Raw genomic sequence first — 57495 nt, 5'->3', positions numbered from 1 at the left:
GGACCCTACTTCACGGACCGCTATCGCACGCCGTGGGGTGACGCGATCAATTACGACGGGCCGGACAGCGACGAGGTGCGGCGGTTCGTCATCGACAACGCGTGCCGGTGGATCGCGGAGTTTCATCTCGACGGGCTGCGACTGGACGCGGTGCACGCGATCTTCGATGAATCCGCTCGGCACATCCTCGAGGAGCTGGGCACCGCGGTCCGCGAGCGCGGCCGCGCGCTCGGCCGCCGGGTCTGCATGATCGCCGAGAGCAACCTGAACGACCCGCGGCTCACGCGCCCGATCGACCGCGGCGGCTACGGGCTCGACGCCGCCTGGAGCGACGACTTCCACCACGCGCTCCATACTCTGCTCACCGGCGAGCGGCTCCGGTACTACGAGGACTTCCGCGGGATCGGCGATCTCGCGCTCGCATGGACCGAGGGATTCGTCGTCTCCGGCCGGTACTCGCCGTTCCGGCGGCGGCGCCACGGCGCGCCGTCGCGCGATGTGGCGGCCCCCCGCTTTGTCGTCTGCGCGCAAAACCACGACCAAGTCGGCAACCGCGCGCTCGGCGAGCGGCTCACCCACCTCGTCGGGTTCGAGGCGCTGAAGCTCGCCGCGGGCGTCGTGCTGCTGGCGCCGTTCGTGCCGCTGCTGTTCATGGGCGAGGAGTACGGGGAGACGGCGTCGTTCCTCTACTTCACGGATCACGGTGACCCGGCGCTCGCCGCGGCCGTGCGCCGCGGGCGGCGCGCGGAGTATCCGGAGAGCGAGCCGCCGGATCCACAGTCGCCGGAGACGTTTCAGCGGTCGCGGCTTGCGCGCGGGCTCGCGCGCGAGCCGCGACATCACGCCCTCCTCGAGCTCTACACCACGCTCATCCGGCTGCGCAAGACCGTTCCCGCCCTCGCGAACCTCAGCAAGGAGCCCATGGACGTTCGCGTCATCGGACGGTCGTCCCGTGCGGAGGGCGGCAGGCCGCCGGAGGACGACGCGCGCGTCATGGTGGCGCGCCGCTGGCGGGGAGACGGCGCCGTCGTCGCGGTGTTCAATTTCTCGCCGTCCCCGGCCGGCGTCCAGGTTCCCCTCCCGCCCGGCCGGTGGAAACTGCTTCTCGACTCCGCGGACGCCCGCTGGGCCGGCCCGGGGCGGGCCGCGCCGGCAGAGATCGAGTCCGGCGGGACGGTGCGCCTCGCCCTCGCGCCGTGGTCCTTCGTCCTCTTTGCCGCGGGCGAGGGTTTTGCCGGCGAGCCGTCCTAGAACACTCAAGACATGGCCGGCGCCCCCCGACCCGCCGTGGCCCTCACCCTGGGCGATCCCGCCGGGATCGGACCGGAGCTGATCGCCAAGCTCATCGCGCGCGGCGAGCTGATGCGGCAGGCGCACGTCGTCGTGGTCGGCGACCGCTGGGTGTGGGAGGACGGGCAGCGCGTCGCCGGCACGCGGACGGCGCTTCACGAGGTCGCGTCCATCGCAGACGCCCGCGCCTGGGCGGAGCGGGCGCGCGAAGAGCCGGGCATCCCGTGCTTCTGCGCGATCGAGACCGTGCGGCCGGAAGAGATCACACGCGCTGTGGCCAACGCCGCGGGCGGCGCATCGGTGCTGCGCGCACTTCGGACCTGTCTCGACGCGGCGCGCGCAGGCGAGGTCGACGCCCTCTGCTTCGCCCCGCTCAACAAGCTGGCGATGAAGCAGGCCGGCCTCAAGTTTCCGGACGAGCTGCACTTCTTCGCCGATTACCTCGGGGTGCGCGGGTACGTCTGCGAACTGAACGTCCTCGAGGGCCTGTGGACCACGCGCGTCACGTCGCACATTCCATTAAAAGACGTCGCCGGCACGCTGAGCCGCGAGCGCATCAAGGACGCGGCGCGCCTCCTCCATCGCTCGCTCCGGGCGGCCGGCGTCGCGCGGCCGCGCATCGCCGTGGCCGGGCTCAACCCCCACGCCGGCGAAGGCGGCACGTGCGGACGCGAGGAGCTCGACATCATCGCGCCGGCGATTCACGAGGCCGGGGCGGAAGGCGTGCCCATGGACGGGCCGTTTCCGGCCGACACCATCTTTCTGCGGGCGCTCGCGGGGCTGTACGACGGCATCCTGACGATGTACCACGACCAGGGGCAGATCGCCCTGAAGCTGATGGGCTTTGACCGGGGCGTCACGGTCCAGGGCGGGTTGCCGGTGCCAATCACCACGCCGGCGCACGGCACCGCATTCGACATCGCCGGTCAGAATAAGGCGAGCGTCGAAGCGCTCAGCCGCGCGTTCGGGATCGCCTGCCGGATGGCCGCCTCGGCGGCGCAGCGCGGCTTTACTTCTGGATCGAGTTGAGCTGTTCTTCGATGGCGTTGAGCCGCCGGTTCAACGCGGCGAGCTGCGCCCGCAGCTCCTCGAGGCTCTGCCGGAGCTTCGCGACGTCCTCGGCGGTGGCCGGCGGCGAGACCTGAGCGGACTGCGCTGCCGCGGGACTCGGTGCGACGATCGTGCCGGGACGGCATAGAGCCATCAGAACCAGAACGACGGCGATCGCGGCTGTACGGGCCATGCTCTCACGCTCCTATCGACGCCTGCCTCCATCCTACGCTTTTTGACCGGCGTTTGATCGGCCCTTCACGATTCTTTATGGAAGGCCTCCTCGACCCCGGCGCGGGTCGTCTGCTCCCATGCCGCTCCGGCGGGCACCGCGATTTCCCACCGCAACACGAGCATCGCGCCCTGCTGGTTGCGTTCGAAACCCGACTCGGAGTTCGAGATCGTGAACACCGGCAGCGTCCACACGTCCGCGGCGCGCTCCGGCGTGAACGCGAGCGTCAGCCCGGAGTAGGTTTCGCCGGCGCGCACCACCGCGGCGCGCGGCAGGTTGGCGGGCTCCCACAACGAGACGCGGGAGTCGCCGCCGGCGCCCGCCCACACCTGCTCGGGCCCGCCGAAGAGGCCGAGGCTCCACTGTTCGGCGAGGACGGCGCGCAGCACGCCGGGGCCTTCCCAGACGAGGCGCGCCGCGTGGGTGAGTCCGCGCGTGCGCGCGTCGACGGCGATCCGGCGCTCGAGGGTGGCGTGCCCTTGGCCCACTTGGGCGCGCCGCGTCAGCACGGCCGTGGCCCCCTCGGGAGTTTCCTCGAGCCGCCATGCGTACGGCGCGGTGCCGAATCCGCCGAGGTCCTCCGCGGCGTCGCGCCACACTTCGTCCCGAGTCACCTCCACCGGCCACAGCCACGTCCGCAGCGTCGTCCGGCGGACGCGGTCGTAGACGAGCAGGCGATCGAGGCCGGGCTCCTTAGGGCGGTCGCCGGCCTCGTGAATCGAGACCGCGCCTTCGAGCGGGGGCGCCTCGTGGCGCACGCGGGCGTGGTACGCTTCCGCCCGCCGCGTGAGCACGTTGCCGAGGTGCCGTTTCCGCGATCGGTCGTCCCATTCCACGATGCTGCCGCCCCGGGCCGGATCGACGGTGCAGACGTCGAGCCCGGTGGCGAGATAGAGTTCCGGCTGGCCGTCCCCGTTGAGATCGCCGGCCGACGCCTCGGCGTACGGCCGTGGGTGCTGCGCCCGGTCGGCCTCCGCCTCCGCGGCGATGAGATGCTCGAACGCCGCGCCCCGGATGTGCGGCAGGTAGATGCCCCCGAAGACGCCGTGCCAGTAGGTGCAGTTGCACTCGCCGCTCCACAGCTCGTCGAGCGCCCGCTCGCGTTCGGGACCCGGGGGCATCGCGTGCACCTTGCGGCCCGCGCGCAGCGCGAGATGGTGCAGCGTGTTGGCCTCGGGATACCGGACGAGGAAGTGCCGCCAGAACCCGCCGCGCACGAGGCTCGCGAGATCGCCCCGGCCGCCGGTCTCGAGGTCGTGGCGCAGGCTGGCCCGCGCCTCGGCGCGCGTTGGCGGCAGCGCCCACTCCGCCATCTCATCGTAGGTGGCCGTCGGCAGGTAGATCGCGCCGGCCGGGTCGTGGGTGCGCCGGTAGTCGCCGGGGGGCACGAGGTCGATCCAGCGGGTCGTCTCGAGCGCCTCGAAGAAACGGTCGACCCAGCCCCGCTCCCAGCAGTGCGCGTACGTCGTCGGCCACATCCCGAACTTCTCGCCGTCGTCGCCCATGAGGGCGAGGTCGAGCGGCTCCGCCCGGCCCTCCGGGCGGACGTCGGTATCGGCGAGTGTGCGCAGGTAGTCGATGACCTCCTCCGGCGAGACCCAGGGGATGAGGTACCTCAGGCGCCGGAGGCTCGGAAACAGCGCGACGGGGACGCCTTCTTCCTCCGTGACGTAATAGCCGAGGAGCTGCTTGTCTTCCAGGCCGACCGCGTGGAAGTGCGTGTCGTCCACGATCGTGTACGCGATCCCGGCCTCGCCGAGGGGACGCGCAAGGTGCGGTTCCCATACGCGCTCCGCGAGCCAGAGGCCGTCGGCCGCGTAGCCGAACTCGGTCCTGATGGCGCGGGTCATCTTGAGGATCTGCCCCCGCTTGTCCGCGTCCGGCACGATCGGGAGGATCGCCTCGTAGTACGCGCCGGTGAGCAACTCGATCTGTCCGCGCCCCACGAGCGCCCGCAGACGCGTGATCAGGTCCGGCCGGTGCGCGCCGAACCAGTCGAGCAGTGGACCGGAATAGTGCAGGGCGACGCGGATCGCGGGGTGCCGTTCGAGCGCCGCGATCATCGGCGCATACGACCGTTCGGTCGCGTCGGCGAAGACGTGGTCGAAGTTGCCGACGGGCTGGTGGTTGTGCAGGGCGAGGGAGAGCGTGAGCCGGTGCATGGGTGCGTCAGGGTGGAAGCGTCGCGCGCCTCACCCGTTGTTCCCCCCACCGGCTGCGACCGGCTGGGACATGTGCAAGTTGTCGTCCGCCGTGTGGTCCATGACGCTGCCCGACGGCATATAGAACACAACGGCCGCGAGGCCGATCGTCACAAGTGAGAACGCGAGCACGAAGCCGCCGTGAATGCCGTGGGCGAGCGCCTGCCGGATGGCCTCATGTGCCTGGGGTCCGACCCGGGCCTGTCCCGCGGCATCGAGCAGCGCCCGCGGATCGACGTCCAGGGGCATCGCCAGCCGGACGTCCCGCGGCAGGTGCGCGAGGCGCGCGTCCAGGATGCCGACGAGGACCGCGCCCTGCGCGCTCACACCGATCACGCTGCCGAGGTTCCGCACGAAGATGTTGATCGCCGTGACGACACCGCGCAGCGGACGCGGTACCGCGTTCTGCATCGCCACCATGAACAGCGTCGCCGCGAGTCCCATCCCGCATCCAAGGACGAACATATCGAAGAAGACGATCCCCGCCGGGGTGCGGGCCGTGAGCAGCGTCAGCAGGGCCAGCGACGTCGCCAGCAGCGTCATCCCGGTCATCATCAGGGGACGGTAGCCCCACCGCAGCGCGAGGCGGCCCCCCGCGATGCTGGCCACCGTCCACATCACCATGTACGGCATCAACGCTTCCCCGGCGGTCGTGGCGCTCGATCCCAGCACGCCCTGCATGAACAGCGGCACGTACGCCGTCATGCCGAAGATGCTGATCCCGATGACAAAGCCGCCGATGCAGCACACGGTGATGATCCGGTTCGTGAACAGGCTGAACGGCATGAATGGTTCGGCCGTGTGCGTCTCGACGTGCAGGAAGAACAGCGTGAGGATCACGACGAGCGCGGCCAGGCCCGCGGCCGGCGCGGACAGCCACGGAAACGCGTGGCCGCCCCAGTACATGAGCAGCAGCAGGGCCACCGTCGCCGTCGAGAGCAGGGTGATGCCGGCAAAGTCGATCGTGCCGCGGCCTTTGGCCTTCGATTCGGTGAACGCGAACGTCAGGATGAGCGTGGCGATCAGCCCCGCCGGAATGTTGAGGAAAAAGATCCAGCGCCACACGCCGTGATCGGCGAGGAACCCGCCGACCAGCGGACCGATGATCGCCGCGAAGCCCCACACGCCGCTGAACAAGCCCTGCAGCCGCAGCCGCTGCTGCACTGGAAACAGATCCGCGATGATCGTCATGGCGATCGGCAGCACCGCCCCGCCGCCGATGCCCTGCAGGAGCCGGAAGAGCACGAGTTGATCCATCGAGCGCGAGAAGCCGCACAGCGCAGACGCCGCGACGAACCAGAGGATGCCGGTCAGGTAGATGCGCTTCCGGCCGTGGACGTCGGCGAGACGGCCGAAGATCGGCGTCGTCACGACAAACGCGATCTGGTACGCGGCGAATACCCACGAATACAGCGCCAGGCCGCCGAACGCGCCGACGATGGTCGGCATCGCCGTGCCGACCGCGGTGGAGTCCATCGCGGCGAGAAACATGCCGAGCATCGCCGCGATCGTGATGATGGCGCGCCGCGATGTGGGCGGCGACGGGGCGGACACCGGCGCGGCGGCCGCGGCGCCGCGGCCGCCGGCGGCTACGAGAGCCATCCCAACCGGCCCGGCACCATGATGCCCTTTGGATCGTACTGCGCGCGCAGGCGGCGCATCAACTCGACGGCCGGAGGCGCCTGCCCCCACACCGGCAGACTCGCTTTGAGCGGGGTGGGCGCGCTCTCGACGACGGCATATCCGCCGAGTCCGCCGGGCGGATCCGCGGACGCGGGTCCGGCGACCGCCGCGCGCGCGAGCGCGTCCGCGAGCGCGGCGGCCTCCCCCGGCGCGGTCGCAACGTAGGTCAATCCAACACCCGCGTGGGCGAGGACCGCCGGAGAGTTGCCCGCCGCCGCCTGGACGGCCTGGGCGGCGTCGAGCCACCGCGCGATCGGCGTGCCGACGCGGAAGACGACGCCCCCCGGGTGAGACGCCGGCGACGGGAACTCGGCCACCGCGCGCCACAGCGCGTCGTGGGGCGCCCCCGAGTATACCTCGAGCGCGGCGCCCGCACCGCCGGCGGAGGCGGTCAGCGTCCGCATCTCCTCGACGTGACGCGTCCGGCTCTCCTCGAGGCCCTCGGCCAGGAGTAGCACGCCCCATCGGCCCGTCCCGGAGGCGCCCGTCCCCGCCGGCAGGGACAGGCCGGCCCTCCGCGCCAGCATCGCCAGCGCGTCGGGACTCGCCGCCTCGAGCGCGGACGGGAGTAGATACGACCGCATCACGGCGGTGGTGAGCGCGTGCGCGGCCGCGGCGTTCGCGACCGTCACCAAGACCGTGACGCCCTCGCCGGGGAGCGGCAGGATCTTGAAGGTGACGTCGGTGATGACCCCGCAGGAGCCGAACGAGCCGATGAAGAGCTTGGCCAGATCGTAGCCGGCGACGTTTTTCACCACTTTGCCGCCCGCTTTGATCACCTCGCCGGTCGGCAGCGCGACGCGGATCCCGATGACGAGGTCGCGGATCGAGCCCCACAGGAGGCGGCGGGGACCGTTGCGGTTTGCCGCAACGAGGCCGCCGATCGTGGCGTCCGCGGCGCCCGGTGGATCGAGCGGCAGCCACTGTCCGTTGGCGGCGAGCGCGGTTTGCACGTCTCGAAACGGCGTGCCGGCGCGAACCGCTACGACGTAGTCGGCCGGCGTGTAGTCGGTGATGCCGGCGAGGCGGGTCGTCTCGACGACGAGATCGACCCGCGCCGGCGGAACGCCGAGGTGCTGGTGCGCCCCGCCGCCGTACGGGATCACCCCGGCGCCGGCCTCCGCGGCGGCGGTCAGCAGCGCCGCGATCTGCTCGGCGTCCGCGGGCACGGCCCAGAGTCCGGGGCGCACGCCGTCGATGCGCCGCGCGTCCAGGCGGTCGGGATCGGCGGTGAGATGCGCGTCACCGACGATGTCGCGGACCCGCGAGACGAAGGCGCCGCCGACCCGGTCCTGCGCGCGGGGCACGCTGCTCACGAGTTCTCTGCCACCGTGTACGCCCGGTCGAGCAGATCGACCACGTGGCACGCCTCCATCGGGATGCCCTGGGCGCGGATCCCGGCGGCGAGCTGCAGCAGGCAGCCCGGGTTCGGCGCGACCAGCAGGTCTGCGCCGGTCCGGAGCACCGCGCGCATCTTCTCTTCGAGGATCTGCCGCGAGTAGCCGGGCTGCACGATGTTGTAGATGCCGGCGCTGCCGCAGCAGTGGTCCGCGCCGTCCATCTCGACGAGCTCGAGGCCCGGGATCTTGCGCAGCAGCTCGCGGGGCTGGCGGCGGATGCGCTGGCCGTGCGCGAGATGGCACGGGTCCTGATACGTCGCGCGCGCGCGGATCTCGCCGAGCGCGCCGGCGAGGCCCAGCTCCGCGAGGAACTCGGTCGCGTCGCGGCACAGGCTGCTGAACGCCTCGGCCCGGGGCACGTACCCCGGGTCGTCGTCGCGGAACAGCACCGGGTATTCCTTGCTCGCCACCCCGCAGCCGGCCGCGTTGATGACCACCGCGTCCACACCCGCGCGCAGGAAGCTTTCGATGTTGCGGCGGGCCATCGCCTGGGCGGCCGCGCGCTCGCCGTTGTGGATGTTGAGCGCGCCGCAGCAGGTCTGCTCCCGCGGGATCACGACCTCGCAGCCGTTGCGCCGCAGCACGCGGACCGTCGCCTCGTTGGACTCCGGGAAGAGCACGCTCATCGCGCAGCCGGCGAGCAGCCCCACGCGGGCGCGCCGCGGGCCGATCGCGGGAAACACCTCCTGCTCCGGTGCGAACGCGCCGTCCGGCACCGCCGGGAGGAGGGCCTCCATCTCGCCGAGCCGCTCCGGCATCAGATGCAGCCGTCGCAGGAGCCGTCCGAGCCCGCTGCGCTGGTACAGGCGCAGCAGTCCCGCCGCGGCGCGCAGGCGTCCGGGATACGGCATCAGGTGGCGCAGCGCCGCGAGCGTCACACGTCTGGCGAGCGGGGAGCCGGTCGGCCCGACCTCCGCGCGCCCCGCTTCGATGATCGTGCCGAAGTGCACCCCTGCCGGGCACGCGGTCTCGCACGCGCGGCAGCCCAGGCAGACGTACATGTGCTCCTCGAGCCGCGCGTCGAGCGGCACCCGGCCCTGCGCCGCCGCCTCGATCAGGTGGATGCGGCCGCGCGGCGACTCGGTCTCGACGCCGAGCATGCGGTACGTCGGGCAGGCCGGCAGGCAGAACCCGCACTGGATGCACTTGTCCAGCTCGGGGATCAGCAGGCGCGGGATCGGACGGGCGGCGGCCGTCGCCATCGTACTCAAATCCACAGTCCCGACGCCGCCAGCCGCGGCGGGCGCCGTGTGAGCAGCTCGCCGCAGGAGACGGGCGTCGGAAACACCTTGAATGGATTCATGCGGTCCTCCGGGTCGAACGCGGCTTTGAGCCGCCGCTGCGCGCCGAGGTCGGCGTCGGTGAAGATCCAGGGCATGTAGTTGTTCTTTTCGAAGCCGATCCCGTGCTCTCCGCTGAGGCTGCCGCCGGCGGCGACGCATGCGGAGAGCATCTCCTCGCTCGCCTGCATCACCCGGTCGGTTTCACCGGGGGCCGTCGCGTCGTACGGAATGAGCGGATGCACGTTGCCGTCGCCGGCGTGAAACACGTTCGCGACGCGGATGTTGTACCGCCGCGCGATTTCCCCGATCTGATGCATGATCGCGGGCAGCTGGCTTCGCGGCACGACGGCGTCGTGGAGGTAGTAGTTCGGGGCGAGCCGGCCCATGGCGCCGAACGCGCCCTTGCGCGCCGCCCAGTAGAGGTGGCGCTCCTCCTCGGTGCGCGCGGTGCGGACCTCGCGGGCCCGGTTGGTCCGGCACAAGTCTTCGACCGTTCGGGCGCACCGCGCAAGCCCTTCCCGCACGCCCTCGACTTCAATCAAAAGGACCGCCCCGGCGTCGAGTGGCAGGCCCGCGTGGACCGCGGGCTCGACGGCCTGCGCCGTCAACTGGTCGATCATCTCGAGGGACGTCGGCCCGATGCCGGATGCGATGATGTCGGCGACGGCCTGACTCGCGTCTTCGATGGTCTCGAAGATGCCGAGCATCGTCCGGACCGTCTCCCGGCGGCGCAACAGCCGGACGGTGACCGCGGTCACGATGCCGATGGTACCTTCCGATCCGACGGCCAGGCCGGCGAGGTCGAGTCCCGGTTCGTCGGGGCCGCGCCCGCCGAGCTGAGCGACGGAGCCGTCGGCCATCACCATCTCGAGTCCCAGCACGTGGTTGGTCGTCACGCCGAACGCGAGGGTGTGCACGCCGCCGCTGTTGTTCGCGACATTGCCGCCGATGCTGCAGGCCGACTGGCTGCTCGGATCGGGCGCGTAGAAGTAGCCGTCGCCCTCGACCGCGCGCGTGACGTCGAGGTTGATGACGCCGGGCTGCACGACCGCGATGCGATTGTCGAGGTCGATCGAGAAGATGCGCCGCATCTTGGTCATTGCGACAACGACCCCGCCGATCGGCGTAATCGCGCCGCCGGAGAGCCCCGTCCCCGACCCGCGTGCGATCAGCGGTACCCGGAACCGTCCGGCCGCGCGCACGATTGCCGCGACGTCGTCCGTCGAGGTTGGAAACACGACAAGATCCGGCACCGCGGCCAGGACCGAGCCGTCGTACTCGTAGGCCAGGAGGTCGACGGGCTGCGCGAGGACGCGCTCCCGCCCGAGCGCGTCCTCGAGGGCGGCGGCCAGCGCACCGCGATCGGCAATACGAATGCGGAGTTCGGCGAGACTCACGGCCATTTCAGTATAACAGACGCGCGGCGGCGCACGGCCTGCCGCGGGGCCGGCGCCCGGGAGCGGGCCGGCCGGCGATGATCCCGCGCGGACCCCGCGCGGTGTGGTGTCAGCGCGCCGCCGACGCGATCGTCTCGGCGAGGACGGCCGCGTCCTCCGCGACACCGAGGAACGTTGCGGACTTGCGCTTGCGCTGAAAGTGCACGCCCATGAAATGCAACCCGGGGATCACCGTGCTCGAGCCGTTGCGTTGGATCGGGAACCCCATCTCGTCGAACGCCGACGGCAGTCTGACCCAGCGCCCGTAGTCCGGCCGAAACCCCGAGGTGAACACGACCGCGCCGAGCCGGTCGAGCTTCAGGCGGTCCAGCGGATCGGCCTGAAACGGCGCCGGCGGCGGCATCTCCGGCGGCTTCACGCCGCGCGCCGCGCACGCTTTGCGGATGAGGCCGCAGATATCGGCGTACCGGGCGTCGCCGAACGCGACCGACTCGGCCGCATCCGGCGCAAAGTACGCGACGCCGTCCTCGATGCCCGTGAGGTGGCCCAGCAGGCGCACACCGAGCGTCTGCAGCGTCCGGTAGTGGCAGTCGTGGCCGCCGCCGCGGCCGCTCGCCTGCACATTGGCGCCGAGCCGCGCGAGCGGACTGGGGAGGTCGGAGAGGGTCATGTCCATGAACGGCGTCTCGTCGATCCAGGCGATGATGTCGCGCCCGTCGAGGCGCCGGGGCGCCCAGGGAGCGCGCCCGCAGGCCAGGTAGGTCTCCCGGCCCGCCTCGCGGAGCTCCTCGGCGAGCTGGCACCCGGTCTGGCCGCTCCCGACCACGAGCGCCGGGCCCGCGGGCAGCGCGCCGGGCTGCGTGTACTGCTCGGCATCGATCACGTGAAGCGATGCGGGGAGCTGCGCCGCGGCGGCGGGCCGGTGCGGTCTCTGATAGGCGCCGGCGGCGAGGACGACCTGGCGGGCCCGGATCTCGCCCGACGACGTGCGCACCAGAAAGCCGCCCGAGTCCGCCTGTTCGAGCGCCGTGACGTTGATGTCCTCGCGCACGGGCGCCTCGAAGCTGCGTGCGTACCCCTGGAGATGCGCCACGATCTCGTCCCGAGGCATGAAGCCGTCGGGATCACCGCCGTACGAGTAGCCCGGCAGCCGGACGGTCCAGTTGGGAATCACGAGGCAGAAGCTGTTCCAGCGGCCGCGCCACGTCTCGCCCACACGGCCGCGCTCCAAAACGGTATGGTCGACCGCCGCGGCCGCGAGCTCGTGGCTGAGTGCGAGCCCCGCCTGGCCGGCCCCAACGATGACGATATTTGCCGTCTCGGTCATGTGGTGCCCAATCGGTTCGCAGTGCCGCCGCTCCGGCCCTGCGCCGGGCGGCAAGCCTGGCTTGAGGGCCGGGGGCGGAGCCCCCGGCCCTCACGCGTGCCTGACGCAGGCCGGCGGCTCTACCATCCTCGCTCACCGCGCTCGCGGTGAGCAGCCACCGCACGCCGAGTGGTAGCACCTACTAAAACCGGCCAATAACACCTGTCTTCACCCGCCGACCAGCGCGTCGAAGCGTCGGCAGGGCCGGGACGCGGGCGTGGGAAAGAGCGACCCGATGCGTATCTACACGATCGGGCACTCCACACGGTCTCTCGACGAGCTGGTCGAGGCGCTGCGCAGCTTCGGCGTCCGCACGCTGGTCGACATCCGGACGGTGCCTCGCTCGCGCCACGTGCCGCAGTTCAACGCCGAGAGTCTGCGGCGCATCCTGCCCAACCGGCGCATCCGCTACCGGCACATGAAGGCGCTTGGGGGGTTACGGAAGCCGCGCCCGGACTCGACCAACACGGCGTGGCGGAACACGGGATTCCGCGGGTTCGCCGATTATATGGAGACACCGGAGTTCGCGGAGGCCCTGAGGGAACTGCGCGCGCTCGCGCGGGACGCCGGTCCCGTCGCGATCATGTGCGCCGAGGCGGTGCCCTGGCGCTGCCACCGCTCGCTCGTGGCCGACGCGCTCATTGCGCGCGGCGACGACGTGCTCGACATCATGGGCCCGGGCAAGGGCACCACGCACAAGCCGACCCCGTGGGCACGTGTTGAGGGCGGACGGGTCACGTATCCCGGGCCGCCGGCGCCGGCAGAGCGCGTTCGACGCGGCCGGCCCTAAACCGCGCTCTCTCTCCCCCGCATCATTGTGATCAACTCGCCGGCGAGTTCGATCGAGTCGGGAGCGGCCAGCGCCACATTGTCGAACGTGAAACCGCCGAATCCCGCGTCGACGTACCTGCCGAGCAGTTCGGCGGCCTGGGGAAGCGTGGCGGGATGGACCATGCGCCGCCGCGCGGCCGGAATGCCCTCGAGCGCGGACGCGGCGTCGTGCTCGCTTCGGACCAGCAGAAGCCCGCTGCCGACGGTCAGAAGCACCGCAGAAGGGTCTCGCCCTTCGGCCTCGCAGTGGCGCCCGAAGATCTCCTTCTTCCGCTTCAGACCCTCCAAGTCGCCGCCGAACCAGTGGCCGATGTCGCCGTGCCGCGCGAGCAATCGGAGGGTCCGTTTCTCTCCGCCCCCGCCGATGAGAATCTTCGGCCCGCCGGGCTGGATCGGCCGGGGACTGTTGAGCGCGCGCTCGATCCGATAGTACCGGCCTTGGAAGGACGGGCGCTCCTCGCGGAACATGCTCCTGATGATGGTCAGGGCCTCATCGAGCCGGTCCATCCGCTCGCGGACGGGCGGAAACTCAAAGCCGTACCCTCGATGCTCCGCTTCGTTCCAGGCCGCTCCGATGCCCATCAGCGCGCGGCCCTTGGAGATCATGTCCAGCGTGGTCACCATCTTCGCGAGCAGCGCCGGATTCCGGTACGTCACTCCGGTGACGAGCGTCCCGAGCCCGACGCGCGACGTGCGGGCGGCCAGCGCGCCGAGCGTCGTGTACGCCTCGAGCATGGGATCGGTGTCCGCGCCGACCACGCCGATCTGATAGAAGTGGTCCATCACCGTGACGAAGTCGAAGCCCGCCCGCTCCGCCGCGAGGGCATTCTCGACGACGCGATCCCATAGACCGCTGGCGGGCACTCCGGGAAACGTGAACTTGGGCATGTGGAATCCGAACATCATCGGCGCGCGTCGAGAGCGCGCGGGGCCGACGGTGGGAGGCATCGTGCCCGCCTACCGGGCCATGTCGCCGGCTTCGATCATCGACGCCAGGCGCTCGATCCGCTCCGCGAACATCTTCTCGCCCAGTTCCGCGGTCGAGCCCCTCGCGTCGCCCAAAATTCCGGTGGGGCTCATCGTGTCCATCGGCGGCGGGACCTTCGAGCGCCACCGGATCGAGGCGTCGCCGGTAAAGCCTTCGCACGCGTTCTCCATCTCGACGAGATCGGGCCGGTGCGCGAGCATGAGGGACGTTTCCCCCTGCGCCGCGTGGACGCCGAGTTTCGCCATGTCGAGCCCCTCGCGCGCGGCGAAGGCCCGCGTCTGCTGCAGCCACTCATCGAAGTCCGTGACGGCCGAGATCCGCAGCGCCGAATGCTCGTCGCGCAGGCGCGGCAGCACGTTCCGCAGCGCGCGATAGTTGCCGCCGTGGCTGCAGAGCAGAATCACCTCGCGGAAGCCGTGGCGGGCCAGCGACCGGCAGACGTCTTCGATCACGGTCTCGAGCGTGGATTCCTCGATGCTCACCGTCCCGGCCATCGGCAGGTGTCCCGCGGAATAGCCGATCGTAATCACCGGCGCGACGAGCGCATCTCCGAGCCGGCGGGCGAGGCGGACGCCGGTCGCGTAGCCGAGATACGTGTCCGTCCCGATCGGCAGGTGCGGTCCGTGCTGTTCCATCGCGGCCAGCATGACGATGACCCGACGCTTCCCGGCCGCGATCGCGTCGCGCACCTCCGGCCACGTCATTTCTTCGAGCAGCACGGTATTTCGCATCGGTCCACTCCTCGACGGCGGATCGGGCGCGCGGCGGCGAAGGCATCGCCACGATGCTCCCGAAATGGCCTTCGCGGCGGCCGCGGGGCTCTCCCGCGCCGCGCAGCCGCGCGGGCCGCCGGCCCGCAGACGCCGTTCGGACGAGGAGGAACGCCATGAGCGACAGCGCGCCCGGCCGGGCGGTTGCGGCGCTTCGATCGCACCTCGCGACGATCGCCGATCTCAGAGCGGCGGCGGCGATTCTCCGCTGGGACCAGGAGACCCTGATGCCGCCCGGCGGGGCGGAAGGCCGCGCGCTTCAGCTCGCGACGCTCGCGCGTCTCGCCCATGAGCGTCTCGTGGCGGACGAGAGCCGGCGCCTGCTCGACGCGGCGGAGGCCGCCGCGCGCGGCGCCGATCCGGCGTCAGACGACGCGGCCCTCGTCCGGGTGACGCGCCGCGACCTCGACCGCGCCGCGAAGCTGCCGGCGGAGTTCGTGGCCGAGCAGCGGCGCGTCTCGGCGGTCGCGACGCACGTCTGGCGGGAGGCGCGGCGGACGAACGACTTCGCCGTCTTCAGGCCGCATCTCGAGGAAGTGTTCCGGCTCGCCCGGCGGGAGGCGGAGTACATCGGCTACGCCGGGCATCCCTACGACGCCCTCGTGGACCGCTACGATCCCGGCGTGACGGCGCGCGAGCTGGAGACGCTGTTCGGGCGCCTTCTCGAGGTCGTGGTGCCGCTGGTGCGGGGAATCGCGTCGCGGGCCGGCGCCGTGGATCCGGCCGTGCTCGATGCCGGCTTCGACGAAGCGGCGCAGCGGACGTTCGCGCTCGAGATGGTGGAGGCGTTCGGCTACGACACGCGGCGCGGACGGCTGGACCTGTCCGCGCATCCGTTCTCCACGAAGTTTCATCGCGACGACGTGCGGATCACCACGCGCTACGGCCGGCGCCTGTCCGCGGTGTTCGGCGTGTTTCACGAATCGGGGCACGCGATGTACAGCCAGGGCACCGCGCCGGCGCTGGAGCGGTCGCCGCTCGCCGAGGGCGCCGGCAGCGGCATCCACGAGTCCCAGTCGCGCATGTGGGAGAACCTTGTCGGCCGCAGCCGCGCGTTTTGGGAGTACGCGTTTCCGCTTCTCCGCCGGGCGTTCCCGGAGCAGCTCGAGTCGGCCGACGCCGAGCGCGTCTACCGGGCGGTAAACCACGTCGAGCCGGGACTGATCCGCGTGAGTGCCGACGAGGTCACATACAATCTGCACATCGTGCTGCGGTTCGAGCTTGAAAAGGCGCTGCTGACCGGTGACCTGGCGGTCCGGGATCTGCCGGAGGCCTGGGGGGGCCGGATGCGCACCTTTCTCGGCCTCACGCCGCCCGACGACACCGACGGCGTGCTGCAAGATATCCACTGGTCGAGCGGGCTGGTCGGCTCCTTCCCCTCCTACACCCTCGGCAACGTGGCATCGGCGCAGCTGTTCGACGCCGCGCGCCGCGCACACCCGTCGCTCCTGGACGACATCCGCGCGGGACGCTTCGCCGCGCTCTACGGGTGGATGCGGGACCACGTCTACGTGCACGGCCGCAAGTTCCTGCCCTCCGAGCTGCTCCAGCGCGCGACGGGCTCCGTGCTGACGGCCGAGCCGTACGTGGGCTATCTGCGCGCCAAGTTCACCGACCTCTACGGGCTGCCGGCGTAACGGGGCCCGCCCGCGCCGCGTACGTTTCCCCGCGGGGGCGGCGGGGGAAATTCCCAATGCGGTGATATGCGCGTCTTTCGGCGTGTCACCGACGCTCGGGCATGCTAGGGAGGTCAGGCTATATGCGCTATCTGTTGCTCGCGGCCATACTGGTAGTCAGCCTCGCAACAGCAGGTTCGGTGTCGGCGCAGGAGCTCATCGGCGTGAGCGGCTTCACCGCCGCGCACGGGATGCTGGGCGGATCGGGAACGCTCGGCGGCGTCGACGGCGCGATCACGTCGACCGTGACAGCGGGCGACGCCGACTGTGCCAACTCGTGCAGCGGCAACTGGGTCATGGTGGTCGGCAGCGCGAACTTCGCCGGCGGCACGTTCACGTGCGACGCCGGCTCGTGCCTCTACATGGGCAACGTGGCCGTCGCGACCCCGACCGGATTTGCGATCTCCACGATCGACTCCAACGTCGGCACGAACATCGCCGCCGCGATCTACAGGCACGGGATGTGGGTCAATGACGTCAACGCCTGGGCGGTTGCCAATCCGGGCGCCATCGCGGCGATGAACATGTCAATCGCCGACTTCGTCTCCCACGCGACCGCGGACAGCGGCACCTCCGAATAGCCGTCGTGTGCCGGCGTTGACCGCCGGAGGCAGTGAAGAAGGGGAGCGGCATGCGCCGCTCCCCTTCTCGCAGGGGGGCGCCGCCGCGGGCCCTTCAGATTTTCAGCCGCGGATCGAGGACGTCCCGCAGGCCGTCCCCGAGCATGTTCACGCCGAGCACGGTCAGCATGATCGCCAGCCCCGGAAACGTCGAGATCCACCAGGCGTCGCGCAGGTAGTCGCGGCCTTCGCTCAGCATCCGGCCCCATTCCGGCGTCGGCGGCTGGCTGCCGAGGCCGATGAACGAGAGCGCCGCGGCCGCGAGAATCGCGGTGCCCATCCCGAGCGTGCCGGCCACGATCACCGGCGCCACCACGTTCGGCAGGATATGGCGGACGAGGATGACGGACACCGGGACCCCGGTCACGCGCGCGGCGTCGACGTAGAGCTGCTCCTTCGCCACCAGCACCGATCCGCGCACGAGCCGCGCGTACAGCGGGATCTGCGAGATGCCGACGGCGATCATGAGATTGCGGACGCTGGGCCCGAGGACGCTCACGATCCCGAGGGCGAGCAGAATGCCGGGGAACGCCAGCATCACATCGACGACGCGCATCAGGAAGGCGTCGAGCACCCCGCCGTAATAGCCCGCGATGAGGCCTACCGCGGTGCCGGCCGTCGCTGCGATGCCCACCGAAATGAGCCCAACCGTGAGCGAAATAACGGAGCCGTGGACGACGCGGCTGTAGGTGTCGCGCCCGTACTGGTCGGTGCCCATCGGGTGGCCCGGTCCCGGGGCGGCGAGTGCTTGGGCGATGTCGATCCGGATCGGGCTCACCGGCGCGAGGGCGTTCTGAAACAGCGCGACGAAGACGAGCGCCCCGACGATGACAAGCCCCGCGACGGCGCCCTTGTGCCGGCCGGCCCGCCGGAGGCTCGACCGCAAACGCGTCTGCGGGTTAGCCATACCGGATGCGCGGATCGACGGCCGCGTATACGACGTCGACGAGCAGGTTGATGAACACGTAGGCGATCGCCACGAACAGGACGATGCCCTGCACCAGCGGGAAATCTTTGTTCAAGATCGCGTTGATGAGCAGCCGCCCGATCCCCGGCCGCCCAAACACCGTCTCGATGATCACCGCGCCGGCCAGCAGCTGGCCGGCCTGCAGCCCGAAGATCGTGACGATCGGGATGAGCGCGTTGGCGAGCCCGTGCCGCAGCACCACCGAGGCGCCCGCCAGCCCCTTCGCCCGCGCCGTCGTCATGTAGTCCATCCGCAGCACTTCGAGCATGCTCGACCGCGTGAGCGCCGCGGTAATCGCCGCGGAGCCCGCCCCGAGCGCGAACGCCGGCATGACGAGATGGTCGAGACCTCCGCCCCCGGTCGCGGGCAGCAGCCCGAAGCGCAGCGAGAACACGAAGATCAGCAGCAGGCCGAGCCAGAAGGACGGCATCGACACCCCGAGCCGGGCGAGCATCATCGCGGCGACGTCCGTCCAAGAGTTCTGGCGGATCGCCGCCACCACGCCGAGCCCAACGCCGAGGGCGGCCGAGAGCGCGAGGGCCGTCAGGGTCAGTTGGATGGTGGAGGGAAACAGCTCCATGATCTCGTCCGTGACGGGGCGGCGGTCGCGGATTGACTCGCCGAGGTTGCCGCGGGCCGCGTTCACCACGAACCGCGCATACTGCTGGGCAAACGGCTCGTTGAGGTGCAGCTGCGCGCGCATCCGCGCGATCTGCTGCGGGCTCGTCACGAACTCGCTCAACATCATCTTCACGGGGTCGCCCGGGATCAGATACAGCATCGAGAACACCGTGAGCGTGACGCCGAAGACGACCGGAACGGTTGCGAGGAGCCGTCCGGAGATGTAGCGGATCACCGCGGATGGACGTGCGTGGCGCCGGCCCCGCTTCTCGGGACGGCGCCGGTCGGAACCCCCGGAAAGTCGTCGGCGCGGACGATGTGGCCGTCGTGGATCACGCCCGCCACCCGGCGGACCGCGGAGACGTCGGATAGCGGATTGTCCTTCAGGACGATCAGGTCCGCGCGCCTGCCGGGCTCGACGGCGCCGATCTCCCCGTCGAGTCCCAGCAGCTTCGCCGCGTCCGCCGTCGCCGTGCGGAGCGCCTGGTACGAAGACAGGCCGATCCGCACGAAGATCTCAAGCTCGGTCGCGATGTCCGGATGGGGCGCCGCGGGCGACCCGTTGTCGGAGCCCGCCGCGACGCGCACCCCGGCGCGGTGCGCGGCGAGGAACCGTTCGACTTTGAGATCCCAGGCGCGGCGCGCCAGCTCGACCACGTACGCCGGCAGATCGTGGTCCGCTCCCGTCTCCTTCATCTTGTAGTAGATCGAGAAGGTCGGCACGATGAAGCCGTCCCGCTGCCGCAGCAGGTCGATGGCTTCCTGGTCCATGAACGAGGCGTGCTCGATGGAATCGATCCCCGCGCGGAGGCAGTTCTTGATCGACGGCGCGCCGTGCGCGTGCGCACAGGTCTTGCGGCCCGCCTTCGCGGCCTCGCGCACGCCGGCGGTGAGCTCGTCGGCGTCCAGTTGGGTCGACGCCGGCTGCTCGCCCTCCTCGGCGAAGCCCCCGCTCGCCATGAACTTGACCCAGTCGGTCCGGACCTTGATTCGTTCGCGGACCGCGCGCCGGACCTCGTCCGGGCCGTCGGCCTCCTGCCCGTAGAACCACCCGTGGCCGCCGGTCATCGTGATCATCCGGCCGCACGCCACAATCCGGGGTCCCGGAGTCTTGCCCGCGGCGATCGCGTCGCGCAGGAGCACGTCGCCGTCGTCGAGGCCGCAGGTGTCCCGGATCGTGGTGATGCCGGCGAGCAGCGTCCGGCGGGCGTTGTCGGCCCCGCGTAGGATGCGCATCCGCGGATCGTGGGCGAGCTCCGTCCCGACGAGGCCGCCGCTCAACGTGATGTGGCAGTGCGCGTCGATCAGCCCGGGCATCACGTACGCGCCGCGGAGGTCAAGGGTCGGTTCGTCCACCGCGGCGGTCTGCCCCTCGCCGTCTCCCGGCGGCGCGACCCGGCTGATCCGGCCGTCCTCGATCAGGACATCCGCCGGGCGGGCCGCGGCCGCGTCCGGCCCGGCCATCGAAATGACGGCGGCGTTCTTGAGGAGCGTGCGCATGTGCGTCCTTCTACGCCGGCCGCACGACGGGCGTGCCGCCGAGCATGACCATTGCTGGGTGCCGGAGGGCTCCCAGATCTTCGAGGGGATCGCCCGCCACGCCGATGATGTCGGCGTGGCATCCCTCGCGCAGCGTCCCCACGTCGGCGAGGCCCATCGCCGCGGCCGGCGCGGACGTCGCGGAGACGATCGTCTCGCCGGCCGGCATGCCGGCGTCGTGCAGCAGCTCGAGCTCCTTGACCAGACCGTCGAACGGCGTGAAGCGCCAGCCCGCGTCGGTGCCGGCGACGTAGCGGACACCCGCCTGACGCATCCGCGACGCGTTCTCCGTGTTGCCGTCGTTCATCCGGTGCCACCGTTCGACGGCGGCCCGTTCCTCGTGCGTCGGGTCGTCCCGGGCGGACAGCGCGTCCACGAGGAAGTGGCCGACGCAGAGCGTCGACGTGACGCCGACGCCGCGCTGCGCCAGCGCGCCGGCGACGTCCGGCTCGTACCGCTGCTGTCCCTGCTCGCTGCTGAGAAACAGCGCGTGTTCGACGTGATCCGCACCGGCCGCAAGCGCGTTCCGGGTGGCGTCGGCGCAGGTGCAGTGGATGCCCACGCGCCGGTTGAGCCGGTGGGCTTCGTCCACCGCGGCACGGAGCTCTTCCACCGTATAGGACGGCCGCGACGACACGGTGCCGGCCGTCCCGCCGCCGCTCGCCATCATTTTGATGTAGTCGACGCCCGCCTTGACGAGGCGGCGCACCATCGTGCGCACGCCTTCCGGCCCGTCCGCTTCTCCGCCGAAGTACCAGCAGTGTCCCCCGGTGACGGTCATCGGGCACCGGCACAGGTGCAGGCGCGGTAGGACGGCGTACCCGAGCTGCTGCGCGCGGCGCAGCTCGAGGGAGGTGTCGCGCATGCTGCCGCAGTCGCGGAGCGTCGTGATCCCGGCGCGCAGGGCGGTCTGCGCGTTATGCATCGCCGACGCCAGCAGGACGCCGTCCGGCTCGCGCACCGACGTCTCGAACGGCGTGCCGTCGCCCGGCAACGCGAGATGCACATGCGCGTCGATGAGGCCTGGCAGCAGCGTGTGGCCGGCGAGGTTGAGCTCAGGCGCGTCGGGAGGCCAGTCCCCTCGGGGCGCCCGGCCCCCGTACACCCCGTGGATCCTCCCCCCGCGGACGGCGACCGTCGGATTCGCGAGCGGAGGCGCCCCGGTGCCGTCGATGAGGCGCGACGCGCGGAGGATCAGCCATTCCGGACCGCGGGGCGTCACACGCCTACCTGCCGGTGGTCGCGTCGCCCAACACGGGATACCCTGAATAGTTATACTTCGTACCGGTGACCGTAGACCGCACGATCCAGACCGACAGCTCGTCGACGAGCGGCACCGCGACCGCCTGATCCATCAGCAATTCCTCGAGCTTCGCGTACGTGGCCCGCCGCTTCGCCGGCTCGAAGGCCGTCCGGCCCTCGGCGAGCAGCCGGTCCACCTCGGGGTTGGCGTAGCACGCCCAGTTGAAATTCCCGCCGATGTTCGTGGACGCGAACAGCGCGGACAGCGCGTTCATGTCCGAGTCTCGCAGGAACAGCACCGGCCCGTTGGTCGCGCAGTGGTAGTTGTCCTCGTACCACGGCGGCCGCGCCTGGCTCTTGATCTTCGCGTCGACCCCGAGCTGCAGCAGCTGGCCCTGGAGCAGCTCGATCTCCGGCAGGTTCCCGCTGCCGTAGTTGATCGAGTTGATCTCGATCGCGAGCGGCTGGCCGTTCTTCAGGCGGATGTTGTTGGGGCCCATCTTCCATCCGGCCTCGTCGAGCAGCTGGGCGGCCTTCTTCGGATCGTACTTGTACTTGGCGCACAACGCCGGGGTGGCCAGCAAATGCTGCGTCAACGGCGCGCACGCGGCCGTCCCGAGCCCGCGGAAGACCGAGTCGGTGATCGCCGCGCGGTTGACCCCGTAGAGCAGCGCCTGGCGGACCTTCAGGTCGTTGGTCGGCGGCTTCCTGACGTTCAGCACCCAGATGCGCGGCGCGCCGGGGTACGGGTTCTTCTCCACGCGCAGCGCCCTGTTCGTCGCGAGGCGCGTCAGGACGGCGGCGGGCACGGACTGGAAGTTGATCATCTGCGTCTCGCCGGACTCGACCGTCGTGACGCGCGTGCCGGACTCCGGGATGAACTTCCACACGATGCGGTCCACTGCGGCGGGGCCCTGGTGGCTGCTGTAGGGCGGCCGGCGATTGTAGTCCGCGTTGCGGACCAGGGTGATGTGGTCCTTCGCCGCGTACTCGCTGACGACGAACCGTCCGCTGCCCACCGGCTTCTGGTTGACCGCGTCGCCCTGTCCCGGCGTGGTCTTCGGGGAGATGAGCGAGAGCGTGCCGCCGGCGGAGTAGGAGAGAAACGGCGCGTACGGCTCCTTGAAGGTTACGCGGACAGTGTACGGGTCGACCACGGTGGAGCCGGCGTAGCCCGAGAGCGCGGCGAGCGCACCGCCCGCCTTGAAATTCGGGTTGACGATCCGGTCGAAATTCCACTTCACCGCCTCGGCGTTGACCGGCGCGCCGTCCGTGAACTTCGCGTCCCGGCGCAGCGTGAACGTGAACGATTTGCCGTCCGGCGACGCCTTGTACTCCGTCGCCAGCCACGGCGTCAGCTTCCCGGCGAGGTCCTCGTACAGCAGGTTTTCGGTCACGTCCGTGATGATCTGGAACGTGACCGCGGACGGCGAGGCGTGCGGGTCGAGCGTGGGCGGCTCCTGGTCCAGGCCGACTGTGAGCGTGGCGGGCGCGGCGCCGAGAACGGGCGCGCCGGCGCCGACGCCGGCCAGCGCCAGGGCCGTCAAACAGATCGCCGCGTATCGCCAAGCCGCGTGCGTGCGTGTCAAGGTGCACCTCCCTGGGCTCCGGTGGCGCTCGCCACCGGGACCTGCGTTTCCCGGAGGTAGCGGGCGGCGTCCTCCGGAGGCACCGTATTGATGTAGAACCCCGAGCCCCACTCGAACCCCGCCACCTGGGAGAGGCGGGGCAGCACCTCGATGTGCCAGTGATAGAAGTGATCGACCTTCGCGTCGTACGGCGCCGTGTGGATGATGCAGTTGTACGGCGGATTGTTCAGGCAGGCGTACAGTCGCCCGAGGACGCCCTGCAGGGTTTCGGCGAGCGGCCGCAGCTGCCTGTCCTCCAGCGCGCCGAAGCTCGCCACGTGCCGCCGCGGCAGGATCCACAACTCGAACGGGGTCCACGACGCGTACGGCGCGAAGGCGATGAACTCGTCGTTCTTCCACACGAGCCGGCGGCCGTTCTCGCCGTCCTCCCCGGCCTCCTGGCGGAGAATGTCGCAGAAGATGCAGCGGCCCTCGCGCGCGAAGTACGCCTGGGCGCCTTCCAGTTCCTCCTCCGCCCGCTTGGGCACGATCGGCAGGGCGATCAGCTGGGAGTGGGGGTGTGCGAGCGACGCGCCCGCCTGCCGGCCGTGGTTGCGGAACAGCAGCAGGTACTTGAACCGCGGATCCCCGTCGAGGTCGCGGTACCGCTCGCGGTACATCCACAGCACGGAGGCGAGCTGGTCCGGGGCCATCACGCCCGGATGCGCGGCGTGGTCGGGCGTCTCGACGATGACCTCGTGCGCACCGACGCCCCCCATGCCCTCGTACATGCCTTCCCAGGTGACGTCGGTCGAGCCCTCGATGCGCAGCGCGGGGTACTTGTTCGGCACGACCCGCACCTGCCAGCCGGGGGTGTCCGGCGCGGTGCCGGGCCGGCGAATCGCCGCGATCTCCGGCGGCGTCGTGGTCTCGCGGCCCTCGCAGAACGGGCAGTTGGCCGACGGCGCGGCCTCGGGCTCGCCGCCCTTGGCGAAGTCGCTCGGCCGGGCGGCGCGCTCGTTCGCGATGATCACCCAGCGGCGGGTGATGGGGTCTTTGCGCAGTTCGGGCACGGTGTCCCTCCGTAGGGGCGGCGTCGCGGACGGCACGGGATCAGGCACGGGCGCCGGCGCGCCTCGCGGCGATCGCCCGCCGGTACGTCTCGACGTACCGCCCGGCGGCGCGGCGCCACGAGAAGTCCTGTCGCATACCGGTCTGCTGCAGCTGCTTCCAGATGCGGCGGTCGCGGAACGTGCGGATGGCCCGCTCGAGCGCCTCCCACAACGCGGCGGGTTCGTACGCCTCGAACACGAATCCGTTGGCGACCCCGCGCGAGACGGCGTCGGGGGTCGCGTCGACGATCGTATCGGCGAGTCCGCCCGTCTTGCGCACCACCGGGACCGTGCCGTAGCGGAGGCTGTAGAGCTGGTTGAGGCCCGACGGTTCGTAGCGGGACGGCATGAGGAACATGTCCGCCCCGGCCTCGATGCGGTGGGCCAGCGCGTCGTCGAACCCGAGGGTCACGGAGACGCGCCCGGGGTGGCTCGTGTGAAACGCCGCAAAGAGCTCATGGTACTTGGGCTCGCCGGTGCCGAGCAGGACAAACTGCGCGCCCGCCGCGATGAGACGGTCGAGGACGGCGGCCACCAGATCGAAGCCCTTTTGGTCCGCGAGCCGGCTGATCATGCCTACGAGCGGGGCGTCCGGCGTGTCGTCGAGATGCTGGGTGCGCCGCAGGTCGCGCGTGCAGACGGCCTTGCCGCCGAGGTCGTCGGCCGTGTAGCGTGCGGCGATGTGCGGATCGGTCGACGGATCCCAGGCCCCGTAATCGACGCCGTTCAGGATGCCGATGAGGTCGGCCGTGCGGTCGCGCAGCACGCCTTCGAGTCCGCACCCGAACTCCGGCGTCTGGATTTCATGCGCGTACTGCTCGCTCACGGTGCTGAGGTGGTCGGCATAGACCAGTCCGCCTTTCAATAGATTCACCTTGCCGTAGAACTCGATGCCCTTCGGCGTGAACACATGCGGACCGAGCCCCGTGACCGCGAGGCGCTCCGGCGGAAAGAGTCCCTGGTACGCCAGGTTATGAATGGTAAAGAGCGTCGCCGCCGGCTCGAGGCGGCTCGCGCGCGGTTCCTCGCGCAGCCAGACCGGCACGAGGCCCGTCTGCCAGTCCTGACAGTGCAGCACGTCCGGCGTCCATTCGACCCGGCCGGGGAGGGCGAGCGCGCCGCGGCCAAAGACCGTGAACCGCTCCAGGTTGTCCTCGTAGTCCCTGCCGCCTTCCCCGTAGAGGCCGGCGCGGCCGAATGACGGATCGTGTGCCACGAGGTACACCGGCACGCGCCCGCCGGGAAGCCGGCCTTCGAAAAATTCCACCTCGGTCTGCGTTGTGCCCAGCGGCACGGCCGCCCGGCCGATCGCCCGAAACCCGAACTTGGCCCGGTCGATCGACCGGTAGCCGGGCAGTACGATCCGCACGTCGCAGCCCGTCTCGGTGAGCGCCGCCGGCAGCGCGCCGGCGACGTCGGCGAGTCCGCCCGTCTTGGCGAACGGGACCGCTTCCGAGGTGCAGAACAAGACTCGCAGTGGCTCGTTCATGGCAGTCGCACTCGTATGGACTCCTCCGCCGCTTGACCGCGGCCGTCGCTCGCGGCGTACGTCCCCGGCCGCGTGAATGTGACGTCGAGGGCGCCGGTGGTCCCGTCTTCGAGCGGGCCGGTCGCGGCGGAGACGCCGGGGCCCGTGACGCGGAAGACACGGGGCGCGCCCGACGCGTTTCGGACGACGAACCGCACGGAGCCAGGAAGCAGCAGCATGACGGCGGGATCGATCACGTTCGTGCCGAGGGTGACGTCGATGCGCTGCGGTTCGGCGGCCCGCGCCGGCGGCTTCCAGAATCCCCGCCCGGCTGCGACCGCTGCGAGACCGAGGATGCCCGCGCACAAGACGCCGGCGAGCACGCTGCGGAGGACCGCAACACCCACGACCGCTCGGCTTCGTCGCCGCTCGGAAGCGGTCCTCCACGTCGCGGCAATTCCCTTATGTTCCCGGGCCCGCACCGCGGGCGTGCCGCTCACGTCCCGTAGACGTGCGGGCGCGGCAGGAGGTTCCCTCCGCCGAACGAAGGATACGCAACTGCTCGGCGCGCGGGCAAGCGATACATGGCCCCGCGGGCATTGGAGGAATCAGAGATGCGGATCCGAGGATTGGCGCGTGCCGCGGTCGGTGCGCTCGTCGTCCCCGTGCTGCTTGTTGCCCTTGTCACGCCTGGGCGGCCGGCGGCGATGCCGGAGATCAAGATCGGCACCGTGCTGCCGCTGACCGGGGCGTTCGGCTCGTCGGGCGGGTACTTCAAGCAGGGCTACACGATGGCCATCGACGACGTGAACAAGGCCGGCGGGCTCCAGGTCGGCGGGCAGAAGTATCACGTCACCCTCATCATCCTCGACGACGGCAGCGACGGTACCAGGTCGCGCAGCCTGGTCGAGAAGCTCGTCACGGATCAGCACGTCGGCTTCCTCCTCGGCGGGTACGACACGTCGCTCGTCGAGGCTCAGGAAGTCGTGCCGGACCAGTACAAGATTCCCTACGTCGAAGGCGGCGGCGCGGCGTCCGGGATTTTCAAGCGCGGGTACAAGTACATTTTCGGCACCCTCGCGACGATCTACAACCTCGGCAAGATCACGATGGAGTTCCTGACCACCCAGATCGCCGCGGGCCATCTGCCGAAGCCGCTCACGATCGCCGTCGTCTGGGAGAACACCGACCACGGCAAGGACTACGTCGACGCGGTGACCGACGCAGCCGTACAGCACCCCGATCTGTTCCGCATCGTGCTGAATCAGTCGTTCCAATTGAACGGCAGCGACTTCTCGCCGCTGCTGCAGCAGGTGAAGGCCTCGAACGCGGTCGCGTTCCTCTCGGACGCGCACCTGCCGGACTTCATCACGATGCACCGGCAGTATCTGCAGGCCGGACTCTATCATCAGTTCGTCTCGTACGGCGCCCGCGGCCCCGACCAGAAAGGCCGCCAGGCCCTCGGGCCGGGTGCGGACTACCTCATCGCGGGCCTGTGGTGGACTCCGGCGCTCAAGGATCCCGCGTCGCAGCTGTTCGCCGAGCGGTACACGAGAGAGTACAAGGCCGTCCCCGACTGGTTCCAGGCGCTCTCCTTCGAAACGGCGCGCGCGTTGCTCGCCGGCATCAGCAACGCCGGGGCGCTCGACGGCCCCAAGGTCCGCGACGCGCTGGCGCACCTCACGCTGCGTTCGATGCTGCCCGGCGGGGAGATCAAGTTCGGGTCGGACGGCCAGATCAAGGCGCCGTACGTCATAGTGCAGACGACGCCCGGCAACACGGTCCGGATCGTGTGGCCGGCCCACCTGCCGGAGACACGGGCGGTGACGCTGCCGATGCCGAGGCCATAGGGCGGGTGAGTGGCCCGGGGCGTCGGGCGGTCTAGCCGGAGGTGTTCACCGCTCAAAACCTGATCTCGATCTGCATCACGTCGATACTGACGGCGGGGCTGTACGCGGTGATGTCGTACGGCCTCGCCATCATTTACGGCGTCATGAAGGTCATCAACCTGAGCAACGCCGGCTTCCTCATGCTCGGGGCGTTCATGACGCTGGTCTACTCGCAGGCGTGGCATCTCGATCCGATCGCCGGTGCGTTCCTCAACATGCCGATCTTCTTCGTCGTCGGGTGGATTGTTTACGTGAGTTTGGTCCGGCGCGTGCGGCAGGCGCTGCCGATCGCGTCGCTCTTGATGCTGTTCGGGCTGTGGCTCGTGCTGCAGAACGTGGCGCTCGCAGTCTGGGGCAGCGAAGATCAGTCGATTATCACCCGCTACACGTACAAGGCGCTGGCGTTTTTCGACTACCGGATCGCCGTCACGCGCCTCGTCGTCTTCGCGGTTGCGCTCGCCGTGATGGCGATCCTCCACGTCGTGCTGAACCACACGTACGTGGGCAAGGCGCTTCGCGCGACGGTGCAGGACCCGCAGGCCGCGCTGCTCGCCGGGATCGACACGGAGCGGATCAGCGCGCTGGCGTTCGGCATCGGCACGGCGTTCGCGGGCTTCGCGGGAGGTCTGATGACCCTGCAGTTCAGCTTCACCCCGGATTTCGGCGCCTCGTTTCAGTTGAAGAGCTTTACCATTATCGTGCTCGGCGGGCTCGAGAACCTCGCCGGGGTGACGATCGGGGCGGCGATCCTCGCGTTTGCCGAGTCGTTCGCGGTGCTGTTCATGCGTGCCAGTCTGCAAAACGTCGTGGCGTACGCGCTCCTCGTCATTGCCCTCATCGTCATGCCGGGCGGCGTCGCGTCCATGTTCGGGCGCCGGTCGTGACGTGACCGCCGTCCGCCTTAGCCCGGCGTCCGCGGCCGCGCCGGCCCTCGGCGTCGTGCTCGCCCTCGTGCCGCTCTTCGCTCCCCACAACATCACCGTGCTCAACCTGGGATTCTTCACGTTCCTGTACGTCGCGCAGGGATTGGCCTGGAACATCCTCGGCGGGTTCGCGGGCTACGTCTCCTTCGGGTACGCCGCGTTCTTCGGGCTCGGGGCGTACACGACGGCGCTCCTGTGGCTGCACGGCTGGGCGCCGGTGCTGACGTTTCCGCTCGCCGGCCTCTGCGCCGCGGCGTTCTCGCTCGTCGTCGGCGTGCCGACGCTGCGCCTCATCGGGCCGTACTTCTCGATCGCCACGATCGGTGTCGGGGAAGCGATGCGCATTCTCATGCTCAATCTCGACAACATCACCGGCGGCGCCTCCGGCCTCAACCTTCCCACCGTGGTGCCGTCCAAGGGCTGGTTCTACCTGGCGGCCCTCGTGGTGGCGGCCGTCGCCTACGTGACGGCCGTGTGGGTCCGCGGCTCCCGGTTCGGTCTGGGGCTCGCGGCGTTGCGGATGGACCCGGACGCGGCGGAGACGCTCGGCGTGCGCACGGCGCTGTTCAAGAACGTGGCGCACGTGATCAGCGCCTTTCTCGTGGGCGTCTGCGGGGGACTCTTCGCGATGTACTTCCAGTATCTACATCCCGACAACGTCTTCAGCTTCACGGAGAGCATCAGTCTGGTCTTGATCGCGCTGATCGGGGGGATCGGTACGATCTGGGGTCCCATCCTCGGCGCCGCCGTGTTCTTTGCCGTGCAGGACTACCTGCAGACGTCGTACCCGACGTTCCACCTGCTCGTGTACGGCGTGCTGCTGATCGTCATTCTGCTGTTCGAGCCGCGGGGCCTCGCCGGACTCGCGGCGCGGATCGCCGGGCGCCGCCGCGTCCCGGCGCCGATCGCGGTCACGCCGGCCGCCCCGGGCACGGTGGCGCCGCCGTCGACGCCCGGAGGCGCCTCGTGAGCCCGCCGGCGGCGGATTTCCCCGCGGCGACCATGACATCGAGCCCCCTCGTGCTAGAGCACGTCACGAAGCGGTTCGGCGGGCTCGTCGCCGTCGAGAACGTGACGGTGGCGGTCGAGCCGGGGAAGATCACGGGCCTGATCGGTCCGAACGGCGCCGGGAAGACCACGATCTTCAGCGTGATCAGCGGACACCTCGCGCCGACCGCCGGACGGGTCGTGGCGCTGGGGCACGATATCACCGGCTGGTCGCCGCACGCCGTCTGCCGTCTCGGCCTCTGCGTGACCCACCAGATCGTCCGGCCGTTTCCCGACCTCTCGGTGCTGGAGAACGTCATGGTCGGGGCCGGCTTCGGCGGCGGCGCACGGGTCGCCGCCGGCGGCGCGCGGCGCGAGGCGATGGCCGTCCTCGACTTCACGGGGCTCGCGGCGCGCGCCGGGCAGCCGGCGTCCGCGCTGACGCTGGCGCAGCGCAAGCGCCTCGAGATCGCCCGGGCGCTCGCGACGCGGCCGTCCGTGCTGCTGCTCGACGAGGTCCTGGCGGGGCTGACGCCCTCCGAGGTCGCGCAGGCGCTGACGCTCGTGCGCGAGATCTGCGCGCGGGGGATCACCATCGTGATGATCGAGCACGTCATGCACGCGGTGATGAACCTCTCCCACCGGGTGCTGGTGCTCAACTACGGCCGGCTGATCGCCGACGGCACGCCGGCGGAGGTCACCGCAAACCGCGAAGTGATCGAAGCCTACCTCGGTACCGCCTCGGATGATATGGTGGCCGGCGAGTCCGCCGGGAGGCGGTCGGACGGCGCGGAGGAGACGCCGCATGACTGAGCCGGCATCCAACGGAGCTCCGCTCCTCGAGGTCGCGGGCGTCGCCGCGGCCTACGGCGAAGTCCGCGCGCTGTGGGATGTCTCGTTCGCCGTGCGCGAGGGCGAGATCGTGACGCTGCTCGGGGCGAACGGGGCCGGCAAGACCACGACGATGCGCGTGATCTCGGGACTGATGCGGCCGCTGACCGGGGAAGTCCGGCTCGGCGGCCGGCCGATCCAGCGGCTGCGCGCCCCGGCGATCGTCGAGGCGGGGATTATCCAGATCCCGGAGGGCCGCCGGCTGTGGCCGCGCATGACGGTGCTGGAGAACCTCGAGCTCGGCGCGTACCTGCCGGAGAGCCGCGCGCGCAGGCACGAGACGCAGGAGTGGGTGCTCTCGCTCTTCCCGCGGCTCGCGGAGCGCCGCGCGCAGCTGGCCGGGACCCTCTCCGGCGGTGAGCAGCAGATGCTGGCGATCGGCCGCGGCCTGATGGGCCGCCCCCGCCTCCTCATGCTGGACGAGCCGTCCCTCGGCCTCGCGCCGATCCTCGTCAAGGAAGTGTTCCGCATCGTGCGCCAGATCAACGCGGAGGGTGTGACGGTGCTGCTGGTCGAGCAGAACGTCCACCAGGCGCTCGAGCTCGCCTCGCGCGGCTACGTGCTCGAGACCGGCCGGATCACGCGGTCGGGCTCGGCCGCGGACCTCCTGCAGGACCCGGAGATCAAGCGGGCGTACCTGGGCCGGTAGCCGCCGGCGGCGATGAAATTGAAAGTTGCGGCAGGATTCGATTTTCGCCGGACGAACTCCGGCGGGCACGGGAACTCAGGACTATTGACCGCGCGGCTCGCGCGGATCGCCGTAGATCGCGACGGCATTGTCCCACAAGAGGCGGCGCGCGATCGCGTCGCGGTCGTCCGGGCCGGTGAACCCCCGCGTTTCGATCGTCGCAAGCGCCACATCCAGCGCTTCGCGCGCGTGCCGCCCCGCGACCCAGAACAGGTCCGGGATCGAGAAGGCGTCCGTCGCCAGCAGCACTTTGGAGGCCGGGGCCAGTCCGAGCGCTTCGACGATTGCGTCGCTCGCGGCGTGCGCGGCGAACGGCACCGTGAGCGACAGGTCCATCGCGACGTGGGGGTACACGTGGGTGAGCCACGCCGCTTCCCGCACGTACGGATAACTGTGCAGCAGCACGAAGGTGATCGCGCGAAACGGCGGGTGCTCGAACACCGGCCGCAGCCACAGCGGATTCGCCAACCGCAGGTCGAGGTCGCGGTCGCCGAAGCCGGTGTGCACCTGCACCGGCATGCCGCGTTCCGCGGCGATCTCGAGCGCCGTCCACAGCAGGCTGTCGAGCAGCGGTTTGGAGGCGAGGCGTGTGTGGCCACGCGCCGCCGCGTCGTGCGCCGCCCGGAACGCGCCGGCGAGCGAGGCCGCGTCCCATTCGCGGAGGTCGAGCCCCGTGCGGTAGGCGATGATCGTCTTGAGGCCCGCGAGGCGGCCCGACGCGGCCCGGACTTCGGCGGCGAAACGCTCGCGGAGGTCGGGCCAGCCGTCCGCGGCCGGAATCAGGCGCTCCGCCAGGACCTCGAGACGCAGGAGTTCGCCGGCGGGACACGGCAGCAGGCCGCGAAGCGCCGGGAGATCGTAGTGGTCGGCCGCCCGGAATCCGGGATCGATCAGGATCGCGCCGATGCCCGCGTCCGCAAACATCTCCCGCGTGAGGTCCGCGAACGGCCGCCGCGCCCGCGCGGCGAGGATGGCGTCCTCGCGAGGCGCGCAGCCGAAGAATCGGCCGAGGTCGGCGAGCGCCCGCCGGTAGAAGAGGCTCCAGCCGGCGTGCTCCGCGACGATCTCCGGCGCGTCGCTCTCCGTGAAGTGCGCGCGGAACGCCTCCGGCGTGGCGGGCTGCACGCGCCGCAGCGAGTGGGCGTGATGGTCGAACAGCGGGATGCCGGCGAACGGGAGGGCGCGGAGCGGCACGGGCGGCGGGTTCTCTACGCGCCTTCAGTAGACGAGCAGATGGCGCTGCGCGACGGCGGCCGGTTCCAGGTCGCGGAGCGCGTCCCACTCGCCGCGGCGGACCGCAAGGAACGATCGCGTGAGCGGCGCGCCGAGGATCTCCTGGATGGTGCCGTCGTTCTCGAGCGCGTCGGCGGCTTCTCCGAGCGTCGCCGGCAGCGGGACGATGCCGCGCTTCCGCCGCTCCGGCTCGGGCAGCGACGCCGGGTCGACCTCGACCGGATCGCCGGGCGCGAGCTTCCGGCGGACGCCGTCGAGGCCCGCGGCGATCACCCCGGCCAGCGCGAGGTAGGGGTTGGCGCTGCCGTCGCACGTTTTCAGTTCGATGTTGCACAGCGCCGGTCCGCGCCGCGGCGTGATCACCCGAATCGCGGCCTCACGGTTCTCGGGGCCGTAGCACGCGAACGCGCCGGCCCACGAATAAGGCCTGAGGCGCGCATAGGAGTTGACGCTCGGGGCGACCAGCGCGCACAGGGCCGGCAGGTGCGCGAGCACGCCGGCGATCCAGGAATAGGCGAGCGGCGAGAGATGCAGCCGGTCGTGCTCGTCGTACATCACATTTTGTTCGTCCCGCCACAGGCTCATGTGCAGGTGGCAGCCGCTGCCGGCGCTCGCCGCGAACGGCGCCGGCGCGAACGAGGCCGCGAGGCCGTGGTGCGTGGCGACGCCCCGCACCCCTTCGCGCAGCAGGATGTGCCGGTCCGCCGCGGCGAGCGCGTGGGCGTGGCGGATGGAGACCTCGAACTGCCCCGGCCCCGACTCCGGATAGATCAGGGCGACGTCGAGCCCCATCGTATTGAGCGTGTCCACGAGGTCGCGCAGCGTTTCATGCGCGGCGTCGTGTGCGATCGTCATGGCGAAGTTGGTGCGATCGATCGGTTCGTAGCCGCCGGCCGACTCGCGGCCGGCCACCATGTAGCTAGAGCCGGCGCCGCCGGGCGTCCCGCCCGCCGCGGGCCGAAGCAGGTAGAATTCCGGCTCGAAGGCCGCCTGCACTTCCAAGCCGTCCGCCGCCGCGGCCTCGGCGGCGCGCCGCAGACACGCGCGCGGGTCGTGCGCCCAGGGGCCGCCCGGCTCCGTCTGAAAATCACCGAGCATCACCGCGGCGCCCTGGTTGTAGGGGAGGACCGTGAAGGTGTCCGGGTCCGGGACGAGCCACACTTCCCCGATGGGGCTCAGGCCGCTCGCCGGCAGCGGGGTGTCCCCGAGGATCGGCAGCGCCTGCTGCGCGACCGAGAACCCGACGCCGTATTTCAAGATGCCGCCGAGACTGTCGAGCGGCGCGGCCTTGGCGCGGATCAGGTTGGCGTTGTCACAATAGGCGACGCGAACGAGACGAACGCCGGCGGCGCGGGCGCGATCGTAGACGGCATTCGGGCTGGCGCGCTGCGCGTGGGCGCGATCCGCGGGAGTTCCCATAGCACGGCCCGATTCAGGGGCGCGCGAACCATTCCCTCCCCGGGCGGGCCGTCCGGGCTTATTTCGTCTCCGGTCCGCAGAGGATGAGCGCGAGGTCGGCGACGTTCGTGCCGGTCGGACCGGTGCGGATGAGGTCGCCGACCGCGTCGAGCAGCGGGTAGGCGTTGTTGTCCCGAAGGTGGCGGCCGGGATCGAGTCCCGCGCGTTGGGCGCGCGCGGCCGTCGTTCCATCGACGGCCGCCCCCGCCGCGTCGGTCGGCCCGTCGCGGCCGTCGGTGGCGAATCCGACCAGCAGGACGTTGCCCAGTCCGTCCATCGCCGCGGCCCCCGCGAGGGCCAGTTCCTGGTTGCGGCCGCCGCGTCCGCTCCCGGTGACGGTGACGGTGGTCTCCCCGCCGCAGACCACGCACGCGGGCCGGGGCGCGGGATCGCCGGTCGCGGCGATCTGCCGGGCGATCCCGGCCAGGATCCGCCCGGCGTGCCGCGCTTCGCCCTCGAGGTACGTGGAGAGGAGCAGGGTGTGAAAGCCCGCGGCCCGCGCCGCCTCCGCGGCGGCGCGGGCCGCGGTGAGATTATCCGCGATGACCGTCATCGCCCCTTCGCGGAACGCGGCATCGCCCGGCTTGGGCGTTTCGGGGATCGCGCCCAGGTCTCCCTGCTCGAGCACGCGCCGCGCCCCGGCCGGGACGCGCGTGGTGATGCCGTACCGGTTCAGCACCGCCAGCGCGTCGGCGAACGTCGATGGATCCGCGACCGTCGGGCCGGAGGCCATCGCTTCGGGCGGCGACCCGATGACATCGGAGATCGCGAGCGTGACCACCCGCGCCGGCGCCGCGGCGCGGGCCAGCTGCCCGCCCGCGATCGCCGACAGGTGCCGGCGCACCGTGTTCATCTCGACGATGTCGGCGCCGGAACGAAGCAGGAGGTTCGTCGTTTCCGCCATATCGGCGAGCGTGAGGCCCTCGCGCGGCAGCGGCAGCAGCGCCGACCCGCCGCCCGACAGCAGGCACAGCACGAGATCGTCGGGACCGAGCCCGTGGACCAGCGCGAGCATTTCGCGGGCGGCGGCCTCGCCGGCCGCGTCGGGGACCGGATGCGAGGCTTCCTTCACGGTGATGCGGGAGGGGCCGTCGCGGTGTCCGTGCGCGGTCGTGACGAGGCCGGCCGTGATGCGCGGGCCGAGCGCGCCTTCCGCCGCGCGGACCATCGCGGCAGACGCCTTGCCGGCGCCCACCACGATCACCTTTGCGCGCTCCCGGAGCGGGTAGGTCCGCCCGCCGATCCTGACGCCGGTGTCCGCCGGCGCGATCGCCCGCGCCGTCGCGGCGTACGCGTCCACGGCGTCGACCGCGCGCGTCAGCATCTCCGCGGCGGCGCGCCGGAGCGCGGCCGTCTCCGCGACGCGGAACAGCGCGTCGTCGACGCGCAGGGCCGTCACGCCGCGCGCTCGATCTTTACCGTGGTGCCGGAGCGCACCGCTTTGAACGCGGTCGCATCGCCGGAGACGCGGCCGAAAACGTTGACGGGACTCGCCGGCCGGATCTCACGGCCGTGGCTTGCGGGGGTCGGGCCGAAGAAGATGCAGAACGCGCTGCCCGGCGGCCAGTACCCGAGATCGCCCATCTCGACGACCTCGCGCGGCGATTCGGGTTCGCACTCGACCGGAATGGAGAAGTAGATCTCATCGCCCCACGTGCTGGCGCGCGCCTCGAGGGGCAGCGCGTTCCAGACGGCGTCCGCCGTCCGGCCCGCCCCGAGCGTGGCGGTCGCGCTGACCTTGCCCGCGGTGATGACGATCGTCCGCATCGGTGTCCCTCCAGTCGGCCGACGGCGCCCCCGCCGTCTCACCAATCGACGAGCAGCGGCTTCGTCCACCCGTTTGGCCGCACGGCCAGCAGCGGCGGCCCCCCGGCATCTCCCGGCGCCCCGTGCGCCCGTGCCGCGGGCGGCGGGGCCGCCGCCTCGATCGCCGCGCGCACGGTGTCGCGCGCCAGCGGGGCGAGGTTGTTCGTGTCGCTCAGATGGACCAGGCAGACGCCGCGGCGGCGGCCGGCATCCCGCGCGACGGCCGCGGTGCGGGCGAGCGCCCGCGCCGCGTCGTCGTTGCTGAGGTGTCCGCGTCCGCCGAGGATGCGGTTCTTGAGAAACCAGGGGTAGCCGCTGACGTGCAGCAGCCCGAGGTCGTAGTTGCTCTCGAGGACGGCGAGATCGGCCTCGGCGAGGTACCTGTCGAGGCTCTCGTCCGCCGCGCCGAGATCGGTCGCGATGACGACGCGCCGCCCGGCCGCCGCGATCGCGAGCCCCACCGGTTCGACGGCGTCGTGGGGGACCGGGAACGCGGTGATCTCGAAGGGCCCGACGGCAAAGGGCGTGCCCGGCGCGAACGGCCGCACGTCGGCGCCGGCGAGGGCCTGGGCCGCGGCGGCCGCCGTGGCCGCCGTCGCGTACACCCGCACGCCGGCGGCGCGGGAGAGCGGCCCGGCGCCGCGTGCGTGGTCGTCGTGCTCGTGCGTCAGCACCACCCCGCCCACGTCGCGGGGCGCGAGTCCGAGGCGGTCCAGCGCGCGTTCGAGCGCGTCGAGCGAGATCCCCGCGTCCACGAGCACCCGGTCCGCGCCGCACTCGAGCAGCAGGACGTTGCCGGCGCTGCCGCTGGCGAGCACCGTGACGCGCAGCGCGGTCATCGCAGCCGGATCTCCCACGGCATCAGCGCGAGCACGCCCTCGCGGAGCAGCATCTCCGCGGCGTCCAGCATGCCGAGGGCCGAGCGGCGGCCGATCGTCACCGCGCGCGGCGGCCGGATGATGAACACCGGCACGACGCGGGACGGCGCGAGGCCCATCAGTTCCTTCGCCGTGTCGATGGCGGTGTAGAAATCGCCGAGCCGGTCGACCAGCCGGTGCTGCATCGCCTGGCGTCCCGTCCACACGCGCCCGCGCGCGACCGCGTGCACCTGCTCGCGAGGCAGCCGGCGGCCCTCGGCGACGCGGTCGACGAACCGCGCGTAGATCTCCTCGGCCTGCGCGCGCAGGCGCCGGCGCTGCTCCGGAGAGAACGGCCGGAACGGCGAGGTCATCGCCGCGGCTTCCCCGCGCGTCAGGATCTCCTGGTGCACGCCGGCGCGGCCGGCCAGCTGCTGGATCGTGAACTTGCCCGAGATCACCCCGATCGATCCGGTGAGGGTGCCGGCCTGGGCGACGATGCGCCGCGCGCCGGCCGCGACGTAGTAGCCGCCGGAGGCCGCGACGTTGCCGAAAAACGCGACGACGGGCTTGGTGCGGTTCGCCTGCGCGACGGCGCGCCAGATGAGATCCGAGGCGAGCGCGGAGCCGCCCGGCGAGTCGATCGACAGCACGATCGCTCCAAACAGCGGATTGCGCTCGACGGACCGGATGGCGCGGACCAGCGACGCGTGCCCGCTGGCCTCCCCGCGCACGAGCGGCAGCGGGATGGGCGGCCGCGGCCGGCTTTCCCCCATCTGGATCGATCCCCGCACGGCGATGACGGCGACCGCGCGGCCGGGCATGCGCCACCGGAACGGGGCGCGCAGGCGCCGGCGCGCCACGCGCCACGGGACGATCGCGGGCGGCCGGCGGCCCGCCGCGAGATACGCGGGCAGTTCGTCCTCGTACATGAGCGCGTCCACCAGGCCGGCGCGCCGTCCGTCCTCGGCCGAGAGCGGCGACCGGTCGATCGCGCTCCGCACCGCCGCGGGGTCGAGGCGCCGCGCCGCCGCGATCTCGCCGGTCAGGTCGTCGTACACCGAATCGAGGATCGCGTTCATCTGCTCGCGCATCGGCTCCGACATCCCGCGCCGCGTGAACGGCTCGACCGCGGACTTGTACTCGGCGATCTGCTCGAACTCCCCGGCGACACCGGCGCGCTCGAAGGCTTCGCCGAAGAACGTGACCTCGAGGACGGCTCCGCCGAGCTCGAGCGCTCCGCTCTCGGGCATCACGATGGCGTCCGCCACGCTCGCGAGATAATACTGGCGCGTCGTGGCCTGCGGCAGGTAGGCGACGATGCGGCCGCCTCGGGCGCGGTACTCGGCGAAGGCGTTCCGCAGGCTCTGTACCGAGGCGAGGCCGGCCGGCAGGTCCCCGATCGTGATCACGACGCCGGCGGCCCGCCGGTCCGCGCGGATCACCGCGAGCTGCCGCCGCACGTCCTCGATCGTCGGCGGCTGCCGCACCCACCACGGGTCGCGCGTCCGATGGTGGGGATACGGGCCGCTCAGTTCCAGGAGCACGTACGCCGGGCGCGGGCCGAAAAGCGAGACGAGCCCGTTCCGGATGAGGATGAACGTGTCGTAGATCAGGTCGCTGAGGCGGATGAACAGCAGTCGCATCGCGGCTATACGTTCGCGGACGTCATCCGGCCTTTCCTCGCGCCATCCGGAGCGAGATGGCCGCCGCGATAACCGCGACAACGACGGCGGGCCAGTTCACGGCGCGCGCCTCGGCCCAGGCCGGTTCCGGGCCCGGCAGCCCCGTCCAGACGAGGGCCCGGCCGTCGCGGCCGGCGGCGTTCGTGACCGTGACCGCGCCGGGGACCGTCAGGAGCACACGCATGTCCGGCGCGCCGGCCGCCCGGGCCCCGGGGGCGGCGAGGGTCTCCGAATAGGTCGTGACGACCCCCCATGTTCGCTTCTTTATATGAAGGACCCCAAGCGCCGGGGCGGACGGGGTAAGCAGTCCGGCGAACGTTCCCTGATCGACGCTCTGCTCCAACTGTGCCCGCCCGGCTTCGGTCCCGGTGACGCGGATATCGAGTGTGGTCCCGCCCGTCGCGGCGAAGAGCACCGCCGCCACAAGCGCGCCCAGCCAGAATCCCGCGACCGTGCCGCGCATCAGAAGCCTCCGTGTCGCCTACGCCGTGCACCGAAGGTTCACCGCGCCGGCCCCGCCGGCCTACGTGCCCGAGCCCGCGGCGGCCCCGGGACGAGGGAGGAATCCGGGCGCGCGCGAAGGCACGGCCGATGGCAACCCGCGCGCCTACCCGCCGGCGGAACGCCGCCGATGCCCGCGACGCCGTGCGCCGGCGCGCCGCCGCGGTGGTGCGGGCCTCCGGGATGCGGCGGCCGCCGTTTGCGCCGGAGCGATACGCGGCGAAATGCGGGGTCGCGGCGATCATCGCCGGCGCGCCGGAGGGCGGTCCGGTTCGCGTCGAGCTGCGCGGCACGGTCGACGGCGGGGCGCAGCGCACGTTGATCGTGGTCGACCGCCGGCTCCCGCCGCACACGCCGCAGTGGAACGGGGCCATCGCCCTCGGCCTCGGCGAGACAATGGTCCCCCCCGGCGTGGCGGGTGAGGGGCGCCGCGCGCTCACCGAAGCCGCGGCCGCCGACCTGCTTCTTCCCGCGGCCTCCTTCCGGCCGGCCGCGGCGCGCACGGATCTCACGATGGACGGGCTGCGCGATCTCTCCGCGCGATTCGCGGCGCCGCTTCGGCTGACGGCGCGCCAGTGGCTGTCCGTCGGCCTCTGGCGCGGCTTCGCGCTGCTGTGGCGCGAGGACAACGGCGCCCTGCGCCTCGGCTGGCGGGCGGGGTCGTCCGGCCGGTTTCCCCCGTCGCTCGCCCTCGGGGCCGACGCCGCCGCGGTCTGGGCGCCGGAGTCCCGGTTGTTCGCGACGCACCGCACCGGCCGGGCGCACCACGGCGTCGAGGAAGTACATACAGGCGCCGGGACGGCGTGGTGGTTTACACGATTCGCCACGGTGCGTGACGGCGCGGGCGACGCGGGCGCCGCCGCGCGCCGGGCGGTGTTCGCGATGGTGATGCTCGCGCCCGGCGCGTCCCGCCGGCCACAGGGAATCCCCTCCGGACCTTCGAAGTAGACGCGCGATGGTCCGGGGCGGCCGCAACGTATACGGTTATGCGATCGGCGTTCTAATGCTCGACACGGTGTTTCCCCGCATCCCCGGCGACATCGGCAACGCCGGCACGTTCCCCTTCCCGGTTCTGTATCATCGCGTGCGGCAGGCCTTTCCGTCCCGCGTCATCCGCGAGGCGGACCCCGCGCTGCTCGACGGCTTCATCGAGGGCGCGCGCGCGCTCGAGGCCGCGGGCGTGCTGGCCGTCACGACGGGGTGCGGCTTTCTCTCGATGTTCCAGCGGCAGCTGGCCGAGGCCGTACGCGTGCCGATGTTTACCTCCGCGTTGCTGATGGTGCCGATGGTGGCCCGCATGCTGGGGCCCGACCGCGCCGTGGGCATCCTCACCGTGGACGGCGGCGCGCTCGGGCCCCGGCACCTCGCCGAGATGGGCATCACGGAAGAAGTCCCCGTCGTCGTCGCCGGCCTCGAAAAGGGCCACGCCTTCACGCCGGTGCTGCTCGACAACGAGCTCGAGCTCGACGTCGAGGCCGCGCGTCGTGAGCACGTCGAGGCGGCGCGCGATCTCGTCGAACGCCATCCCGAGGTCGGCGCGATCGTCCTCGAGTGCACGAACATGCCGCCGTACGCGGCGGCGATCCGCCAGGCGACCGGACTGCCGGTGTTCGACATCACGTCGCTGGTGCGTCTGGTCCACGCGGCCCTGGTGCCGCCCGGCTATCCCGACCGGTAGAATCCGGCGGGTGCGGGGCCCCCGCGCGGCCCGGAATTGCGGAACTTCTTGCGCGGTTTATCGCTATGGTAATATGGGCAAGCCAATATTTGATGTCTCCTTTGCATGCGCGCCTGGCGCGCCAATAACGGAAGGAGTTTGTCTATGAAACCGTCCCACGGTTCGCCGCTGCGGCCATTGCTGGCGGCCTTGCTGGTGGCCGCGTTGCTCATCGCGCCGTTCACCCAGATCCAGCGCGCCTCCGCCGCCGACGGGTCGCTCGTGCTCGCGGCCATCCGCGTGCTGCAGGAAGACTACGTCGACCAGGTTCAGCCGGTGACCCTGCTCAACGCGGCGATCGTGATCTTGCGAAAGGCCACGAACCTGGGCGCCGACGCGCTGCCGGACATCCCCGCCACGACGCCGCCGTCCGACGCCTCGGCGCAGTTCTCAACGGAGTTCGCCAAGGCGGCGCAGACGGGCGTGATGCCGGAGACCGAGCTCGCCTATACGGCGACCGCGGGCATGCTGGCGTCGCTGCACGACAGCCATACCTTCTTCCTCGACCCCGCCGCGCTTCGCGAGAGCCGGCGGCAGATCTCCGGCAACCCGGGCTTCACCGGGATCGGCGTCACGATCGTCTCGCGCAAGGACGCGGCCGGCGCCGCGTGGATCTTCGTCGAAGACGTGTTCCCCGGGTCGCCGGCGGCCGCCGCGGGGGTGCACCGCTTTGATCGGATCATGGAAGTCGACGGCAAGCCGCTGAAGGACGTGAACGTCGTCGACGCGAGTCAGATGATCCGCGGGCCGGCGGGATCCACCGCGTCGCTGGTAATCCAGCGCGCGGGCCGGACGATGCCGATCTCCGTCGTTCGCGCCGCGATCCGCGTGCCGCCGGTCGAGGCGCGATTCGCATCGCCGGGCGTCGCGTACCTCAAGGTCTTCGGGTTCTCGCAGGGCGCCGGGCGGAGCCTCCGGGACTCCATCACGACGTTGGAGCACGAGGGGCAGATCAAGTCCGCGATCCTGGACCTGCGCGGCAATCCCGGCGGACTGATCATCGAGGCCGCCAGCGTGGGGGGGATCTTCCTGCCGAGCCGCACCGTGCTGGCGCGTATCACCGAGCGCGGTGAGCAGCCGAGCGTGCTGCGCGCGAGCGGCTCCTCGCCGCTCGTCAAGACGCCGCTCGTCGTGCTGGTGGACGGTCAGTCCGCGTCCGCCTCGGAGATCCTCGCCGGCGCCTTCAAGGACTACCACCGCGGGACGATCATCGGCGAGAAGACCGCGGGTGCCCTCGGCGGGTCGGTCACCGTGCCGCTGCCGGAGGGCGGGATGTCGGTGACGGTGGAGCGGATTCAGACGCCCAAGAACAGCGCGGTCGAGGCGGTCGGGATCACCCCCGAGGTGCCGGTGACGCTGACGGTGGCGGACATGGAGCGGGGTCAGGACACGCAGCTGCAGGCGGCGCTGCGCGCGCTGCACGCGGCATGGCTGTGGCTCCGGCACCTTCGCGCGGCGTGACAACCGAGGCGCACGGGTAGCGCCGCCGTCTCGACGATCCAACGAAGGGGTGTGTGACGCGGGGACGGGCCGGGGCATTCGCCCCGGCCCGTCCCCGTTGCTGTTCCGATTCCGGCCGCCGCGGGCGGATCAGCGCAGCAGGCCGAGTTCCTCGAGTCTGCGGCGCAGCGCGGTCGGCGTGACGCCGAACATCCGCGCGAGCAGGTGCACCACGTCGTCGGTTTCGGTCTCCCGCTGGCGCATGCCGAGCGTCTGGTCGATCCGCGGCGCGAGCTCCGCGAAGCGCGCGCGGACCTTCTCTTCCGGCATCAGGACCTCGGCCGCGAACGCCCGCGCCTCGCGCTCTTCCTCGCGCCGCCGCGGCTCCGCGATCGCCGGCCCCGCCCCGGGCGCGCTGCTGGCGACGAGGGCGGTGTGCCCGAGCGCCGCGTGGCCGAGCTCCTCGGCGATGATCCACCGCAGCTCCGCGTCGGTATAGCCGCCCCGCGAGGAGATGGCGATTACGACGCGGCCGCCGTCGCGTCCGATCGTGCCGCGCTGGCCCGGCGGCAGCGCACGTTCCTGCACCGGGAACCCGAGGTGCTCAGCGACCTTCCGGACGTCGACGGGGAGCTCGCGCGACGCCCCCAGGGCCGCCCGCGCCCGCTCACGTGCGCGGGCCGGACCGGCGGCCGCCGGCGCGCCGGATGCGGACGCCGCCGCGGTCCCGGCCGATGCGGCCGGAGCGCCGGCCTGCATGAACGCCTCCAGGGCCGCGAGTTCGCGCCGCGCCTCGGGCGAGAGCGACGCGCGCGGGACTTCCATTTCGACGGTGCGGCACGACGGGCAGAGCCAGGCGACGGGGTCTTCGCATGGACTGTCGAAGAACGGCTCGCGTGCCGCGCCGCACGTATCGCAGTGGCGCGTCGTGCCGGTGCCGGGCTCGGTCAACATGGTAAGGACGATTGTAGCACAGGCCTGCAAGTCCTAGGCTGTCGGCGCGGCCTCCGCGTGACGTTCTGCCTCGTGGCAGGCGACCAGGTGGCCCGACTCGAGCGCGCGCAGCACCGGCGCCTCGTGCAGGCAGCGCTCCGTCCGCCACGGGCAGCGCGGATGAAACCGGCATCCCTCCGGCACATGCACGGCGCTCGGCGGCTCCCCCTCGATCTCGATGGTCTGGCGGGACGGCGCTTCCACCTCCGGGATCGCCGACAGCAGCGCGAGCGTGTACGGATGCAGCGGCCGGGCGAACAGCGCGCTCGCCGGCGCCTGTTCGACGATCTTGCCGAGGTACATGACGGCGACCTGATCGCTGAGATACCGCACCACGCGCAGATCGTGGGAGATGAAGATCATCGTCAGGCCGAGGGTTGTGCGCAGGTCGAGCAGCAGGGCCAGGATCTGCGCCTGGATCGACACGTCGAGCGCGGAGACGGGCTCGTCGGCAACCAGCAGTTCCGGGCCGACCGCGAGCGCGCGCGCGATGCTGACGCGCTGCCGCTGGCCGCCGGAGAACTCCCCGGGATATTTGTGGGCGTCGGCCGCGCCGAGACCCACGAGCGCCAGCAGCGCGGCCACGCGGGACGGGCGGTCCGCCGGCGTGCCGACCCCGTGTACGGTCAGGACTTCGGTGAGCGCGCTGCCCACGGTCTGCCGCGGGTCGAGCGACGAATAGGGGTCCTGCAGCACCACCTGCATCCGGCGCCGGAACGGCGCGAGCCCATGCTCGTCGAGACGGGTGAGGTCGACGTCGCCATACCACACGGCGCCGCTGTCCGGCTGGTAGAGGCGAAGCAGGCAGCGCCCGAGCGTGCTCTTGCCGCAGCCGGACTCGCCGACCAGTCCCAGCGTGGTCCCCCGCGCGACGTCGAAGGACACCCCGTCGACGGCGCGTACCGCTTCGAGCGGCCGCCCGGCCACGACGTCGAGCACGGACCGGGGCAGGGGGAAGTGCTTGACGAGGTCGCGGACGCGCAGCAGAGGCTCAGACGGCAACGGCCGCTCCCACCATCTCCGCTTTCAGGCACCGGCTGAGGCGCCCCGGGCCGACCTCGCGCAGCGGGATCTCGCCGCGCCGGCACTCCGCGGCGGCGAGCGGGCAGCGCGGCGCGAAGGCGCACCCTTCCCCGAGCCCCACGAGATCCGGCGGCGCGCCGGAAATCGGAACCAGCGGCCGGTCCCGATTCATGCTCGGCACGGACGCGATGAGGCCGGCGGTGTACGGGTGGCGCGGGTGCGCGAACAGCTCCGCGGTGGGCGCCGTCTCCACGATCTGGCCCGCGTACATCACGGCCACGCGATGCACCACCTGGCGGACCACGCCGAGGTCGTGCGTCACGAGAATGAGCGCCATACCCAACTGCTGCTGCAGCGAGGCAAGCAGCCGCAGAATCTGCGCCTGGATCGTGACGTCGAGCGCGGTCGTCGGCTCGTCCGCGAGCAGGACGACGGGGCGCCGCGCGAGCACCACGGCCAGCATCACGCGCTGCCGCTGGCCGCCCGACAGCTGGTGGGGATACGCGCGCAGCCGGCGCTCCGCGTCCGGGATGCCGACCTGGCGCAGCAGGTTGACGATCCGCCGGCGCCGCTCGCTCCGGTCCGCCGGTCCGCCGGTCAGCGCTTCGCCGATCTGCCGCTCGATCGTGAGCACGGGGTTGAGCGCCGTCATCGGATCCTGGAACACCATCGCGATGCCGCGTCCGCGGACGGCCTCGAGCTCGCGCTCGGAGAGGCGGAGCAGATCGCGGCCCTCGAACCGGACCGCGCCGCCGGTGATCCGCGCCGGCGGGTGGAGCAATTTCACGATCGCGCGGCACGTCATGGTCTTGCCGGATCCCGATTCGCCGACGAGGGCGAACGTCTCGCCCGGCTGTACGGAGAAGCTGACGCCGCGCACCGCGTGGACGATGCCGCGGCGGGTGGGGATCTCGAGCCGGAGGTCTTCGACCGCGAGGGCGGGTTCGGTCACTGGCCGCGAACGCGCAGCAGATCGGAGAGGCCGTCGCCCACGAGGATGAAGGCGATCCCGGCGAACATGCAGGCGAAGCCTGGGATCGTCGCGACCCACCACGCTGTGTACATGAACGTCCGGCCCTCCGCGATCATGAGGCCCCACTCCGGCGCGGGCGGCCGCACCCCGAGCCCGAGGAAGCCGAGCGAGGCCGCGGTGAGAATCACGAGCACGATGTCGGAGGCGAGGTAGGTGACCGCGGGCGCGATGGCGTTGGGCAGAATGTGCCGGAAGACGATGCGCGACCGGCCGAAGCCGAACGCGCGCAGCGCGGCGACGTACTCGAGGTTTTTTTCGCGCAGCACCTCCCCGCGGACGAGCCGGGCGAAGACGATCCACCCGACGGCGCCGATCGCGATGAGGATGTTCGTTTCTCCCGGCCCGAGAAACGCGACGATGGCGATGACGAGCACCGTGAACGGAACCGCCGTGATCACGTCGACGGCGCGCATGATCACGATGTCGGGCCACCCGCCGGTATAGCCGGCGAAAGCGCCGGCCAGCGAGCCGAAGATGAACGGAAAGACGACCGCGAGCACGCCGATCCGGAGATCGATGCCGGCCCCGTAGAGGACGCGCGTCAGCACGTCCCGGCCGTAGTTGTCGGTCCCGAAGGGGTGGGCGGCCGACGGCGGCCGCAGCATCGCGTTGAGGTCCTGCGCGTTGGGGTCGATCGGGAGCAGCACCGGCGCCAGCACGGTCGCGCCGGTGAGCGCGAGCAGCATAATCCCCCCGATGACGATCCCCAGCGGCAGCCGGATGCGTCCCGGGCGGGCCCCGGCGAGGGTCCCGACGGCCGCGGTCGTCCCCGCATCCGCGCTCACACGCCCGTCCTCACCCCACGCGGACCCGCGGATCGAACAGCGGGTACACGAGATCGGTGGTCAGGTTGATCAGCATCGTGCCGAGCGCGAACATCAGCGTCAGCGTCTGCACGACGACGTAGTCGCGCGACAGAATCGAATCCACCATCCACGAGCCGAGCCCCGGGATGGCGAAGACGATCTCGATCACGACCGAGCCGCCGATCGCGTAGGACATGCGGACGCCGACGAGCGTGACGATCGGAAGCATCGCGGCGCGCAGCACGTGGCCGAAGAGGACGGCCCGGCCGCGCAGGCCTTTCGCCCGCGCAAAATCCACGTACGTCGTCGTGAGCACATCGATCAGCGAGGACCTTAAATTCCGGTTCAGAACGGACGCAAACGCGTAGGACAGGGTCAGCGCCGGCAGGAAGAGGTGCTGCAGGTTGTCCGCAAATCCCTCGCCGTAGCCTTCGGCGGGCAGCCACCGCAGCTTCAACGAGAAGACGATCAGCAGCAGGATCCCGATCCAGAACGCCGGCGAGGCGAGCGGCACCGCCATGAAGGCGCGGATCACCTGGTCCGGCCAGCGGTTGCGGTAGAGCGCGGCCAGGAGTGCCAGCGGCACCGCGATCAGCACCGACAAGATCAGGCTGTAGACGATCAGAAAGAATGTGACGCCCGTCCGCCGCGGCAGCATGGACATCACCGGCGTCTGGTAGCGCAGCGACTGGCCGAGGTTGCCGGTCGCGAGATTCCGCATGTAGATCGCATACTGCTGCCAGATTGGCCGGTCGAGACCCCACTGATGCCGCAGCGCCGTCACCGACGCGTCGGTAGCTCGGTCGCCGAGGATCGCGGAGGCGGGGTCGCCCGGCACCAGCTTGATCAGCAGAAAGATCAGCACGGTGACGAGCAGCGCGATCGGCACCATCTGGCCGATCCGCCCGAGTGCGTAGCGCATCATGTGCCGCTTCCGGGACGCCGGGTGCCTAGAGTCCGGTGTGGCGCCGGCCCGCTATTGTGTCACGCTCACGTTGGTGAAGATCCACGGGCCCGTGGCCAGCTGGACGAAGCCCCTCATGTTCTTATTGAGGGCGTCCGTGTACGGCGCGTAGTAGAGCCAAATCAGCGGCGCGTCGGCGATCGCCAGTTCCTGCATCTTATAGTAGATCTGGCGCCGCTTCGCCGTGTCCAGTTCCCGCTCGCCCTGTTTGATCAGCGCGGTCATCGCGGCCGACTGATAGCCGGTGTGGTACGACTTGGCGGTGACGTAGTCGAACTCGTACGCCGCCAGTTCGGACGGGTCGGGCACGTCGTTCGTCCATCCGCCGACGTACACTTGATAGTCGAGGTTGCGCATGCGCTGCGTTGCCGCGGCGCGGTCGAGCGGCTCGATCTCCAAGTTGACGCCGATCTTGGACCACATCGCCTTGAGCAGTGTCGTCGCAGTCTGCGCGTCCGCGTTGCCGGACTGGACCATCGCGTGCAGGGTGACCGAACTGCCGACGCCGGCCTCCCGGAGCAGCGCCTGCGCTTTGTTGAGGTCCAGGGTGTACGCTTTCAGCCCTTTGTCGAAGAACGGCGTCGTGATCGGCAGGAACGACGTCGCCGGCGTGCCGTTTCCGTACAGGACGGCCTTCACGATGCCGGCGCGGTCGGTGGCGTACGAGAGCGCCTGCCGCAATTTGACGTTGTTGAGCGGCGCCTTCGACACGTTCAGCAGAACGTGCTGGACCGCGGTCGACGGATTGAGCTGGACCTCGATCCGCGGATCGCCGCGCAGCGCCGAGAGCAGCGAGAACGGCGGGTAGTCGATGCCGTCCACGCGCCCGGACTGCAGGGCGATGGTGCGCGTGTTGTCGTCGGGAATGTAGATGATCCGCAGCTCGGGCGTCCGCGGCAGGCCCCGCGTGTAGTAGTGCGGGTTGGCCCGCATTGTCAGTTGCTCGCCCTTCTTCCAGTCGACCAGCATGTAGGGGCCGGAGCCGATCGGGTGGTTCGAGATCTCCTCGTGGGACGCCGACTTGAACGCCTTGACCGAGCCGATGCTGTTGGAGAAGAGCGACACGTCGGAGAGGAACGGCGCGAACGGCTCCTTCAGCGTGATGGCCACGGTGTGGGCGTCCAACGCCGTGATCGCCTGCATCGGTTCGAGCGCCCACTGCCACGGGCCGTCGAGATCGTGCGCCCGCTGGAACGTCCACACGACGTCGGCCGACGTCACGGGCTCACCGGTGGAAAACACCGCGTCCGGCCGCAGCTTGAACGTCCAGATCTTCCCGTCGGCGGAGACCTTCCAGCTCGTCGCGAGATCCGGCACGAACCCGTCACCCGCGGCGTTCACCCGCAACAGTTGCTGATAGATCTGCATGTACGCCCAGATGTTCGGGTTGGCGTCCTGGGTGACGGGGTCGAGGTCGTCGGCCGCGCGGTTGACGCCGAAGCTGATCACCGTCTTGAACCCGGCCGCGCCGGTCGGTGAGATTGCCGGGAACAAGCCGAACACGAGACCGATCGCGGCCGCCGCTGCGGCCGTCACGCGAAGCATGCGCACGGGCATCCGCCTCCTGTGCCGAAATGTGGCGCGGCGGGCACAGCGGAACAGGTCCTGCTGTGCCCGGTACGCCACGGTTCGGCGTCCCGCCGGGCAGTTCCTCGCCCTCCGGCGCCGCGCGGATCCGCCGCGAGGCCTGCCCGCAGACGTTGGCCGCCCCCCGAAGTCGGGTAGATATCGGGTACATCCGTGGCGTCACAATCCTCGGTCGAAAACGGTCGCCCCGGCCGGCCTCCGGGTGGGGTCGTAGCACCGGTGCCTCCGCGCCGGCCCGGCCTCATGTCGGTCGAGATGGCGCTCGCGGCCGCGCTGGTGGCCGCCGTCACGCTCATCGGCATCGCGCTGCGGTCCGTCTCGGTGCGCTCACAGGCGATCGTGGCGCCCGGTCTGTTCCTGTTCATCCCGCTGATCGCCGCGCTTGCCTACCGGGCAGGCCGCGGCATCGGTCTGTGGACCGCGCTGCTGGCCACCGTCGCAGTCTGGGCCTACCTGCTGCCGGCGACGGACTCATGGCCCGCGGTCACGGCGACCCTGCCGACGCTGGCGCTGTTTGCCATCACCGCGTTCGGCGCGGCGGAAGGCTTTGCGCGCGCGCGCGAATGGGAGCAGCAGCGCCGAAGGATCGAGTATGCGACCGCGCATCTCGCGGCCATCGTCGAATCGTCCGACGACGCGATCTTCAGCAAGAGCATGGACGCCGTCATTCTCTCCTGGAATCTCGGCGCGGAGCGGCTGTACGGATACACCGCGGAAGAGATCGTCGGGCGGCCGGTGGCGACGCTTGTGCCGCCGGAGCGGCCCGATGAGATTCCGACGATCATGGCGCGCCTGCGCCGGGGCGAGACGATCTCGCGCTTCGAGACCGTCCGGGTGCGGAAGGACGGCAGCCGCGTGGACGTGGCGCTGACGATCTCGCCCATTCGAGACGGCGCCGGGCGCATCATCGCCGCGTCCACGATTGCGCGTGATATTTCCAGCCGGCTGCGTCTCGAACAGCGCCAGCAGCTGCTCGTCGACGTGACGGCCGCGCTCTCGGGCGCCGTGACACCGAGCCAGGTCGCCCACGCCGTCGTGGAGCGCGCGACCGCGGGGTTGGGCGCGGCGGCCGCCGCGCTGTGGCTGACGACCCAGGATGGAACCTTTGATCTGATCGCGACGATGGGGTATGGGGACGAGTTCGTGGAGCGGTGGCGGCGCGTCGCGCCGGGGCAGGATCGGCATCTCGACCAGGCGGTGAAGACCGGCGCGGTGATGTGGCACGACGTGGGCGTGGAGACGGAGGGCCATCGGGGCGATCGCGACGGGCTGCCGGACGGGATCCGGGAGGGCGCCGGCGCCGTGGTGCCGCTCACGCTTGAAACCACGGTAGCGGGCGCGCTCTCGCTGCACTTCGCCCCGCCGCGCCGGCTCGACGGCGACGAAGCGGATTTTCTGCTCACGCTCGGCAGGCAGTGCGCGCAGGCGTTCGAGCGCGCACGCCTCTACGCCCACGAGCACCAAACCGCGGGGACGCTTCAGCGCGCGCTGCTGCCGGCGGGGATGCCCGAAGTCCCCGGGCTTCGGCTGCGCGCGGTCTACGTGCCGAGCGCGCAGGAACCGAGCATCGGCGGCGATTGGTACGATGTCTTCCGGCTCCCCGACGGGCGAGTCGCGCTGGCGATCGGCGACGTGGTGGGCCGCGGCCTCGAGGCCGCGGTCGTGATGGGCCAGGTGCGTCAGGCCGTCCGGGCCGCGGCCCTGGAGGGGCATCTGCCGGCCGAAGTCCTCGCGATCGCGAGCCAGGTGATCCGGCTCAGCCACGGGCACGAGGGCATGACCACGGCGATCTTCGGGATCTTCGATCCCGTGACCGGCGGGTTCGCGTACGCGACGGCGGGACACCCCGCGCCGATCGTGGCGAATGCGCTCGGCGTCCGCCTCCTGCCGTCCGGCGGCCTCCCGCTGGGCTTCCTGGACGCGCCGGCCGCGCCTTCCTGGGCGGTCGAGCTGCCGCCGGGGTCGCTGCTCGTGCTGCACACCGACGGGTTGATCGAGTCGACGCGCGATCCGGCCTACGGGCAGGCGGCGCTGCTCGACGCGGTCGCGCGCGAGGCCCAGGAGCGCTCACCCGACGCGGCCCGCACGATCCTCTCGCGCATGGTGGGCCAAACGGCGCCCGACGACATCGCGATCGTGATTCTCGCGGTGGACCCGCATCCGGTGGACCGGCTCGACATTATGCTGCCGGCCCTGCCGTCGAGCCTCCGGTTGATGCGGCACGCGCTGCGGCAGATGAGCCGGGGGCTCCAGCTCGACGAAGAAACCGTCTCCGCGCTGATGATCGCGTCCGGCGAGGCCGTCAACAACGCGATCGAGCATGCCTACGGCGCCGTGCCGGGCACGGTGGTGCTGCGCGCCGCGCCGCAGGAGGGCATGCTGCGTGTCGAGATCCACGACCGCGGCAGGTGGCGGCCGGAGCGGGCCCACAACACGGGCGGGCGCGGCCTCGATCTGATCCGTGCGCTCGCCGAAGAAGTGGACATCGTCACGACGCCGGCGGGCACGACGGTCACGTTCGCCATCCCGCTGCCGACCAAAACGACGGGCGCGCCCGGCGCGGAGTCCGCGCCCACGCAGGCCCTTCCCAAGGAACCCTCGGCGCCGATCGTGCGTCGTGTAGGAAGCGCGTCCCGGTCCGGCCGGGCGGCCGGGGATTGGCAGAACTGGAGGACGCGCGTCGTGGACGGCGTGCCGGTGGTCGAGCTCTCCGGCGACGTAGATCTCGACAACGTCGGCCGCTTCAAGGCGATGGTCCAGGACGCCTGCGGGCAGGCCCGGCGCGGCGCGGTGGTGCTGTCGCTGACGCCGGTGCGTTACTTCGACAGCCAGGGCCTGCGGGCGCTGCTGCAGACGGGACAGCGGCTGGCGACGATGCGGTGCATGCTGCTGCTGGTCGTCGGCCCGGAGGCGCCGATGCGTCCGGTGCTCGCGGCGATGGACATCGCCTCCGCGCTGCCGGTGTTCGACTCGCTGGCGGACGCGATCACGGCGGCGCGCGTCAGAGAGTCCTGAGCGAGTCCTCGGACCGGCCGCCGGGGGCCGACATCAGGCCCAGGCGGGCATAACAAGCATCAGGCAGTAAGGGAACGGGGGGAGCGCACAATTCGGAGGGAACGTGCCGGCTCGCGCCGGCCTGACCACGTTACTATCTTCGGGCGCCTCGCGCCGCACGCGCGAGGCGCCGCCGTTGCGCTGACAATTGCGATCGTCGCCGTCCTGCCGGGCGCCGCGCCCGCGCTCCCCGCGCCTTACGATCGCACGTCCGTCAGCGTGGGCGGCCGGGCGCTGCCCGCGATCGTGGTCCACGCGCCGTTGTCGCGCTACCGCCTCGGCGTGGCGCTCGCCGGCAGCCGCGTCGGCGACAACGCGTGGCTCGCCTCGATCGCGCAGTCGTCCGGCGCGGCCTGCGCCATCAACGGAACCTTCTTCGCCGCGTACGCCGGCGAGACGCGTGAGCCCTACGGCACGCTCGTCGTCAACGGGCGGCTCCTGCACCTCGGCGACTTCGGCACCCGGCTCGACGTCTTCGACAACGGCGGCATGCGGATGGCCCGTGACCGCCTGCAGATCCGAGGCTCCCTCGACGGCCGCGAGAGTTACCCGGACAACTGGTACGCCTACAATCTCAACCAAACCCCGACGGCCGCGACCGGCGCCTTCATCTATACACGGGACCGCGGTCCGAGCCTCGGGTTCCGGGCCGATCTTGCGATCACGGCCCACCGCGGCTGGGTGGTCTCGATCGAGCAGTACCGCGACGCCCCCATTCCCGAGGACGGCTTCGTGCTGGCGCTGATGGGCCGGGAGGTGGGCGTCCTCGGCTGGAAGTTCCGGATCGGGCAGCGCATCGACTACCGCGCCGTGCAGGACGGCGAGCCGCTTCGCACCCGCTTCAGCCTGGGCGCCGGGCCGAGGCTGGTCGACCACGGCGCCGTCGTTTCCGACGCCGTGGCCGAGGGCTTCCACGATCCCAAAATTACCGCATACCGCGGCACGCGTTCGCTGATCGGCTACACGTCGGACCGGCAGGTCCTGCTCGCCGTCGTGAGCGGCGCCACGATCCCGGAGGCCGCCGAGGCAGCGCGGCGCCTCGGCGCGTGGGACGCGATGAATCTCGACGACAACGCCTCGAGCAGTCTCATCTGCGCCGGCAACTACCTCGTGCGACCCGGCCGGGAGATCGCGAACGCGCTCGTGCTGTGGCCCGTGACGGCGCCGTAGCCGCCGCGGCCTCTTACGGATGGTTCTCTCGCTGCCTTCATGTGTGCTACCCCGCGCGTTCGACGTGCGACCGCAGCCAGGTGAGGATGTTCGGCCAGCCGCGATGACTGGTGCGCGAGCTCTCGGTCGCAAGCCCCGAGTGGGTCACACGAACCGTCGTGACCCCGGCCTTTTCTTCCAGATCCCAGCGCACCACGCTCTCGGTGTCGTCTCCCTGCCAGTCGGGACGCCACGTGAAGACGAGGAGGCGCGGTCGCTCGATCTCGCGGTACACGCCGGTGACGGTGAACGGCCGCCCGCCCATGCCGGTGCCGCGCATCACCCGCCGGCCGCCGGGGCGGAGGTCGGACTCTATGTGCGTCGTTTCAAACTGCCCTTTGTACCCCCACCATTTCATGCATTCCTCGGGGTTGGTCAGCGCCTCGAAGATCCGGTCCGCCGGCGCCTTGATCGTGATTTCCTCGACGATGGTGTCGTCTGCCCGCGTTGCACTCATCGCGTCTCCTCCACGTACTGCTTGAGATTGCGGAGCCTCTCGCCCCAGAACGCCTGATAGTCCTGGAGCCACGCGCCGACCGTGCGCAGCGGTGCGGCGTTCAACTGACAGATCCGCGCGGTACCGTCCCGGCGGGTGACCACCAGGCCCGCGGAGCGCAGCACCCGCAGGTGCTTCGAGATCGCAGGCCGGCTCGTCCGAAAATGCCCCGCGAGCTCCCCGACCGTCCGGCGGCCGCCGCGCAGGAGGCCGAGGATTCTCCGGCGGGTCGGGTCGGCCAGCGCCCGAAACACGACATCACGAGGGGTCCGCTGATTGGTAACCATTCGGTTACCAATAAGATAGGCCGCGGACGGCCCGGTGTCAAGAACTTCCTGGGCTGCTTACGCGCGCGCCGGCGCCGCGGGCCGGATGTTCTGGTTCACCCGGAAGAAGTTCGCCGGATCGTACCGTTCCTTGATCTTCGCCAGCCGATCGTAGGTCTCGGACCCGTACGCCGCGCGCACACGATCGGCCCCCTCGTCGCCGAGAAAGTTGAGGTACGGGGCGCCCGTGGCAAACGGCTGCACGGCGTCAAACGTCCGGCGCACCCACGCGATGTGCGGCTCCGCCGGTTCGGCGGCGGTCCATAGACCGACGACGTTCATCGCGTAGCGCGGTGCGCGGTGCCGGAAAGCGGTCGCATCGGGATTCACGCGGCTCACCGCGCCCTCGAGATGGTGGATGTGGAGCGTCGTAAACGGCGACAGCGGACGCATCTTCGCGGTCTCCGCGGTCAGCGCGTCGATCGCGGCGTCCGAGAGGTCCGCCACATAGTGCGTCTTCCAGTACGAATGGATCCCGCGCGGCGCGCTGGCGTCGAACATGCCCTGGAGGATGGTATACGGCACCGGCCCGACGTGCGCCACCGCGGGCGGCCCGAACGAGACGAGCGGCTGCGCCACCCGCTGTCCGTCCTCCACGGGCCCCGCATAGCACACGGCGACCGCGAGCATCGGCGTTCCGTGCAGCGACTGCGGGATGAACGGCAGGGGCGGGGCGGTGATGAACGCCGCCATGGACGTCATTTCGTCCGGCAGCGTGGCGACCCACCGGTTGTAGAAGCGCAGCACCTCGCGGGCCTTCTCGGCCGGATGGAAGACGGCGCCGCCCACCACGATGGGGCCCACCGGATGGAGCCGGTATTCGAACGAGGTCACGATGCCGAAGTTCCCGCCGCCGCCCCGCAGGGCCCAAAGGAGATCGGGATGGCTCGCGGCGTTCGCGGTCACGAGCCGGCCGTCCGCGGTCACGACGTCGGCGGAGATCAGATTGTCGATGGTGAGACCGTGTTTTCGCATGAGCCATCCGATGCCGCCGCCGAGCGTGAATCCCGCGATCCCGGTTGTGGTCACGAGCCCGCCGGTCGTCGCGAGGCCGAAGGCCTGCGTTTCGCGGTCGAACTCGCCCCAGGTAAGCCCCGGCTGCGCGCGTGCCGTCCGCGCCTCCGGGTCCACCCGCACCCCCTTCATGGGAGCCAGGTCGATCACGATTCCTCCATCGCATGTACCGAAGCCGGCGACGTTGTGCCCTCCGCCGCGAACGGCCGTTAGCAAGGTCTGCGCCCGGGCAAACCGGACGGCGGCAAGAACGTCGGCGACCCCCCGGCACCGGACGACGACGCGGGGCCGCCTGTCGATGTACCCGTTCCACACCGCGCGGGCGGCGTCGTAGCCGTCGTCGTCCGGGACGATGACGTCGCCGGCGAGCTGTCCTCTCAACTCCCGGACCGCGGCCTCGTCCACGGTGCCGCCACTGCTCTCGGACCTGTCTGTCATTCAGGACCCTCCGGTATGTGCGTTGATGCGAAACGTGCCTCGATCGGTTCGGAATATTTCTTGCGTTGACCTGCTCGGAACGCCGCGACGTTCGCGCCGCGGTTTCGAGGCGTACTATGGAAGCGAGCGGCGCGCGGCGCCGCCGAGGAGGCCCATCATGTTCGAGGAGATCCTGAACCGGTTCGGCGAGATCCACGAGCGGGCCACGGTGAAGACGGTGTTCGGCGAGCCGTATCAGGTCGCTGGCCGCACGATCATTCCCGTGGCGAAGGTGTCGTTCGGCTTCGGGTTCGGCGGCGGGCGCGGCGATGCGAAAGACGGCGGCGGGGAAAAGTCCGGCCCCAGCGGCGCGGGCGGGGGCGGCGGCGGACGGGTGTCGGTGAGGCCCGTGGCGGTGCTCGAGGTCGGCCCCGACGGGACGAAGGTGAAGCCCATCGTCGACGTGGCGCGGCTGGCGGTCGCCGGCATGATGCTGGTCGCATGGAACGTCTTCTGGGTCACGTACACCGTGCGCCGCTGCAAGGCACGGTGACGGGGTGCGGTGACTACGTTACGATGGTGCGGCCAGAGCGTCCCAACACGTCCGGCTCAGCCGCGCGATGTGCGCGGTCGCGACGGCCTTGCCCGGTTCGCCGTTCGCCAGCACGCGCGGCACGGGATAGGTGTAGACGGTCAGGACGAACAGCGGCCGGTCGTTCTGGAAGATGATGCCGCAGTCGCACACGGCGTTGCCCCCGGTGCCGGTCTTGTGCGCCACCTTGGTCCCGGTCGGCAGCAGCGCGGGCAGGCGGGCGATCAGATTCTGCCAGCTCAGGATATCGATCGCGTACCGGCAGAGCGCCGGCGTGGAACCGAGACGGTCCGCGGCGGCCTCGTCCTCCGTGCCGCGCAGGATGGCCTCGAGCAGATGCCCGACGTCCGCCGGGGTGGTCGCGTTCAGGCGGCCCACGTCGTGCGGCGGGACCTGGCCGGGCGGCATCAGCGGGTAGTCTTCGGTGGGGATGCCGGCGCGGTGGGTCGTGCCGGCCATGCCGATCGAGCGGCAGAGCTCGTTGATCCGGTCGAGGCCGACCAGGTCGGCGATCGTGCCGGTGCACACGTTGTCGCTCACGATGATCATCATGACGAGAAAGTCGTGGAGCGTGAGCGTCGAGCCGGGGCGGAAGTGCTGCAGGCAGCCGCTGTCGCTGATCTGGTACCGTGATTCGATCGCAATCCGCTGATCGAGCGCGAGGCGCCCGGCGTGGACGTCCCGCAGCGCCGCCATCAGTATCGAGATTTTGCGCGTGCTCGCCGACGGTACCACCACGTCGCCCCGCCGGTTCGCCGACGCGCCGCCGCGCAGATCCTTGAAATACCAGCCGGTCTCGAACGGCTGCGCCGCGCACAGCTCGTCGAGCGAGGCCGCGAGTTGGCCGCGCGCCGTGATCATGCCGGACACCACCGCCTTCGCCTAGAGTCGGGCCAGGGTCTCGTATTCCTCGTCGCTGAGCCGCAGCCCCGCCGCGGCCACGTTCTCCTCCAAATGCTCCGGCGACCCGGTGCCCGGGATCGGGAGCACCGCGGGCGAGCGGCGCAAGAGCCACGCGAGCGCCACCTGCGCCGGGGTGGCCGCCCGTTTCAACGCGACCTTCGCGAGGTTCGCCGCGAGCGTCTTGCCACCGCGCCGCGCGGCGGCCAGTGGGGCCCAGGGCAGAAAGGCCAGCCCCTCGCGCGCGCACACGTCGACGACGTCGTCGGATTCCCGTTCGGCGAGGCTGTACTCGTTCTGCACGGAGACGATGCGGGCGACGGCCTGCGCCCGGCGCAGTTCCTCGACCGAGACGTTGGAGACCCCGATGTGCCGGATCTTGCCCTGCGCCTGCATCTCCGCGAGCGTCCCGACCGACTCTTCGATCGGCACCTTGGGGTCCACCGTGTGCAGTTGATAGAGGTCGATGCGCTCGAGCCGCAGGCGGCGGAGGCTGCCCTCCAGCGCCTCGCGCAGGTGCGCGGGCCGGCCCCTCGCCACCCACGCCCCTCCCGGACGGATGAACCCCGCTTTCGTCGCGATGACGAGCCCCGCCGGATACGGGTGCAGCGCCTCGGCGATCAATTCTTCGGAGACGCCCGGGCCGTACGAATCCGCGGTGTCGATGAGCGTAATCCCGAGATCGACCGCCCGCCGTAGGACGCCGAGGGCGCGGGCGCGGTCACGCGGCGGTCCCAGACCTCCGCGTCCGAGGATGCGAAGCGCGCCGAAACCGAGCCGCGCGACGCGCAGATCGCCGCCGAGGACGGTCGTGCCGGCGGCCGCCGCGGTCGGAACGGGGGGAACGGGGTCGGGCATCTCGTTTCTCCCTTTCGGCCGCAGCGTTCTGAACCCTGTGCTACACTGAGAAGCCACCCTCCGAACAGCGGAAAGGGATGATGAGATGAGACGAGATCAGCGACAAACCGGCAGCGCCCGCACCGCGAAGCCGACCAAGATGGAATTGGTCTGGGCGACCCGCAAGCGCGTGCCCGCGGGCCCGTTTCCGTGGGACCCGTCCATGCCGGACACCCGGAAGCTTTCCAAGCGGGAGCAGCGGCGGTCGTTCGAGTTTATCGCGCCGAAGGCCTAGCGCCTTTCCGGGCCATCATCGCGTCGGCGAGCGGGCACGGCGTGTTGCGGATGGCCACGCTCACGAGCGAGGCCTTTCCCGACTCGCGGGCCCGCCGGATCGCCGGCGCGACGCCGGCCGCTTCCTCAACGTGCTCGCCATACCCGCCTAACGCATCCACCATCTTGTCGTAGCGCGCCGGCCGCAGCTCCGTCCCGACCGCCCGGCCGTAATACGCCAGCTGAAAGTTACGGTCGATCCCCCACAGGGCGTCGTGGCCCATCACCGCGGTGAAGGCCGCCCCGTGCCGGACCGCCGTGTCGTACTCGATGCCGTAGAATCCGAACGATCCGTCGCCAATGAGGAGCAGGACGTCCGCCTCCGGCCGCGCGAGCTTCGCCGCGATCGCGTAGGGGATGCCGCAGCCCAATTGTCCGAGCGGCCCGAGCCGCAGCCACCCGCCGGGGTTCCGGGCTTTGAGGTAGCTGCGGCCCCACCCCGCGAAGTCACCGCCGTCGACGACGAGCACGGTGTTGTCGTTCGTGACCGCGTCGACGTCGCGCAGCACCCTCATCGCGTGAAGCGGCGCCT

At 71.0% G+C, this 57495-nt stretch carries 53 protein-coding genes (2 of these 53 running past the window's edge); 17 read left to right on the top strand and 36 right to left on the bottom strand.

Features of this window, described 5'->3' with window-relative positions; all coding sequences use genetic code 11:
- Positions 1-1251, top strand: partial view of a malto-oligosyltrehalose trehalohydrolase gene (gene treZ / locus VKT83_05895; GenBank protein ID HLY21982.1) — the 3' portion only. The gene continues 657 nt to the left of window position 1, outside the view; only the last 1251 of its 1908 coding nucleotides appear in the window; its start codon lies beyond the left edge, outside the window; its stop codon occupies positions 1249-1251.
- Positions 1252-1263: 12 nt separating this feature from the next.
- The gene (locus VKT83_05890) at positions 1264-2319 is read left to right on the top strand and encodes a 4-hydroxythreonine-4-phosphate dehydrogenase PdxA (protein HLY21981.1); all 1056 of its coding nucleotides are present in this window, start codon (positions 1264-1266) and stop codon (positions 2317-2319) included.
- Here the strand turns inward: VKT83_05890 and VKT83_05885 are convergent.
- The 7 genes from VKT83_05885 to VKT83_05855 all read right to left on the bottom strand — a co-directional run bounded on the left by VKT83_05885 (position 2300) and on the right by VKT83_05855 (position 11863).
- A complete protein-coding gene (locus tag VKT83_05885; protein ID HLY21980.1) occupies positions 2300-2533 on the bottom strand; it encodes a hypothetical protein in 234 nt (77 codons plus the stop codon). The genes VKT83_05890 and VKT83_05885 overlap by 20 nt on opposite strands.
- A gap of 65 nt (positions 2534-2598) precedes the next feature.
- Complete coding sequence (locus VKT83_05880; protein HLY21979.1) at positions 2599-4734, bottom strand: alpha-amylase/4-alpha-glucanotransferase domain-containing protein; 2136 nt, start codon at positions 4732-4734, stop codon at positions 2599-2601.
- Between the two features lie 30 nt (positions 4735-4764).
- Positions 4765-6375 (bottom strand): MDR family MFS transporter, encoded by a 1611-nt coding sequence (locus VKT83_05875; protein HLY21978.1) that lies wholly within the window; start codon positions 6373-6375, stop codon positions 4765-4767.
- Entirely contained in the window at positions 6363-7772 is a 1410-nt protein-coding gene (locus VKT83_05870; GenBank protein HLY21977.1) for an FAD-binding oxidoreductase, read from the bottom strand. Before VKT83_05870 ends, VKT83_05875 begins: the two co-directional genes overlap by 13 nt.
- On the bottom strand, positions 7769-9058 hold the full coding sequence (locus tag VKT83_05865; GenBank protein ID HLY21976.1) for a (Fe-S)-binding protein: 1290 nt from the start codon (positions 9056-9058) through the stop codon (positions 7769-7771). Before VKT83_05865 ends, VKT83_05870 begins: the two co-directional genes overlap by 4 nt.
- A gap of 5 nt (positions 9059-9063) precedes the next feature.
- A complete protein-coding gene (locus tag VKT83_05860; protein HLY21975.1) occupies positions 9064-10536 on the bottom strand; it encodes an FAD-linked oxidase C-terminal domain-containing protein in 1473 nt (490 codons plus the stop codon).
- Between the two features lie 109 nt (positions 10537-10645).
- Positions 10646-11863: an NAD(P)/FAD-dependent oxidoreductase gene (locus VKT83_05855; protein ID HLY21974.1), complete on the bottom strand. Its 1218-nt coding sequence runs from the start codon at positions 11861-11863 to the stop codon at positions 10646-10648.
- A 274-nt stretch (positions 11864-12137) separates the two neighbouring features.
- Between VKT83_05855 and VKT83_05850 the strand changes: the two genes are divergently transcribed.
- On the top strand, positions 12138-12692 hold the full coding sequence (locus VKT83_05850; GenBank protein HLY21973.1) for a DUF488 domain-containing protein: 555 nt from the start codon (positions 12138-12140) through the stop codon (positions 12690-12692).
- Here VKT83_05850 and VKT83_05845 read toward each other — a convergent pair.
- Positions 12689-13681: an LLM class F420-dependent oxidoreductase gene (locus VKT83_05845; GenBank protein HLY21972.1), complete on the bottom strand. Its 993-nt coding sequence runs from the start codon at positions 13679-13681 to the stop codon at positions 12689-12691. The two genes, VKT83_05850 and VKT83_05845, sit on opposite strands and share 4 nt — an antisense overlap.
- Positions 13682-13690: 9 nt before the next feature.
- Entirely contained in the window at positions 13691-14452 is a 762-nt protein-coding gene (locus VKT83_05840; GenBank protein ID HLY21971.1) for a creatininase family protein, read from the bottom strand.
- A gap of 155 nt (positions 14453-14607) precedes the next feature.
- Here VKT83_05840 and VKT83_05835 point away from each other — a divergent pair, with 155 nt between their 5' ends.
- Together VKT83_05835 and VKT83_05830 are read left to right on the top strand one after the other, a co-directional pair.
- Positions 14608-16128, top strand: a complete 1521-nt coding sequence (locus VKT83_05835) for a carboxypeptidase M32 (protein ID HLY21970.1) — start codon at positions 14608-14610, stop codon at positions 16126-16128.
- Between the two features lie 122 nt (positions 16129-16250).
- Positions 16251-16748, top strand: a complete 498-nt coding sequence (locus VKT83_05830; protein ID HLY21969.1) for a hypothetical protein — start codon at positions 16251-16253, stop codon at positions 16746-16748.
- A 94-nt stretch (positions 16749-16842) separates the two neighbouring features.
- Here VKT83_05830 and VKT83_05825 read toward each other — a convergent pair whose 3' ends face one another.
- The 8 genes from VKT83_05825 to VKT83_05790 are packed head-to-tail and all read right to left on the bottom strand — an operon-like array spanning position 16843 to position 25711.
- Positions 16843-17694, bottom strand: a complete 852-nt coding sequence (locus tag VKT83_05825; protein HLY21968.1) for an ABC transporter permease — start codon at positions 17692-17694, stop codon at positions 16843-16845.
- Positions 17687-18610, bottom strand: coding sequence for an ABC transporter permease (locus VKT83_05820; protein ID HLY21967.1), 924 nt, complete (start codon positions 18608-18610; stop codon positions 17687-17689). The genes VKT83_05825 and VKT83_05820 overlap by 8 nt, the downstream gene beginning before the upstream one ends.
- Complete coding sequence (locus tag VKT83_05815; GenBank protein ID HLY21966.1) at positions 18607-19875, bottom strand: amidohydrolase family protein; 1269 nt, start codon at positions 19873-19875, stop codon at positions 18607-18609. The genes VKT83_05820 and VKT83_05815 overlap by 4 nt, the downstream gene beginning before the upstream one ends.
- Before the next feature lie 10 nt (positions 19876-19885).
- On the bottom strand, positions 19886-21136 hold the full coding sequence (locus VKT83_05810; GenBank protein HLY21965.1) for an amidohydrolase family protein: 1251 nt from the start codon (positions 21134-21136) through the stop codon (positions 19886-19888).
- Positions 21137-21140: 4 nt separating this feature from the next.
- Positions 21141-22745 (bottom strand): ABC transporter substrate-binding protein, encoded by a 1605-nt coding sequence (locus VKT83_05805; protein ID HLY21964.1) that lies wholly within the window; start codon positions 22743-22745, stop codon positions 21141-21143.
- Positions 22742-23797 (bottom strand): DUF4931 domain-containing protein, encoded by a 1056-nt coding sequence (locus VKT83_05800; GenBank protein HLY21963.1) that lies wholly within the window; start codon positions 23795-23797, stop codon positions 22742-22744. The genes VKT83_05805 and VKT83_05800 overlap by 4 nt, the downstream gene beginning before the upstream one ends.
- Positions 23798-23837: 40 nt before the next feature.
- Entirely contained in the window at positions 23838-25313 is a 1476-nt protein-coding gene (glgA, locus tag VKT83_05795; GenBank protein ID HLY21962.1) for a glycogen synthase GlgA, read from the bottom strand.
- Positions 25314-25321: 8 nt separating this feature from the next.
- Positions 25322-25711 carry a hypothetical protein gene (locus VKT83_05790; protein ID HLY21961.1) on the bottom strand — a complete coding sequence of 130 codons (390 nt, stop codon included), beginning with the start codon at positions 25709-25711 and terminating at the stop codon, positions 25322-25324.
- 207 nt (positions 25712-25918) lie between these two features.
- On the opposite strand from VKT83_05790, the gene VKT83_05785 reads away from it, so the two are divergent.
- From VKT83_05785 to VKT83_05765, 5 genes are read left to right on the top strand one after another with little or no spacing between them, the layout of a single operon-like run.
- Entirely contained in the window at positions 25919-27154 is a 1236-nt protein-coding gene (locus VKT83_05785; protein ID HLY21960.1) for an amino acid ABC transporter substrate-binding protein, read from the top strand.
- Positions 27155-27195: 41 nt separating this feature from the next.
- Entirely contained in the window at positions 27196-28077 is an 882-nt protein-coding gene (locus VKT83_05780; GenBank protein HLY21959.1) for a branched-chain amino acid ABC transporter permease, read from the top strand.
- Position 28078: 1 nt separating this feature from the next.
- On the top strand, positions 28079-29086 hold the full coding sequence (locus tag VKT83_05775) for a branched-chain amino acid ABC transporter permease (protein ID HLY21958.1): 1008 nt from the start codon (positions 28079-28081) through the stop codon (positions 29084-29086).
- On the top strand, positions 29083-29916 hold the full coding sequence (locus tag VKT83_05770; GenBank protein ID HLY21957.1) for an ABC transporter ATP-binding protein: 834 nt from the start codon (positions 29083-29085) through the stop codon (positions 29914-29916). The genes VKT83_05775 and VKT83_05770 overlap by 4 nt, the downstream gene beginning before the upstream one ends.
- A complete protein-coding gene (locus tag VKT83_05765) occupies positions 29909-30643 on the top strand; it encodes an ABC transporter ATP-binding protein (protein ID HLY21956.1) in 735 nt (244 codons plus the stop codon). Before VKT83_05770 ends, VKT83_05765 begins: the two co-directional genes overlap by 8 nt.
- Before the next feature lie 81 nt (positions 30644-30724).
- On the opposite strand, the gene VKT83_05760 is transcribed toward VKT83_05765, so the two are convergent.
- The 7 genes from VKT83_05760 to VKT83_05730 are packed head-to-tail and all read right to left on the bottom strand — an operon-like array spanning position 30725 to position 38184.
- Positions 30725-31876: an amidohydrolase family protein gene (locus tag VKT83_05760; GenBank protein ID HLY21955.1), complete on the bottom strand. Its 1152-nt coding sequence runs from the start codon at positions 31874-31876 to the stop codon at positions 30725-30727.
- 24 nt (positions 31877-31900) lie between these two features.
- Positions 31901-33334, bottom strand: a complete 1434-nt coding sequence (locus VKT83_05755; GenBank protein HLY21954.1) for a glutamine synthetase family protein — start codon at positions 33332-33334, stop codon at positions 31901-31903.
- Between the two features lie 58 nt (positions 33335-33392).
- On the bottom strand, positions 33393-34772 hold the full coding sequence (locus tag VKT83_05750) for a glycerate kinase (GenBank protein HLY21953.1): 1380 nt from the start codon (positions 34770-34772) through the stop codon (positions 33393-33395).
- Entirely contained in the window at positions 34769-35140 is a 372-nt protein-coding gene (locus VKT83_05745) for a cyclophilin-like fold protein (protein ID HLY21952.1), read from the bottom strand. Before VKT83_05745 ends, VKT83_05750 begins: the two co-directional genes overlap by 4 nt.
- Before the next feature lie 38 nt (positions 35141-35178).
- On the bottom strand, positions 35179-36018 hold the full coding sequence (locus tag VKT83_05740; GenBank protein ID HLY21951.1) for an MBL fold metallo-hydrolase: 840 nt from the start codon (positions 36016-36018) through the stop codon (positions 35179-35181).
- The gene (gene sppA / locus VKT83_05735; GenBank protein HLY21950.1) at positions 36015-37682 is read right to left on the bottom strand and encodes a signal peptide peptidase SppA; all 1668 of its coding nucleotides are present in this window, start codon (positions 37680-37682) and stop codon (positions 36015-36017) included. The genes VKT83_05740 and sppA overlap by 4 nt, the downstream gene beginning before the upstream one ends.
- 22 nt (positions 37683-37704) lie before the next feature.
- Positions 37705-38184 (bottom strand): hypothetical protein, encoded by a 480-nt coding sequence (locus VKT83_05730; protein HLY21949.1) that lies wholly within the window; start codon positions 38182-38184, stop codon positions 37705-37707.
- Positions 38185-38312: 128 nt separating this feature from the next.
- Between VKT83_05730 and VKT83_05725 the strand changes: the two genes are divergently transcribed.
- The 3 genes from VKT83_05725 (at position 38313) to VKT83_05715 (ending at position 41400) form a co-directional block, all read left to right on the top strand.
- A complete protein-coding gene (locus tag VKT83_05725) occupies positions 38313-39170 on the top strand; it encodes a hypothetical protein (protein ID HLY21948.1) in 858 nt (285 codons plus the stop codon).
- 7 nt (positions 39171-39177) lie between these two features.
- Positions 39178-39900 (top strand): aspartate/glutamate racemase family protein, encoded by a 723-nt coding sequence (locus tag VKT83_05720; protein ID HLY21947.1) that lies wholly within the window; start codon positions 39178-39180, stop codon positions 39898-39900.
- A 144-nt stretch (positions 39901-40044) separates the two neighbouring features.
- On the top strand, positions 40045-41400 hold the full coding sequence (locus tag VKT83_05715; GenBank protein ID HLY21946.1) for a S41 family peptidase: 1356 nt from the start codon (positions 40045-40047) through the stop codon (positions 41398-41400).
- 129 nt (positions 41401-41529) lie between these two features.
- Here VKT83_05715 and VKT83_05710 read toward each other — a convergent pair whose 3' ends face one another.
- The 6 genes from VKT83_05710 to VKT83_05685 are packed head-to-tail and all read right to left on the bottom strand — an operon-like array spanning position 41530 to position 47743.
- A complete protein-coding gene (locus VKT83_05710; GenBank protein ID HLY21945.1) occupies positions 41530-42333 on the bottom strand; it encodes an ImmA/IrrE family metallo-endopeptidase in 804 nt (267 codons plus the stop codon).
- Positions 42334-42366: 33 nt separating this feature from the next.
- Positions 42367-43374 (bottom strand): oligopeptide/dipeptide ABC transporter ATP-binding protein, encoded by a 1008-nt coding sequence (locus tag VKT83_05705; GenBank protein ID HLY21944.1) that lies wholly within the window; start codon positions 43372-43374, stop codon positions 42367-42369.
- Entirely contained in the window at positions 43364-44347 is a 984-nt protein-coding gene (locus VKT83_05700; GenBank protein HLY21943.1) for an ABC transporter ATP-binding protein, read from the bottom strand. The genes VKT83_05705 and VKT83_05700 overlap by 11 nt, the downstream gene beginning before the upstream one ends.
- On the bottom strand, positions 44344-45213 hold the full coding sequence (locus VKT83_05695; protein HLY21942.1) for an ABC transporter permease: 870 nt from the start codon (positions 45211-45213) through the stop codon (positions 44344-44346). The genes VKT83_05700 and VKT83_05695 overlap by 4 nt, the downstream gene beginning before the upstream one ends.
- Positions 45214-45223: 10 nt before the next feature.
- On the bottom strand, positions 45224-46159 hold the full coding sequence (locus VKT83_05690) for an ABC transporter permease (GenBank protein ID HLY21941.1): 936 nt from the start codon (positions 46157-46159) through the stop codon (positions 45224-45226).
- Between the two features lie 51 nt (positions 46160-46210).
- Positions 46211-47743 (bottom strand): ABC transporter substrate-binding protein, encoded by a 1533-nt coding sequence (locus tag VKT83_05685; GenBank protein HLY21940.1) that lies wholly within the window; start codon positions 47741-47743, stop codon positions 46211-46213.
- 261 nt (positions 47744-48004) lie between these two features.
- On the opposite strand from VKT83_05685, the gene VKT83_05680 reads away from it, so the two are divergent.
- Together VKT83_05680 and VKT83_05675 are read left to right on the top strand one after the other, a co-directional pair.
- Entirely contained in the window at positions 48005-50800 is a 2796-nt protein-coding gene (locus VKT83_05680; protein ID HLY21939.1) for a SpoIIE family protein phosphatase, read from the top strand.
- Positions 50801-51058: 258 nt separating this feature from the next.
- Positions 51059-52009 (top strand): phosphodiester glycosidase family protein, encoded by a 951-nt coding sequence (locus tag VKT83_05675; GenBank protein ID HLY21938.1) that lies wholly within the window; start codon positions 51059-51061, stop codon positions 52007-52009.
- Between the two features lie 46 nt (positions 52010-52055).
- Here the strand turns inward: VKT83_05675 and VKT83_05670 are convergent, their stop codons facing one another.
- From VKT83_05670 to VKT83_05660, 3 genes are all read right to left on the bottom strand, one after another.
- The gene (locus VKT83_05670; GenBank protein HLY21937.1) at positions 52056-52505 is read right to left on the bottom strand and encodes an SRPBCC domain-containing protein; all 450 of its coding nucleotides are present in this window, start codon (positions 52503-52505) and stop codon (positions 52056-52058) included.
- Complete coding sequence (locus VKT83_05665) at positions 52502-52798, bottom strand: metalloregulator ArsR/SmtB family transcription factor (protein ID HLY21936.1); 297 nt, start codon at positions 52796-52798, stop codon at positions 52502-52504. The genes VKT83_05670 and VKT83_05665 overlap by 4 nt, the downstream gene beginning before the upstream one ends.
- A gap of 90 nt (positions 52799-52888) precedes the next feature.
- The gene (locus tag VKT83_05660; protein HLY21935.1) at positions 52889-54322 is read right to left on the bottom strand and encodes an FAD-binding oxidoreductase; all 1434 of its coding nucleotides are present in this window, start codon (positions 54320-54322) and stop codon (positions 52889-52891) included.
- A gap of 157 nt (positions 54323-54479) precedes the next feature.
- Here VKT83_05660 and VKT83_05655 point away from each other — a divergent pair, with 157 nt between their 5' ends.
- Positions 54480-54854 carry a spore germination protein GerW family protein gene (locus VKT83_05655; GenBank protein HLY21934.1) on the top strand — a complete coding sequence of 125 codons (375 nt, stop codon included), beginning with the start codon at positions 54480-54482 and terminating at the stop codon, positions 54852-54854.
- A gap of 18 nt (positions 54855-54872) precedes the next feature.
- On the opposite strand, the gene VKT83_05650 is transcribed toward VKT83_05655, so the two are convergent.
- Together VKT83_05650 and VKT83_05645 are read right to left on the bottom strand one after the other, a co-directional pair.
- The gene (locus VKT83_05650) at positions 54873-55754 is read right to left on the bottom strand and encodes a serine hydrolase (GenBank protein ID HLY21933.1); all 882 of its coding nucleotides are present in this window, start codon (positions 55752-55754) and stop codon (positions 54873-54875) included.
- Positions 55755-55775: 21 nt separating this feature from the next.
- Complete coding sequence (locus VKT83_05645; GenBank protein HLY21932.1) at positions 55776-56651, bottom strand: aldo/keto reductase; 876 nt, start codon at positions 56649-56651, stop codon at positions 55776-55778.
- Between the two features lie 85 nt (positions 56652-56736).
- Between VKT83_05645 and VKT83_05640 the strand changes: the two genes are divergently transcribed.
- Positions 56737-56925 (top strand): hypothetical protein, encoded by a 189-nt coding sequence (locus VKT83_05640; protein HLY21931.1) that lies wholly within the window; start codon positions 56737-56739, stop codon positions 56923-56925.
- On the opposite strand, the gene VKT83_05635 is transcribed toward VKT83_05640, so the two are convergent.
- Positions 56906-57495, bottom strand: partial view of a thiamine pyrophosphate-binding protein gene (locus VKT83_05635; protein ID HLY21930.1) — the final stretch only. The gene runs 1096 nt beyond the window's last position; the window shows 590 of its 1686 coding nt (coding positions 1097-1686); its start codon lies off the right edge, out of view; the stop codon is at positions 56906-56908. The genes VKT83_05640 and VKT83_05635 overlap by 20 nt on opposite strands.

This window comes from bacterium, from assembly GCA_035308905.1.
Lineage (GTDB): Bacteria > Sysuimicrobiota > Sysuimicrobiia > Sysuimicrobiales > Segetimicrobiaceae > DASSJF01.
The sequence above is the reverse complement of the archived record's forward strand: the minus strand, read 5'-3'. Positions and strand labels throughout refer to the sequence as shown.

Coding starts and splice junctions, on each gene's coding strand:
- sppA (HLY21950.1), bottom strand. CDS start 37,682: ATGCGACTGCTGTTCATCCGCCTCAGCGACCTGATCTACGACACGTTC.
- VKT83_05645 (HLY21932.1), bottom strand. CDS start 56,651: ATGCCCGACCCCGTTCCCCCCGTTCCGACCGCGGCGGCCGCCGGCACG.
- VKT83_05875 (HLY21978.1), bottom strand. CDS start 6,375: ATGGCTCTCGTAGCCGCCGGCGGCCGCGGCGCCGCGGCCGCCGCGCCG.
- VKT83_05660 (HLY21935.1), bottom strand. CDS start 54,322: ATGACAGACAGGTCCGAGAGCAGTGGCGGCACCGTGGACGAGGCCGCG.
- VKT83_05785 (HLY21960.1), top strand. CDS start 25,919: ATGCGGATCCGAGGATTGGCGCGTGCCGCGGTCGGTGCGCTCGTCGTC.
- VKT83_05685 (HLY21940.1), bottom strand. CDS start 47,743: ATGCTTCGCGTGACGGCCGCAGCGGCGGCCGCGATCGGTCTCGTGTTC.
- VKT83_05650 (HLY21933.1), bottom strand. CDS start 55,754: ATGATCACGGCGCGCGGCCAACTCGCGGCCTCGCTCGACGAGCTGTGC.
- VKT83_05830 (HLY21969.1), top strand. CDS start 16,251: ATGCGCTATCTGTTGCTCGCGGCCATACTGGTAGTCAGCCTCGCAACA.
- VKT83_05720 (HLY21947.1), top strand. CDS start 39,178: ATGGTCCGGGGCGGCCGCAACGTATACGGTTATGCGATCGGCGTTCTA.
- VKT83_05725 (HLY21948.1), top strand. CDS start 38,313: ATGGCAACCCGCGCGCCTACCCGCCGGCGGAACGCCGCCGATGCCCGC.
- VKT83_05690 (HLY21941.1), bottom strand. CDS start 46,159: ATGATGCGCTACGCACTCGGGCGGATCGGCCAGATGGTGCCGATCGCG.
- VKT83_05885 (HLY21980.1), bottom strand. CDS start 2,533: ATGGCCCGTACAGCCGCGATCGCCGTCGTTCTGGTTCTGATGGCTCTA.
- VKT83_05815 (HLY21966.1), bottom strand. CDS start 19,875: ATGCGCACGCTCCTCAAGAACGCCGCCGTCATTTCGATGGCCGGGCCG.
- VKT83_05740 (HLY21951.1), bottom strand. CDS start 36,018: ATGACCGCGCTGCGCGTCACGGTGCTCGCCAGCGGCAGCGCCGGCAAC.
- VKT83_05655 (HLY21934.1), top strand. CDS start 54,480: ATGTTCGAGGAGATCCTGAACCGGTTCGGCGAGATCCACGAGCGGGCC.
- VKT83_05730 (HLY21949.1), bottom strand. CDS start 38,184: ATGCGCGGCACGGTCGCGGGATTCTGGCTGGGCGCGCTTGTGGCGGCG.
- VKT83_05850 (HLY21973.1), top strand. CDS start 12,138: ATGCGTATCTACACGATCGGGCACTCCACACGGTCTCTCGACGAGCTG.
- VKT83_05880 (HLY21979.1), bottom strand. CDS start 4,734: ATGCACCGGCTCACGCTCTCCCTCGCCCTGCACAACCACCAGCCCGTC.
- VKT83_05715 (HLY21946.1), top strand. CDS start 40,045: ATGAAACCGTCCCACGGTTCGCCGCTGCGGCCATTGCTGGCGGCCTTG.
- VKT83_05710 (HLY21945.1), bottom strand. CDS start 42,333: ATGTTGACCGAGCCCGGCACCGGCACGACGCGCCACTGCGATACGTGC.
- VKT83_05765 (HLY21956.1), top strand. CDS start 29,909: ATGACTGAGCCGGCATCCAACGGAGCTCCGCTCCTCGAGGTCGCGGGC.
- VKT83_05755 (HLY21954.1), bottom strand. CDS start 33,334: ATGGGAACTCCCGCGGATCGCGCCCACGCGCAGCGCGCCAGCCCGAAT.
- VKT83_05670 (HLY21937.1), bottom strand. CDS start 52,505: ATGAGTGCAACGCGGGCAGACGACACCATCGTCGAGGAAATCACGATC.
- VKT83_05640 (HLY21931.1), top strand. CDS start 56,737: ATGAGACGAGATCAGCGACAAACCGGCAGCGCCCGCACCGCGAAGCCG.
- VKT83_05855 (HLY21974.1), bottom strand. CDS start 11,863: ATGACCGAGACGGCAAATATCGTCATCGTTGGGGCCGGCCAGGCGGGG.
- VKT83_05825 (HLY21968.1), bottom strand. CDS start 17,694: ATGGCTAACCCGCAGACGCGTTTGCGGTCGAGCCTCCGGCGGGCCGGC.
- VKT83_05745 (HLY21952.1), bottom strand. CDS start 35,140: ATGCGGACGATCGTCATCACCGCGGGCAAGGTCAGCGCGACCGCCACG.
- VKT83_05890 (HLY21981.1), top strand. CDS start 1,264: ATGGCCGGCGCCCCCCGACCCGCCGTGGCCCTCACCCTGGGCGATCCC.
- VKT83_05835 (HLY21970.1), top strand. CDS start 14,608: ATGAGCGACAGCGCGCCCGGCCGGGCGGTTGCGGCGCTTCGATCGCAC.
- VKT83_05865 (HLY21976.1), bottom strand. CDS start 9,058: ATGGCGACGGCCGCCGCCCGTCCGATCCCGCGCCTGCTGATCCCCGAG.
- VKT83_05840 (HLY21971.1), bottom strand. CDS start 14,452: ATGCGAAATACCGTGCTGCTCGAAGAAATGACGTGGCCGGAGGTGCGC.
- VKT83_05845 (HLY21972.1), bottom strand. CDS start 13,681: ATGCCTCCCACCGTCGGCCCCGCGCGCTCTCGACGCGCGCCGATGATG.